This window comes from Lysobacter sp. KIS68-7, from assembly GCF_021284745.1.
Taxonomy (GTDB): domain Bacteria; phylum Pseudomonadota; class Gammaproteobacteria; order Xanthomonadales; family Xanthomonadaceae; genus Noviluteimonas.
Map to the genome: position 1 here is coordinate 113454 of NZ_CP089925.1, position 53824 is coordinate 167277.

A 53824-nucleotide genomic window follows, 5' to 3' on the forward strand; every position below is an offset into this window, starting at 1 on the left:
AGGAGCGCCGCGTCGTCGGTGCATTGAACATCCACGATCTGCTGCGCGCGCGGGTGGTCTGATGCCAGGCTCTCAAACAACGTATTCGCATTTGAACGACTTCCCCGCCGACATCCGCGAACGCGCCAAGCGCATCAGGCTCGCCTGCTTCGATGTCGACGGCACGCTCACCGACGGGCGCCTGCTCATCGACGGCGACGGCAACGAATCCAAGTCCTTCCACGTGCTCGACGGCCTGGGCCTGAAACTGCTCCAGCGCAAGGGCATCGCCGTGGCCTTCGTCACCGCGCGCGCGAGCGCCGCGGCGGAACGGCGCGCGGCCGAACTCGGCGTGGAATCGCACACCGGCGTGAGCGACAAGCTCGAATGCGTCGAAGGCATCGCAAGCCGCCTCGGCATCTCGCTCGACGAAGTGGCCTTCATGGGCGACGACCTCGCCGACCTGCGCGTGATGCTGCAGGTCGGGCTGTCGGTCGCGCCGTCGCAGGCGCACATGTGGACGCGCGAACGCGCGCACTGGCGCACGCAGGCGCGCGGCGGCGAAGGCGCGGCGCGCGAGCTGTGCGACCTGCTGCTCGCCGCGCAGGGCCACGCCGAAGACCTGCTCGCCGACATCTCGCACGTCACCGGCGTGCGCGTCGAAGGCAGCGCGTGAACGAGCGCAAGGCCATCACCCTGGTGTTGCTGGTCGCGGCCTTCGCGAGCGGCTGGGCCGTGTGGACGCATCGCCCGAAGGGCAACGCCGCGGCGAAATCGAACGCGCGCTCGGACTACGTGCTCACGAACTTCGAAGTCGTCGTGCTCGACAAGACCGGCCTGGAGGCCTTCACCGTCGCCGCGCCCAAGCTCGAACGCAATCCGGGCGACCGCACGATGACGATGGCCACACCCATCTTCTACATCCCCGTCTCCCCCGGCGAAGGCCTGCCCCCGACGCGCGAGGCCGGGTGGGAAGTGCGCTCGAAGACGGGGTGGGTCAGCGGCGATGGCGACGAGCTGCGCCTGACGGGCAACGTGACGGCGCAGACCGCGGGCCACCGCGAGCGGCCGGTCACGATGGCCACCGAGCAACTGAACGTCTTCCCCCATCGCAACCGCGCCACCTCACCGGTGCTGGTCACGGTCTCGCAGCCGGGTTCTATACTGCGCGGCCAGGGCATGGAGGCGCTGCTCGACAGCAAGCGCATCCGCTTCTCGTCGAACGTCAAGGTCCAATATGTCCCGCCGCCGCGCTGATCTCCGCATTCGCCTGTTGTTCGCCGCCTTCGCCGCGATGGCGTTCGCGACCTCCGCATGGGCACGCACCACCGATCGCAGCCAGCCGCTCAACGTCGAATCCGACAAGAGCGACTGCTCGGTGGCCGACGATGGCGCATGCACGCTCACCGGCGACGTCCGCCTCGTGCAGGGCACGATGAACGTGCGTGCCGGCCAGGCGGTGGTGCATCGCACCGGCGGCGACATCAAGCGCGTCGTCCTCACCGGCAGCCCGGTGCAGATGAGCCAGGAGCTCGACGACGGTTCGAAGATCAACGCCACCGCCGCCAACGTCGACTACGACATGTCCACCGATACCGTCGTCTTCACCGGCGATGCGCACATCGACCAGCCCGGCCGCGGCAACATCGCCGGTGGGCGCATTGCGTACAACATGAAGTCCGGCCAGGTGCAGGGCAGCGGCGACGGCAAGCAGCGGGTGAAGATGCAGTTCCAGCCGAAGAACGGCGCAGCGGGCTCGCGCTGATGCTGGTCGCGGAAGGGTTGCGCAAGTCCTACCGCTCGCGCGCGGTCGTCCGCGATTTCGGCCTCACGCTCGATGCCGGCGAAGTCGTCGGCCTGCTTGGCCCCAACGGCGCGGGCAAGACCACCTGTTTCTACATGATCGTCGGGCTGGTGCCCGCCGATGCGGGCAAGATCGTCCTGGATGGCCGCGACATCAGCGATGAGCCGATGTACACGCGTGCGCGCCTGGGCGTCGGTTACCTGCCGCAGGAACCGTCGGTGTTCCGCAAGCTCACCGTCGCCGACAACCTGCGCCTGGTACTCGAACTGCGCCCGGACCTCGAAGAGACCGCACGCGAGCGCGAACTCGAAAGCCTGCTCGACGAATTGCAGATCACGCATGTCTCTGGCCAGATCGGCGCCAGCCTGTCCGGCGGCGAGCGGCGGCGCGTGGAAATCGCCCGTGCGCTCGCGGCCAAACCCCGCCTGATGCTGCTCGACGAACCCTTCGCGGGCGTCGACCCCATCTCCGTCGGCGAGATCCAGCGCATCGTCCGCCACCTGAAATCGCGCGGGATCGGGGTGCTCATCACGGATCACAACGTGCGAGAGACCTTGGGCATCTGCGACCGGGCGTATATCCTCAACGAAGGCAGCGTGCTCGCGCAGGGGGCTCCGGACGCGCTGCTGGCGAACCCCGACGTCCGCCGCGTGTACCTGGGCGAAGCTTTCCGCCTCTAGGTCCCCGCGTTCCGGCCGTTGATCCCATCCGGCCGCGTTGAACTTAAAGAATGAAGCCCCGCCTCCAGACATCGCTGGGACAGCATCTGGTGATGACGCCGCAACTGCGGCAGGCCATCCGCCTGTTGCAGCTGTCGACTGCGGAACTCGAGGTGGAAATCGCCAGCGCGGTGGAGAGCAATCCGCTGCTGGATTGGGAAGAACCCGCGCCGATCGAAACCCACGTCGCCGATGGCAACAGCCGCTCCGATGGCGAAAGCGGCAGTGACGGCGATGGCGATCGCGCACCGGCCGATGCCTCCGCCTGGGACGGCGACGAAACCTGGTACGAACGCATCGGCCCCGCCGACAGCGACGACGAGCCGCTCGCCGAACAAGTCGCCGAAGCCGAGACGCTGCAGGACCACCTGCTGTGGCAGTTGCACCTGAGCCATCTGTCGCAACGCGATCGCAGCATCGGCGTGGCCATCATCGAAGCGATCGACGACGACGGTTACCTGCGCGAGACGCTCGAGGCCGTCGCCGAAAGCCTGCGCCCCGGCATGCACGCCGCGCAGGACGAGATCGTCACCGTGCTGCACCAGGTCCAGCGCTTCGATCCGCCCGGTGTCGGTGCGCGCACGATCAACGAATGCCTGCAGCTGCAATTGCAGTTGGTGCCGGAAGACACGCCGGGCCGCGCACTCGCGATCCGCATGACCGAAGGTCCGCTGGAACGCTTGCCGCGCATCGGCGTGGCGGGCCTTGCGAGCGAATTGCACGCGCCGCCGGAAGAGATCGAAGGCGCGGTGCACTTGTTGCGTTCGCTCGATCCGCGTCCCGGTGCGCAGATGGGTGGGCTGTCCGCGGATACCTACGTCACGCCCGATTGCGTCGTGTGGCGCCAGCAAGGCCAGTGGCGCGTCGCGCTTGCCGCAGGCGGGCGTCCGCGCATCTCCATCCATCGCGGCTACGAACGAATGATCCGTTCGGCGAACGAAAGCGACGCCATCTACCTGCGCGGCCGCCTGCAGGAAGCACGCTGGTTGCTCAAGAGCCTGGAAGCGCGTGGCGACACGCTGCTGAAGGTGATGCGCTGCCTGCTGCGCCAGCAATCGGCGTTCCTGGAATTCGGCGACCAGGCCCTGCGCCCGCTGACGCTGCGCGAGGTCGCCGCCGAGGTCAGCCTGCACGAGTCCACCATTTCCCGCGCGATCGCCCGCAAGTTCGTGCGGACCCCGCGTGGAACGATCCCGCTGCGCGCGTTCTTCGCCTCGGGCATCGATACCGGCGCCGGCGGCGAAGCCTCCAGCACGGCCATCCAGGCCATGATCCGCCGCCTCATCGACGGCGAAGATCCGCGCAAGCCGCTGTCGGACGCGCGCCTGGCCGAGTCCCTGAAGGCCTCGGGGGTGCCCGTCGCACGGCGTACGGTCGCCAAATATCGCGAGGCGATGAGCATCCCGTCGTCGCAGGACCGCCTGCGCATCGGCTGACCTTCGCCCCGGCCCCCTCCGGCCACTTCCCCTCACGGCCGCCGGGGGTATTCTGTCGGTCCGAACGTGAGGCAAAGGAAGGAGGTCTGCGATGCGCATCGAAACCTACGGCCAGCAACTGGAAGTCACGCCTGCCCTGCGCGACTACGTCGAATCCAAGCTCGCGCGGCTCGCGCGACATTTCGACCAGCCCTTCGATGTCCGCACGCAACTCAGCCTGGAGCGCACCGACCATTGCGCCGAGGCCAACGTCAACATTGCCGGCCGCGCGCTCCATGCCGACGCGAAGGCCGAGAACATGTACGCCGCGATCGACCTGCTCGCCGACAAGCTCGATCGCCTGCTGGTGAAGCACAAGGAAAAAGTGATCGACTCCCATCGCGGCGGGGAAGCCGCGCGCGGCGGCTGACCGCGCGCGATATGCCGTTCCAGTCGCTGCTCGCCGCCGACCGCATCGTCCTGCTCGTCGAGCCCGGGGACCGCGACGCCGTCCTCGACGCCGCGGCCCGCCTGCTGGCGGACTCGGCCCCGGCGAACACGCAGGCGATCGCCGAGGGCCTGCGCAAGCGCGAACGATTGGGCAGCACCGCGATCGGCCACGGCATCGCCATCCCGCACGGGCGCACGCCCGCCTTCGACACCGCGCGCGGTGCGTTCCTGCGCTTGCGCGAACCGGTCGATTTCGGCGCGAGCGACGGCGAGCCCGTCGACCTCGTCTTCGCCATGGCCGTGCCCGAACACTTCACCCAGCAGCACCTGCAACTGCTCGCCGAACTCGCCGAGCAGTTCGCAGACGCCGGGTTCCGCGATGCGCTGCGCGCCGCGCCCGACGTCGGTACGCTGCGCACCCTGCTCCTCGACACCGCCGTCGCACCATGACCCAGCGCATCACCGCACGCGAGCTGTTCGACCGGCAGCAGGAGCGCCTCGACCTGCGCTGGATGGCCGGCCTGTCCGGTGGCGAGCGCGTGCTCGAAGCGGTGGACACCGTCGCGCGGCGCCCGTCGCTCGCCGGCTACCTCAACATCATCTATCCGAACAAAGTGCAGATCCTCGGCACGGAGGAACTCACCTGGCTCGACAGCCTGGATCCGCGCGCGCGCGCGGACGTGATCCTGAAGATCATGGATGCGAGGCCGCTGGCCATCGCCGTCAGCAAGGCCCAACGCATCCCCGAGGACCTGCGCGGCGCCGCGGAGGAATCCGACACACCGCTGTGGTCCTCGCCGCGCCGCGGCCATGAACTGCTCAACCACCTGCAATACATGCTCGCGCGCGAACTCGCGCCGCGCGTGACCTTGCACGGCGTGTTCATGGAGATCTATTCGATCGGCGTGCTGATCACCGGCGAGTCGGGATCGGGTAAGAGCGAGCTCGCGCTGGAGCTCATCACGCGTGGCCACCGCCTCGTCGCCGACGACGCACCGGAGTTCACCCAGATCGCGCCCGACGTCCTCGACGGCACCTGCCCGGAATTGCTGCAGGACCTGCTCGAAGTGCGCGGCCTGGGCGTGCTGAACATCCGCCAGATGTTCGGCGACACTGCGGTGAAGAAGAACAAGTACCTGCGCCTGATCGTGCATCTCACCAAGCCGCACCTGGAACCGCAGCCCGGCGGGATGAGTGGCATGGAGCGCATCACCGGCGTTCTCAACGCGCGCCGCGTGCTCGACCTCGACGTTCCGCAGATCACGCTGCCCGTCATGCCCGGCCGCAACCTGGCGGTGCTCGCGGAGGCCGCCACGCGCGTGCACATCCTGCGCGCGAAAGGCGTCGATCCCGCCGCGGCCTTCATGGCGCGCCATTCCCATTTCCTCGAACGTTCCAGCTGACGCCGTGAACCAGCCGCCGCCACCCCCCGCTCCGCCTGCGCACCCCGTGCCCAGCCTGATGATCGTCAGCGGCATGTCCGGCTCGGGCAAGTCGGTGGCGCTCAACACGCTGGAAGACCTCGGCTTCTATTGCGTCGACAACCTGCCCGCGGACCTGCTGCCGGAATTCGTGAAGCGCGTGACGCGCGGCGAGGACCGTCCGGAAAAACTCGCCGTCGGCCTCGACGTGCGCAGCGGCGGCGACCTCGGCCTGATCCCCGACGTGCTGTCGGAAGTCGGTGCGCTCGGCCTGGATCCGAAACTCCTGTTCTTCGACGCGGAAGACGACGTGCTGCTGCGGCGTTATGCCGACACGCGCCGCCGCCATCCGCTCAGCCACCTCGGCCTCGCGCTTGCGGACGCGATCGCGCTCGAACGGCAGGCGCTCAAGCCGCTGCGGCAGATCGCCGACGTCGTGCTCGATACCAGCCACCTCAACGTGCACAAGCTGCGCCGCGTGGTGATCACCGAATTCGGCCTGGGCGAAGCGGGTTCGCTGTCCCTGCTGTTCGAATCCTTCGCCTACCGCCGCGGCGTGCCGCCGGACGCGGACTTCGTGTTCGATGCGCGCTGCCTGCCGAACCCGCACTGGGATGCGCGCCTGCGTCCGCTCTCCGGCCGGGACAAGGACGTGTGCGAGTACCTGGAAGCGCAGCCGGACGTCGCGCAGTACGCCGGCGAGATCGAAACCTTCCTCGATACCTGGCTGCCGCGCCTGCAGTCGGACACGCGCAGCTACGTCACCGTGGCCTTCGGCTGCACGGGCGGCCGCCATCGCTCGGTCTACCTGGCCGAACGGCTGGCCCGCCACTGCCGGGAACGCGGCTGGGCCGAGGTTGCGGTGCACCATCGCGAACTGGACTGACGGTCGCGGCGCGCTGTTCCGGGGAAGCGACGTCCGTCGCTTCCGGGAGATCGCCTCCCTCTGCTAAGTTGCCGGCATGTCCGTCGGCATCCTCCTGATCACGCACGAAGGGGTCGGCACCGCCTTGCTCGCGGTCGCCACGCGCCTGCTGCGCCAGTTGCCGCTGCGGACCGAAGCCTTCGAAGTCCCCTTCGACGCCGACCCCGACGAATTGCTGCCCGCCGCCAGCGCCGCGTTGCGCCGCGTCGACGGCGGCCAGGGCGTGCTGGTCCTCACCGACCTGTACGGCGCGACGCCCAGCAACCTCGCCGCCAAGCTCGCGCGCATCGGCACGCCCATGCGCCGCGTGTCCGCGCTGAGCCTGCCGATGTTGCTGCGGGTGATGAACTACGCCGAGATGGACCTCGAAGAACTCCCGAATGTCGCCGCCGCCGGAGCACGCAATGGCGTGATCCACGACGACGCGTAGCACGCACCAGGACATCCCCCACGTGATCGAACGCGAACTCCTCGTCGCCAACAAACTCGGCCTGCATGCGCGGGCGACGGCGAAACTCGTGCAACTGCTGTCGGGTTACCGCGCCGGCGCCACGCTCGCCGCCAAGGGCCGGGAAGTGAATGCCAAGAGCATCATGGGCGTGATGCTGCTCGCCGCCGGGCAAGGCACGCCCGTGGTGCTGCGCGTGGATGGCGAGGACGAAGCCGAAGCCGCGGCCGCGGTCTCCGACCTGTTCGAGCGCCTGTTCGACGAGGGCGGCTGATGCGGCAGGTCCTGCCCGGGCATGGGGCCTCGCGCGGCAGCGCGCTCGGCCGCGCCCGGGTCCGGCTGCCGCATGTGCTGGACGTCCGCGAGGAACGCATCCCCGCAGAGCAGGTCGAAACCGAACTCGAGCGCCTGCACGCCGCCATCGATGTCGTGCGCGAAGAAATGCGCGTGCTGCGCGTGCGCCTGCATGGCGCGTTGGCGCAGGAAGTCGGCGAGTTCCTCGACCTGCACGCGCTCCTGCTCGACGACCCCGAACTCCTGCACGGCCTGGATGACCTGATCCGCATGGGCCGCTACACCGCGGACTATGCCTTGCGCCTGCAGCGCGATCGCATCGCGAATGTCTTCACCGGCATGGACGATGCGTACCTGCGCAGCCGCATCGACGACATCGACCAGGTGATCGGCCGCATCCACGCTGCGTTGCATCGGCGTTCGGCGCCGGTCGAAGGCCTGGCGGGCGACATCCTCGTCACCGACAACATCGCACCGGCCGAACTCGCGCAGCTGCAGGCACAGGGCGTGATGGCCGTGGTGACCGCGGGCGGCAGCGCGCTGTCGCACAGCGCGATCCTCGCGCGCAGCCTGCACGTGCCGCTCGTCGTGGGTGCCGCGCAAGCCTTGCTGAAGGTCAACGACGGCGACGTGCTTGCAGTGGATGGCACCAGCGGGCTGGTGGTGCTGGAACCCAACGCCGACGACCTGCGCGGCCATCGTGCGCGCATGCGCGACCAGGTGCGCGAGCGCCGCCAGCTCAATCGCCTGCGCCGCGAACCCACGCGCACCACCGACGGCGTGGACATCAAACTGTGGGCGAACGCCGAATCGCGCGCCGACGTCGCCGAAGCGCACGCTTTGGGCGCGGCGGGCGTGGGCCTGTACCGCACCGAGTTCCTGTTCCTGCAGCGCAACGAACTGCCGGACGAAGAGGAACAGTTCCGCGCGTATCGCGATGTCGTGCTCGGCATGACCGGCCGCACCGTCACCATCCGCACGCTCGACCTGGGCGCAGACAAGGCCGACCGCAGCGGCCTGGTACTCGAAGACGAACCGAATCCCGCGCTCGGCCTGCGCGGCGTGCGCCTCTCGCTCGCGCGCGATGCGCTGTTCCGCACGCAGCTGCGCGCGATCGTGCGCGCCTCCGGCTATGGCCCGGTGCGCGTGCTGGTGCCGATGGTGAGTGCGCGCGAAGAAGTGCTCGCGGTGCGTCGCATGCTGAAGACCGTGCTCGCCGACGCGCGCCGCGACGGCCACGAAGTCGCCGACGTGATCCCGCTCGGCGCGATGATCGAAGTGCCGGCGGCGGCGATCGCCCTGCCCACCTTCGTCGGCGCGGTGGATTTCCTCTCGGTTGGCACCAACGACCTGGTCCAGTACCTGCTCGCCGCCGACCGCAACAACGAAGCGCTCGGCGAGGTCTATACGCCGCTGCACCCGGCCCTGGTCCGCCTGCTGCACAGCGTGATCCGCATCGCCCACAAGCGCGGCAAGCCCGTGGCGGTCTGCGGCGAAATGGCGGGCGATGCGCGTTATGCGCCGCTCCTGCTCGCACTCGGCCTGGGCGAGTTCAGCCTGCACCCCAACACGCTGCTCGAACTGCGCCGCGCGATCCGCAACTGCGACCTGTCCGCGTTGCGCGCCCGCGCCCCTGCCCTGCTGCGCGCGCGCACCCGCAAGGGCATCGAAGACTGGCTGCGCAACGGCCATGCGCATTGAGGGGTAGGCGCCCCACGCGCGGAAGTCCATAATCCGCCCTTATGAACGCCTGACCCTGTCGCGCCCTCGTGCGCGGCCCGCCACCGGAAGCCCCGCATGGCCGAAGCCATCCGCCACGAGAAGACCGCGCGCCAGCTGCGTCTGCTTTCAGACGCGCTCGACAGCGGCCGCCTCGGCCCCGTGCGTCGGCTGGTCAACACGCTCGCGCCCGCCGAGATCGGCAACCTCCTCGAATCGCTCCCGCCGGCCAAGCGCACCATCGTGTGGGGCCTGGTGGATGCCGAGGATGACGGTGAAGTGCTCGTCCACGTCGGCGACGACGTACGCGAGAGCCTGCTCGCGGAGATGGACCCGGACGAAATCGTCGCGGCCGTCGAGGACCTGGACATCGACGACCTCGCCGACCTCGTCGAGGACCTGCCCGATACCGTCATCGACGAGATCCTCAAGTCGATGGACCGCGAGAACCGCGAGCGCCTGGAGCAGGTGCTGTCCTACGACGAGGACACCGCGGGCCGCCTGATGAACCCCGACGTGGTGACGGTGCGCACCGACACCACCGTCGATGTCGTCCTGCGCTACCTGCGCCTGCGCGGCGAACTGCCCGACCACACCGACCACCTGTACGTCGTCAGCCGCCGCCACCAGTACCTGGGGCGCATCGCGCTGCAGTCGCTGCTCACGCACGAGGCGAACACGCCGATCAACCAGTTGATCGACGACCAGCAGCCCGCGATCGGCGTCGAGGAATCCTCGGACGAAGTCGCGCGCCAGTTCTCCGACCACGACTGGATCTCCGCGCCCGTCGTGGACGACAACAACATCCTGCTCGGCCGCATCACCATCGACGACGTCGTCGACATCATCCGCGAACAGGCCGAGCACCAGGCCCTCGGCGCGGCCGGCCTGGACGAGGATGAAGACCTCTTCTCGCCCGTGCCGCGTGCGTTCAAGCGCCGCCTGACGTGGCTGACGATCAACCTCGGCACCGCCTTCCTCGCCTCCAGCGTGGTCGGGCGCTTCGAAGTCACGATCGAAAAGATCGTCGCGCTTGCGGTGCTGATGCCGATCGTCGCGGGCATGGGCGGCAACGCGGGCACGCAGGTGCTGGCGCTGATGGTGCGCGGCCTCGCGCTCGGCCAGGTCGGTGCGTCGAACGTGCAGACGCTGCTGTGGAAGGAGTTGCGCGTCGCACTGATGAACGGCCTGAGCCTGGGCTTGCTGCTGGGCGTGATCGTGTTCGCCTGGTTCCGCGACCCGATGCTCTCGCTGGTGATCGGTGCGGCGCTGACGATCAACCTGCTCAGCGCCGCCGGCGCCGGCGTGATGATCCCGCTGCTGCTCAAGCGCATGGGCTTCGACCCCGCGCTCGCCGGCGGCGTGATCCTGACCACCGTCACCGACGTGATGGGCTTCCTCGCGTTCCTGGGGTTGGCGACGCTCATCCTGCTACGCTGAACGCAGCGAATCAGGCGCCCAGCAACACTTCCAGCACCGCCATGCGCGCAGCCACGCCGTTCGCCACCTGGCGCAGGATCAACGACTGCGGACCATCAGCGACGTCGTCATCGATTTCCACGCCGCGGTTCATCGGGCCCGGATGCAGCACGACCGCTTCCGGCGCGGCGCGCCTGAGGCGCTGCGCCGTCAAACCGTAAGCGCCGTGGTACTCGGCCAGCGAACCCACCAGGCCTTCTTCCATCCGTTCGCGCTGCAGGCGCAGCATCATCACGGCGTCCACGCCTTCCAGCGCGGCGTCGAAATCCTGCGTCACGCTGCAACCGGCGAGCGTCTCGTCGTTCGGCAGCAGCGACTTCGGCCCGCACACGCGGATCTCGCCCGCGCCGAGCGTGCGCAGCGCATGCAGGTCCGTGCGCGCGACGCGCGAATGCTTCACGTCGCCGATGATGGCGACCTTGAGCTGCGAGAAGTCGCTGCCCTTGGCCTGGCGCAACGTGAGCATGTCGAGCAGGCCCTGCGTGGGATGCGCGATGCGGCCGTCGCCGGCGTTCACCAGCGCGGTGCCTGGACGCGCATCGCCGGCGAGCGCAGCGACCGCCCCGTCTTCGCGATGGCGCACGACGAAGCCGTGCACGCCCATCGCTTCGAGGTTCTTCAGCGTGTCGCGCGCGGTCTCGCCCTTGCTCGTCGAGGACGTGCTGGCATCGAAGTTGAGCACGTCCGCGCCCAGGCGCTGCGCGGCGATCTGGAAGCTCGAACGCGTGCGCGTGGAGGGTTCGAAGAACAGCGTGCACACCGTCTTGCCGGCGAGCGCGCTGCGCAACGCGGGATCGCCGCGGCGATCGTCGAAGTTCTGTGCAAGGTCGAGCAGGCGCACGAGCACCGTGCGGGGCAGACCTTCGAGCGTGAGGAAATGGCGCAGGCGTCCCTGCGCGTCGACCTGGGCGACAGTCACTCGGCGGCTCCGTGGTTGGGCGGGGTCGGGGTGGGCGTGGGTGCATCGTCGATGCGGATCGCGTCCTGCGGCGCGGCGAGCCAGCGCTCGACGATGACGGCAGCGGCGACGGCATCGAGCGCGGCGGCGTCGCGGCGCTTCTTGCGGCCTTCGGCGCGATCGGACGCGAAACGTTGCGCGGCTTCGATGGAGCTCGCGCGTTCGTCGACGAGGACGACGGGCAAGCGATAGCGCCCGGACAGTTCGCGCGCGAAGGCATGCGCGCGACGACGGATCGGCTGGTCGCCGCCATCCATCGTCATCGGGTCGCCGACCACCAGGCCGTCGGGGCGCCATTCGTTGCGCAGGCGGTCGATGGCATTCCAATCGGGGCCGTGCGCATGCACGTCGATCACCGCGAGCGCGCGCGCCCCGTGGCCGAAGGCGCTGCCGACTGCAACTCCTATCCGGCGAGCGCCGACATCGAAGCCAAGCACCGTACCGTCGAGTTTCATGGGCGTGCCGGCCATGGCGCTGCCGTCCGTCACGCGTGCCCGCTGTAGTCGGCGACCTGCGTCAGGTCGATGCCGATGCTGCCCGCGGCCGCGCGCCAGCGCGCATCCAGCGGGATGTCGAACAACAGGCCCGCGTCCACCGGGACCATGAGCCAGCTGTCCTCGGTGAGTTCCTGTTCGAGTTGCCCCGCGCCCCAGCCGGCGCACCCGAGTGCGACCACGGCGTGCGTGGGACCGGCGCCGCCGGCCATGGCTTCCAGGATGTCGCGCGAGGTGGTCACGTACAGCCGGTCGCTGATGGCGAGCGTGGAATCCCAGGCATCGCCCCCGTCGTGCAGCACGAAGCCGCGCTCGGGATGCACGGGGCCGCCGGAGAGCACGATCTGCCCGCGCAGCGATTCGTCCTCGCTTTCGATGCCCATCTGCTGGAACACATCGCCCAGCGTGTACTCCGATGCGCGATTGACCACCACGCCCATCGCGCCTTCTTCGTCGTGCTGGCACACCAGCGTCACGCTGCGCGCGAATTGAGGGTCGGCGAGCGCCGGCAGCGCGATCAGCAAACGATTGGCGAGAGGCGTGGGTTGGGCCTGCATGGCCGGGATTCTAGCCCCGGCGCAGGCCCGATGCGCAAAAAAAGAAGGAGCGGTTGCCCGCTCCTTCGATTCGATGCCGCTCTCGATGGCGTTATCGGGCTTCGGCGACTTCCACGCCGTCGAGGCCCTGCGCCAGCGTCCGTGCGTCGCCGCCCTGCGCCAGCTTGATGCGCAGGCGCACTTCGTTCGCCGAGTCGGCGTAGCGCAGCGCGTCCTCGTAGGAGATCTCGCCGGCCTGGTACAGCTCGAACAGGCTCTGGTCGAAGGTCTTCATGCCGAGGTTGGTGGATTCCTTCATCACTTCCTTCAGCTTGTGGATCTCGCCGTCGCGGATGTAGTCCTGCACGAGCGGCGTGCCCAGCAGGATTTCCATCGACACGCGGCGCGCCTTGCCGTCGGGCGTCGGGATCAGCTGCTGCGCCACCACGCCCTTGAGGTTGAGCGAGAGGTCCATCAGCAACTGGCCGCGGCGGTCTTCCGGGAAGAAGTTGATGATGCGGTCCATCGCCTGGTTGGCGTTGTTGGCGTGCAGCGTGCACAGCACCAGGTGGCCGGTTTCGGCGAAGGCGATCGCGTGGTCCATGCCCTCGCGGGTACGCACCTCGCCGATCATGATCACGTCCGGCGCCTGGCGCAGCGTGTTCTTCAGGGCCGCGTCCCAGCTGTCGGTGTCGATGCCGACTTCGCGCTGGGTGATGATGCAGCCTTCGTGCTTGTGCACGAATTCGATCGGGTCCTCGATGGTGATGATGTGGCCCGTCGAGTTCTGGTTGCGGTAGCCGATCATCGCCGCGAGCGAGGTCGACTTACCGGTACCGGTGGCGCCCACGAAGATGATGATGCCGCGCTTGGTCATCGCCAGCGTCTTGATGATCGGCGGCAGGTTCAGCTCTTCCACGCTCGGGATCTTGGTCTCGATGCGGCGCAGGACCATGCCGACCTGGTTGCGCTGGTAGAAGCACGACACGCGGAAGCGACCCACGCCGGCCACGCCGATCGCGAAGTTGCACTCGTGCGTCTTTTCGAACTCCTCGCGCTGCTGCGGGTTCATCACGTTGAGAACCAGGTCGCGGCTCTGCTGCGGCGTGAGCGGGTTCTGCGTGATCGGCGAAATCTTGCCGTGGACCTTCATCGAGGGCGGCATGCCGGCCGTGATGAACAGGTCCGACGCCTTCTGGTGCGCCATCAGCTTGAGGAACGAGGTGAAATCGATGCTGCTCATGTTTGTGCTCCCCGACCGTTACTCGAACAGCCGCTTGTCCTTGGCGTATTCCTTCGCGTGCTGGCGCGTGACCATGCTGCGCTTCACGAGATCCTGCAGGTGCTGGTCGAGCGTCATCATCCCGTACGACTGGCCGGTCTGGATGGCCGAATACATCTGCGCCACCTTGTCCTCGCGGATGAGGTTACGGATGGCCGGGATGCCGACCATGATTTCCCACGCCGCGGTACGACCGCCGCCGACTTTCTTCAGCAGCGCCTGCGAGATCACCGCGCGCAGCGATTCCGACAGCATCGAGCGCACCATCGGCTTTTCGCCGGCGGGGAACACGTCGATGATGCGGTCGATGGTCTTGGCGGCCGACGAGGTGTGCAGCGTGGCGAACACCAGGTGGCCCGTTTCCGCGGCGGTCAGCGCCAGGCGGATGGTTTCGATGTCGCGCATTTCGCCGACCAGGATGTAGTCCGGGTCTTCGCGGAGCGCGGAGCGCAAGGCTTCGTTGAAGCCGTGCGTGTCGCGGTGCACTTCGCGCTGGTTGATCAGGCACTTCTGCGAGGTGTGCACGAATTCGATCGGATCCTCGACGGAGAGGATGTGCGCGTATTCGTTCTTGTTGACGTGGTCGAGCATCGCCGCCAGCGTGGTCGACTTGCCCGAACCGGTCGGGCCGGTCACGAGGATCAGGCCCTGGGGCTGCTCGATCAGTTCCTTGAAGATCCGCGGGCATCCGAGGTCTTCCAGGGTCAGCACCTCGGAGGGAACGGTACGGAACACCGCACCGGCGCCGCGGTTCTGGTTGAAGGCGTTGACGCGGAAGCGCGCCAGACCCGGGATCTCGAACGAGAAGTCGACTTCGAGGAATTCCTCGTAATCGCGGCGCTGCTTGTCCGACATGATGTCGTAGACAAGCGCATGCACCTGCTTGTGGTCGAGGGCCGGGATGTTGATGCGGCGGACGTCGCCGTCCACGCGGATCATGGGCGGCAGGCCGGCGGACAGGTGGAGGTCCGAGGCCTTGTTCTTGACCGAGAACGCCAGGAGTTCGGCGATATCCATGTTACGTGCTCCCCCGCACGGCAGTTTTCTTTCGACGATTTACGAACGACTGGTGCCGGGCACCCCCCGGCGGGCAGTATGGGCGCCGCCCCTCCCGGGGTGTCAACCGCGATTCCCGCGTCGAACACGAGGTTGCGACGAGGTGCTCACCCACGCCCTGCATGCGGTCGTTCAACGACTTGATAACGCGGCCCGGCAAGCCGGTCGGCCACGACCTCGGCTATTGGCCGTCAGCAAGCTGCAGCCTGCCGAAGCAGTCGCCGGGCTCGCCGCGCAGGGCCAGCGCGCCTTCGGCGAGAACTACGTGCAGGAAGCGCAGGCCAAGCAGGCGACGCTGGCCGGCGACCCCCGCGCGTCCGGCATCGAGTGGCACCTGATCGGCCACCTGCAATCCAACAAGGCCGCGGTCGCCGCGTCGATCTTCGACTGGGTGCAGACCGTCGATCGCCTGAAGCTGGTGCCCTTGCTCGCGGCAGCGCGGACGGGTGGGCCGCCGCTGAACGTCCTGATCCAGGTGAACATCGACGACGAGGCCAGCAAGCACGGCTGCGCGCCCGGGGAAGCGGCCGGCCTGGCCGATGCCATCGCCGCGCACCCGCGCCTGGCGCTGCGCGGCCTGATGGCGATCCCGGCGCCGTTGCCGGACCTGCAACGCCGCCGCGCCGCATTCCACCGCATGAAAGTCCTCTACGACATCCTGGCCACCCGCCACCCATCGATGGACACGCTGTCGATGGGCATGAGCGAAGACTTCGAACTCGCCATCGCCGAAGGCGCAACACTCGTCCGGGTGGGCACGGCCCTGTTCGGCGCGCGGCAGTAAACTGCGCGACATGAATACGACCCTCCACACCGTCGCCTTCATCGGCGGCGGCAACATGGCGCGCAGCCTCATCGGCGGCCTCGTGGCGCGCGGCATGGCACCGCGTGCGATCCGCGTGTCCGAACCCGTCGATGCCCTGCGCGAGGCGCTCGCGAAGGATTTCGGCGTGACGGTGTTCGCCGACAACGCGCACGCCATCGAAGGCGCCGACACCTGGATCTTCGGGGTGAAGCCGCAGGTGATGCGCGAGGTGTGCGAGGCGCTCGCGCCGGCTGCGCAATCGGCGAAGCCTTTGATGGTCTCAATCGCCGCGGGCATCACCACTACGCAACTCGAACGTTGGCTCGGCGGTGCGTTGCCCGTCGTGCGCACGATGCCGAATACGCCTGCGTTGCTCGGGGCGGGCGTGACCGGTTTGTTCGCGAATGCGCGCGTGGATGCGGCCGGGCGTGCGCGCACGCAGGCCTTGCTCGAAGCGACGGGCCGTTGCGTCTGGATCGACGAGGAAGCACGGATGGACGCAGTGACCGCGGTGTCCGGCAGCGGCCCCGCCTACGTGTTCCTGCTCGCCGAAGCGCTGCAGGCCGCGGGCGAAGCCGAAGGCCTGTCGCACGAGGCCGCGCGCGTGCTCGCGCTGCAGACCATCCTCGGCGCGGGCCGCATGCTCGTGGAAAGCGATGTCGAACCCGCCGAACTCCGCCGCCGCGTGACCTCGCCCAACGGCACCACGCATGCGGCCATCACGACCTTCCAGGCCGGCGGCTTCGAGGCGCTCGTCGCACGCGCCGTGCACGCGGCCGCCGCGCGCGGCAAGGAACTCTCCGATGCGAACGATTGATCGCCTGCACGCACCGTTGTTCGCCGCGTGCCTCGCGCTCGCGGCCTGCGGCGGCGGATCCGCGCCCACGCCTGCGCAACCCGCGCCGCCACCCGCGGAACTGCAGACCGGCGACGTGCACGTGCTCGCCTCCGCCGTCGACACGATGGCACTGCCCGAACGCGTGACGCGGCAATACGGCATCCCGCGCGGTGAGCAGGTGTGGATGCTGCTGGTCACCGTGCGGCGCGGCGAGACCTCGGCCACGGCGAAGGTCGAAGCGCGCGCGCAGACGCTGGAAGGCAACAACATCGCGATCAAGATGAAGGCGACGCCCACGGCGACGAACTACATCGATTACATCGGGACGTTCTCGATCGCGGGGCCCGATACGCTGCGCTTCACCGTGGATGTCGCACCCGAAGGTGCGCCTTCGGCGCAACTGACGTTCTCGCGCGAAATCCCGCGCTGACGACTCAGCGCTTCGCGGCCCACGCCTGCACGATGCGGGCGATCTCGGTCACGCCATCGGTCAGCGCTGCCGGCCCCGGCTGCAGGATGATCGGCGACTTGATCTCGTGCAGTTCGTTGTCGCGTACCGCAGGCACGTTCTCCCAACCGACGCGCGCGGCGACGCGTTCGGGACGGAAGCGCTTGCCGCACCAGGAGCCGAGCACGATGTCGGGCGCGCGGCGGATCGTTTCTTCGTCGTCGGCGAGGATGCGGTGTTTGGCCAGCGATTCACGCGCGCGCTCGGGGAAGATGTCGTCGCCACCGGCGATGCGCACGAGTTCGGCGACCCACTGGATGCCGCTGATGCGCGGCTCGTCCCATTCTTCGAAGTAGACGCGCGGGCGTTGCGGCAGGCGCGCGGCGTCGGCGGCGATGACATCGAGGCCGCGCTGCAGCGAATCCGCATACGCATTCGCGCGATCGTCCGCCCCCACCAGGGCACCGAGGCGACGGATGTAATCGAGGATGCCTTCGACACTGCGATGGTTGGAGATCCACACCTCCACGCCGCGTCGCACCAACTCGGCCGCGATATCGGCCTGGATGTCGGAGAAGCCGATGGCGAAGTCCGGATTCAGCGCGAGGATCGCCTCGATCTTCGCGCTGGTGAACGCACTGACCTTGGGCTTGTCGCGCCGTGCGGCCGTGGGGCGCACCGTGAAACCGCTGATGCCCACGATGCGGTCCTGCTCGCCGAGCGCGTAGAGCGTTTCGGTCGGTTCCTCGGTGAGGCAGACGATGCGACGCGGACCCATCGATCAGGGCTGCAGCATGCGAACGGACCACGTGCCGTCGCCGCTGCATTCGTGCAGGTAGCGCTCGTGCAGGCGATACGCACCGCCGTACCAGAACTCCACCGTGCGCGGCACGATGCGGAAGCCGCTCCAGCGCGGGGGACGCGGCACGTCGCGATCGTCGAAGCGCGCAGCGACTTCGGCCAGGCGCGCTTCGAAGGCTTCCGGCGATTCCAGCGTCTCCGATTGCACCGACGCCCAAGCGCCCAGCTGGCTGCCGCGCGGCCGCGAAGCGAAGTACGCATCCGCCTCGGCGTCGTCGACGATCTCGACCGCGCCCTCCATCCGCACCTGCACGCCCTGCCGCACGCGCGGCCAGTGGAACAGCAACGCGGCGCGCGGATTGGCCTGCAGCTCGCGGCCCTTGCGCCCGTCCAGGTGGGTGTAGAAGACGAACCCGCGCTCGTCGTGCGCCTTGAGCAGCACGGTGCGGGCGGACGGCGCGCCCGTGGCATCGGCGCTGGCGACGGTCATCGCGGTGGGATCGGGTTCGCCCGCCGCGAGGGCTTCGTCGAACAGGCGGTCGAAGGTCGTCAGGACGTCGGCGGGCAGCGGGGGGCGCATGCGGCCATTGTCGCGCATTAAGATCGCCGGCATGAATCCCGCCCCCCACCTCGTCCTGGTCGGCCCCATGGGCGCCGGCAAGTCCACGATCGGCCGCCGCCTGGCCCAGCGCCTGGGCCTGCCGTTCGACGACATGGACGCGGCGATCGAATCCCATGCGGGGGCGAGCGTGTCGACCATCTTCGAACGTGAAGGCGAAGCGGGCTTCCGCGTGCGTGAGCGCGCAATGCTGAACGCGTTGCTGCAATCGCCGAGCCGCGTGATCGCCGCCGGGGGTGGCGTGGTGTTGTCGGAAGAGAATCGGCAGGCCCTGCAGGCGCGCGCGTTCGTCGTGTTGCTCGAGTTGTCGGTCGAAGGCCAGATGGAACGCCTCGCGCGCGATCGCACGCGGCCGCTGCTGCAACGCGAGGATCGCGAAGCGGTGTTGCACGCACTCGCCGAAGAACGCGCCGGCTTGTACTCGGATGTGGCCGACCTCCGTTTCCGCACCGATGGCCTTGCCGTCAACGACGCGGTGGTAACGCTCGGACGATTGATCGACGCGCAATGGCGACGCGAGGTGGCGGCATGAAGCATGTGGACGTCGGCGGCGCAGCGCCCTACCGCATCGCCATCGGCGAAGGCCTGCTGCGCGACGGCGCCGCACTCGCCAAGCACGTGCGCGGCCGCCATGTCATGATCGTGAGCGACGCACAGGTCGCGCCCTTGTATGCGCGCGATCTCGCGGACGCCCTGCAGGCGCACCTGCCCGATGCGCGCGTCATCGTCTCCTGCATTCCCGCAGGCGAAGCATCGAAAACCCTCGACCGCTTCGCCGAACTGATGCGCGAACTCGCCGACTTCGGCGCGACGCGCGATGCCTGCATCGTCGCGCTCGGCGGTGGCGTCGTGGGCGATCTCGCGGGCTTCGCCGCCGCCTGCTGGATGCGCGGCATCGACTGCGTGCAGGTGCCGACGACGCTGCTGGCAATGGTCGACTCCTCCGTCGGCGGCAAGACCGCCGTCGATCTTCCGCAAGGAAAGAATCTCGTCGGCGCCTTCCATCCGCCGCGCGCCGTGTTCGCCGACACCGCCACGCTGCGCACCCTGCCCGACCGCGAATTGCGCGCGGGCCTGGCCGAAGTCGTGAAGTACGGCGCCATCCGCGACATCGCCTTCCTCGACTGGCTGCAGGCCCACGCCGACGCCCTGCTCGCCCGCGACCCCGCCGCGCTCGTCGAAGCCATCGCCCGCAGTTGCGCGCACAAGGCCGACATCGTCGAACGCGATCCGCGCGAACGCGGCGAACGCGCGCTGCTCAACTTCGGCCACACCTTCGCGCACGCCATCGAGACCGAACAGGGCTATGGCGGCCTCAACCATGGCGAAGCCGTGTCCGTGGGCATGGTGTGCGCCGCGCACCTCTCGTCGCGGCTCGGCATGGCCCCCGAATCCGACGCCACGCGCCTGGCCGCGCTCCTCACCCGCTTCGGCCTCCCGGTCGCGATCCCGGCGGGCCTGGACCTCGCCGCGCTGGTCGACCGCATGCGCCTGGACAAGAAAGCGACGGCCGGATCCCTGCGTTTCGTGCTCTGGCGCGGGGCCGGCAAGGCCGAAATCACGCCCGGGGTGAAGGACGCGGACGTCCTTGCGGCCATGCGGCCGTTACAATCTGCACCCCCTTAAACGTTGCGTCCCTGATGCGCCTGCTGCTCCAGGAACGGCCCAACGGTCGCGAAGCCCCGCGCTTCGTCCAGCTGCAACTCGAAGCCGACCTGCTCGGCGGCTGGACGCTCGTGCGCGAAACCGGCCAGATGGGCGGCCGCAGCACGCTGCGCCGCGAGCAGTTCCTCGACCAGGACAGCGCATTGGCCGCGTTCGAGCATGCGCGCGACCTGCAACTGAAGAAGGGATTCCAGCTGATGTTCGTGCAGGGCGCCGAAGCCCCGCGCCCCTGACTGAAGGATTCTGCGTGACCGCTCCCCTGAAGAACGACCGCTTCCTGCGCGCACTGCGCCGCGAACCCGTGGACGCCACCCCCGTCTGGTTGATGCGCCAGGCCGGCCGCTATCTGCCGGAGTACCGCGCCACGCGCGCGAAGGCCGGCAGCTTCCTGGCGATGGCGAAGAACCCCGACATCGCCTGCGAAGTCACGCTGCAACCGCTCGCGCGCTTCGACCTCGACGCCGCGATCCTGTTCTCCGACATCCTCACCGTGCCGGATGCGATGGGCCTGGGCCTGTATTTCGTCGAAGGCGAAGGCCCGAAGTTCGAACGCCCGGTGCGCAGCGCCGCGGACGTCGCGAAGCTCGCGGTTCCCGACATGGGCAGCGAGCTGCGCTACGTGATGGACGCCGTGCGCGTGATCCGTCGCGAACTCGATGGCCGCGTGCCGCTGATCGGTTTCTCGGGCAGCCCGTGGACGCTCGCCTGCTACATGGTGGAAGGCGGCGGCAGCGACAACTATTCGAAGGTGAAGGCGCTCGCGCTGGACGATCCGAAGACGATGCATGCGCTGTTGTCGGTGAACACCGATGCGGTGATCGCTTACCTGCGCGCGCAGCGCGAAGCGGGTGCGCAGGCGTTGCAGGTGTTCGATACGTGGGGTGGGGTGTTGTCGCCGGCGATGTATCGCGAGTTCTCGTTGCCCTACCTGACGCGCATTGCGAAGGAACTGGATCGCGGCGATGCGCCGTTGATTTTGTTCGGCAAGGGCAATGCGCCGTATCTCGAAGAGTTGGCAGCCAGTGGTGCGGAAGGTGTCGGCGTCGATTGGCTGGTCGAGTTGTCGGAGGCGGCGCGTCGTACGCAGGGCAAGGTGGCGTTGCAGGGCAACCTGGATCCGGCGATGTTGTACGGTTCGCCCGACAGTGTGCGCATGCGTGTGCGCGAGGCGCTCGACAGTTATGCGGCCGGTAATGGCGGTTCGCGAGAGGGCCACGTGTTCAACCTGGGGCATGGGCTTTCGCCGGACATGAAGCCGGAGCATGTCGCTGCGCTCGTCGACGAAGTGCACGCACACAGCAAGCGCTGAGAAGCTGCGACGACACCAGACGGGCGTTCCGCCATGAGCCGTCGTGTGCTCCTCGCCGCTCACATACCGCAGCTCCCGTCGAGGAGCACACGACGTCTCACGTCGGACCGCTTCGCGACTCGATGCCCTCGCGGAGCGTCTGGGGTTGTGGGCGCGTCGCGATCGGATCGCGTGCGCCAACACCGTAGCTTCGGATCGTCGGCCCGTCGCCCACCTCGGCGCTGCGCCGTCGCGTGCGTCACCTTCGGCAGGCAACGTGCCTAGCGAGATTTGTGGGCACGCGCCCCTTCGGACCGAAGGGGCGTCCTCTGAATTGATATCTAGGCACCTTGCCTCCGAAGCGGGACGCACATGCCGATGCAGCGAGCGAGGGGGCAAAGTGCCGACCGTCCGGAGCCGGAAGTTGGCGCACGCGTTCGCATTGCGGCGACACGCAACTCCCAGACGCTCCGCGCAACGATCAAATAGCGAGCGGGCCGACGTGAGATGCCGTGTGCTCCTCGACGGGAGCTGCGGTATGTGAGCGGCGAGGAGCACACGGCAGCTCGCGGCGGAACGCCCATCTAGTGTTTGACCAGGTCACCGCTGTCCACCGGCCCGGTGTAAGGCGCACTCCAGCCCGCCCCCGTCTGCACCTGCACGTCGTGGAAATACGCAGGCAGGCCTTCTTGGAATCCCGCACCCGATTGCAGCTGGTAATGCAGGTGCACGAGGAACGCATCGCCGGACATTCCCATCTGGCCGATCACCTCGCCCGCGCGCACCCGCTGCCCGGGCTTCACCCGCACGCTGCCCTGCTTCATGTGCGCGAACAGACTGTATTCGCCGTTGCCATGATCGATCACCACATGGTTGCCGAGGAACAACCGCAGGTTCTTCATGATCTCGTCCTGCGTGAACGGCGGCGGGCCGCCCTTGCGGTTGTCGCGCATGCCGTCGTGCATCTCCATCACGACACCATCGCCCGTCGCATGGATGGGCGTGCCATAGCCGTACCAGTCTTCCGGCGTCGCGCCATCGGTGCGGAACAGCTTGCCCTGCGCATCGGCGATGGTGAAGTCGTGCGCGTAACGCATGAAGTTGGAGGTGATGTTGAAGTGCGTCGTCATCCCGCCGGTGATATCCAGGCGGCGATGGTGGGCGAGGAAATCGTGGCCGTCGTGGACGAAGACGTCGCCGTCGAGCGGGAAACGCAACGCGGTGTGCGGCACGAACGCGCGCGGGGCGACGCGGATCTCCACGCGCTGCTCGTCGGCCTTCTCATCGCCCGCGGGGCGGAACGTTGCGACGTAGCGCAGGTCGCCGAGCCACGTTGCCTTCTCGAACTCCGGGAAGGGATTGAAGACCACCAGCCGCCCCTTCGCGGGCAACGTGCGGTTGGGCAGCGTGGCCAGGCTCATCGTGGTGCTGTCGCCGTTCTGGTCCAGGCGACGCTGCGAGAAGAAGCGGCCTTCGCGATCGAACAGCGTGGCTTCGATGCCGGTGAGTTCCAGCGCGCGGTCGCTGTCGTTGGAAAAGACGAGGTCGAAGTTCAGGTGCTGGCCATCGCGGCCGGTTTCGATCAGGGGCTCTACTGGGAGCGTGGCGACCGTGGGGACGGCGGCATGCAGGGCCGGGGCGATGCACAGCAGGCAGGCGAGGAGCAGGCGCATGGGGTCGGGTCCGCGGGTCGGTTCCGGCAAGGGATACGCCTTGTGACCCGGCGGTTGCGCGCAACACAGCGTCCGAAGGCAGCGTTCACACAACCGGCCTAAGATGGCGCCTTCGAACCTTTGGCCCGGCGCCGGACATTCAACTCCATGGCCACCTGGTACTCGAAACCCATGAACCTGAAAGCCGTGCCCCTCCTGTTCGCGTTGCTGCTTGCGACCAGCGCGCATGCCGAACAAGCCACGTATGCGCTCGATCCCGTGCACACGCGCGTGATGTTTTCGGTGAGCCACGCAGGCTTCTCCAATCCGATGGCCACCATCTCCGGCACGACCGGCACGCTGGTGTTCGACCCCGACGATTGGTCGAAGGCGCACGTGGAAGCGCACATTCCGCTGAAGCGCCTCGAACTCGGCGATCCGAAATGGAACGCGGCGGTGCTCGCGCCCAAGTTCCTCGATGCGGACAAACATCCCGAAGCGGTCTTCGTCTCGACGCGCGTCGAGCCGATCGATGCGATGCATGCCACGGTGATCGGCAACCTGACGATCCGCGGCGTCACGCGCGAAGTGAAGTTGAATGTCACGCTGAACCAGGTCAAGCGCCACCCGCTGCCGCCGTTCCACCGCACCGCGGGCTTCTCCGCGACGACGCACGTGAGCCGCAAGGATTTCGCGATGACGGCGTGGCAGAGCGTCGTCGGCGATGCGGTCGAGATCCGACTGGAAGTGGAAGGCGCGCGCACGCGCGGCGGCAAGATCGAAGAGGAAGGGCCTGCCGGCGCGAGCTCGGTTGCGGCGCCCGGCTCGGTCGAACCCGCGCCCGCGACGACCGTCCCCTCGCCCGCCGATGCGGAACCCGCGCCGGCTTCGACGGTCGCACCACCGCCCGCATCCGCACCGACCAACCCGCCATAACTCTCCGACTTCCACCCACCTTCCATGATCGAACCGATGCCCGCCGCGATTTCCCGCCCGTTCCGCAACATCGACCGCTGGGGTGCCGTCAGCCAACTGCTGCACTGGACCGTCGTCATCCTCATCGTCGTGATGGCCTACGTGGGCCTGACGATGGTGGACCTGCCGAACGGGCCGCCGAAGATCCGCATGTACAACCTGCACAAGTCGATCGGCCTGACGATCCTGGCGATCGTGGTGCTGCGCGTGCTGTGGCGCGCGTGGGCCGGCGCCCCGAAGCCCATCCCGACGATCCCGCATTGGCAGCGGCGCATCGCCGACCTCACGCACATCGGCATCTACGTATTGCTGTTCGCGATCCCGATCACCGGTTGGATCATGAATTCCTACGCCGGCTTCCCGCTGCGCTGGTTCGGGCTGTTCCATGTGCCCGCGCTGACCGCGCGCGACCGCGACATGCACGAGATCTACGAAACCGTGCACGAGGTGTTGTTCTGGTGCCTGGTCGTCGTTGCGAGCGGGCATGCCTTTGCCGCGATCTACCACCATCTGTTCCAACACGACGCGACGCTCGCGCGCATGCTGCCCAAGGGTTGGCTGCGCGCGCCCACCCCACCGCAGGAGTCCCGCAATGTCTGACCTTCCCCGGAGCAATGCGGCGCTGGTCGCCATGGTCGCGGCGATGTTCGCTTCGCCCGCGTTCGCCGCGGACTACGCGCAGGCGCCGGGTTCGAGCCTGAAATTCTCCGGCAGCTACCAGGAAGAGGCGTTCACGGGTCGGTTCCCGGGCTTCTCCACGTCGCTGCGTTTCGATCCGGCGCAACTGGCGGGCTCGCGGCTGGACGTCACGATTCCGATCGCGAGCGCGACGACGGACAACCAGGATTACGACGATGAGATGCGCGGCAACGCGTTCTTCGATTCGAAGAAGTTCCCGCAGGCGCGTTACACGGCGACGACGTTCCGCGCGCTCGGGGGCAATCGCTTTGCGGCGGATGGCACGCTGAGCCTGCACGGGGTGAGCAAGCCGGTCACGCTCACGTTCACGTGGACGCCGGGGGCGAAGCCGGTGCTCGATGGCAAGGCGACGGTGAAGCGTTTGGACTTCGGGATCGGCGGCGGCGAGTGGAACGACACGTCGTTGATCGCGAACGATGTGGTGGTGACGACGAAGGTGGTGTTTGCGCCGAAGGTGGCGGCTGCGGCGGCTGCTCCTGCGGCTAAGCCTGCTGCGAAGGCGAAGTAGATCATCGGCTTCGGATGGGCGGCCCGTCCTGCGAGGGCTTATGTCCTCGGCCGGTGCGCTGTAGCTGCATCCCTGCGGACAGAGCACCGTGCGCAAGGCCATCCATGGCCTTGCTCCGAGGACATAAGCCCTCGCATGCCGGTCCTCGTCATGAGATTGATTGACACCGCTTCGGGCGGTCGGTGACACACTGCGGCATGCGCAGGCGCCCTCCCAGCATCGATGGACTCGCTCCGAGCACGCTGCAGTTGCCACCGGGCGCGTGGTCGACGGTGCTGGATTGCTTGTGTGAGCGGTTCCCTTCGGTGACGCGCGCGACGTGGTTGGAGCGCATGGCGCGCGGGCGGGTCGTGGATGGCGCCGGGTGTTCGGTGACGCCGGCAACGCCGTATCGCGTCGGGCTCGAAGTGCATTACTACCGCGAAGTTGTGGACGAGGCGCCGATCCCGTTCGAGGAAGTAGTGCTGCATGCCGACGCCGACTTGCTGGTCGCCGACAAGCCGCATTTCCTGCCGGTCACGCCCAGCGGCGGACATGTGCATGAAACCCTGCTGGGGCGTCTGATCCGCCGAACTGGCAACGCAGCGTTGGCGCCGCTGCACCGAATCGATCGCGAGACCGCAGGCTTGGTGTTGTTCTCGACCAATCCGGAAAGCCGCGCGCGTTACCAGGCGCTGTTTCGCGAGCGACGGATCGAAAAGCACTACGAAGCGATTGCGCCAGCATTGCCGCGCGTCGAGTTTCCCTGCACTCGCACCAGTCGGATCGTTTCCGGCGAGCCGTTCTTTCGCATGCAGGAGATCGAAGGGCCGGCGAACAGCGAAACCCGGATCGAGGTGATCGCGCGTGGCGATGCGTTTTGGCGATATGCGCTGACGCCGGTCACAGGGCGCAAGCACCAGCTGCGTGTGCACATGGCCGCGCTGGGCGCGCCGATTGCCAACGACGGGGTCTATCCGTCGGTGCGCCATCGCGAGAAAGGCGATTACTCGGCGCCGCTGCAACTGCTGGCCAAACGGCTTTCGTTCGTCGATCCGCTCAGTGGGGTAGCGCGCAGCTTCTCGAGCCACTTCGTACTCCAACCCCATGTCGATTTCGGGCCCCGTCGTTCGTCGTCATGGTGAAAAGGGCAACCGCAACATCCATCAGGAGCGCAGCACGATGACCATCACCATCACCGCCTTTGAACGTTCCCCCGATGGTGGCAAGGGGCTTGCGCGCGATACGCGCGTTCGCTGGGCGCTGGAGGAAGTCGGGCAACCCTACGAGGTCCGACTCGTGTCGTTCGCTGCGATGAAGGCACCCGCGCACCTGCGCCTGCATCCTTTCGGCAAGATTCCCACCTACGAGGAAGGCGATCTCGTCCTGTTCGAATCGGGCGCGATCGTCTTCCACCTCGCCCAACGCCACGCCGGCCTGTTGCCGGACGACGCCAACGCGCGGGCGCGTGCGATCACGTGGATGTTCGCCGCGCTCAACACCGTGGAGCCGCCGATCCTCGACCTCTCCATCGCGAAGTTCCAGGAAGGCGACAAGCCGTGGGCCAAGGAACGCATGCCCCTGGTGCAAGAGCGCATTCGCGATCGCATGGTCCCGCTGTCCAACCGCCTGGGCGATGCCGAGTGGCTCGACGGGGCGTTCAGCGCGGGCGACCTGATGATGGTGTCGGTGCTGCTCAGGCTGCGGCCGTCCGGGATCCTGGACGAGTTTCCAAACCTGGCCGCGTACGTCGCGCGTGGTGAGGCGCGGCCTGCGTACCAGCGTGCGTTCGCTGCGCAGTTGGCGATCAACGCCCCCTGATCAAGAGCCGGCAACCGGCTGAGCTTGCATCGCACCGAGAATGGGCCTCAGGGTAGCGCTGCATGTCCACGACGATCTCGGTGCTCGGTGGCGTCGGCCTGTTCCTGCTGGGCATGAGCGTCATGACCGGCGGGCTCAAGTCCCTGGCCGGGTCGAAGCTGCGCGAAACATTGCAGAAGATGGCGGCGACGCCGTTGTCGGGCGCCTTCTGGGGCGCATTCGTCACGCTGATCGTGCAGTCGTCGAGTGCCACGACGATGACGACCATCGGACTGGTGAGCGCGGGGTTGCTCACCTTCGCCCAGGGTCTCGGACTGGTGTTCGGTGCGAACGTCGGCACGACCGGGACAGGTTGGCTCATCGCACTCATCGGTGTGCGCGTTTCGCTCACGAGTGCCGCGCTGCCCCTGATCTTCGTCGGCGCATTGCTCAAGTTGTTGGGCCGAGGTCGACTGTCCGCCGCGGGCGCGGCGCTAGCCGGGTTTGCGCTCGTGCTGTTCGGGCTGACGACGCTGCAGCAGGGCATGGGCGGACTCGCCGAGCAACTGCATCCGGCCGACCTCCCCGCGGTGTCCGGCGTCGGCGCGTGGTCGGGCTTGTGGGGCGTGCTCGCCCTGGTCGGGCTCGGCTTGGCGATGACGGCGGTGATGCAATCGTCCACCGCCGCCATTGCCGTCACCTTGTCTGCGCACTTCGCGGGCGCCGTCGGATTGGACCAGGCGTGCGCGCTCATCATCGGGCAGAACATCGGCACCGCGACGAGTTCCGCGTTGGCGGCGATCGGCGCCAGCGCCACGGCGAAGCGATTGGCCTTGGCCTACGTGCTGTTCAAGCTTGTGGCCGCCGCAATCGCGCTGGCGCTCTTTCCCGTGACCACGCCCCTGCTCGTCCGCGCCTCCGGATCAATCGACGGCGTCACCCTGCTCGCGGCGTATCACACCGCTTACAACGTCGTCGGCGTTGCGGTCCTGCTGCCGCTGATCGACAGGTTCACGCGATTCGTCGAACGCCTCCTGCCGGAACGTCGGTCGCCGCTGACGCGCTGCCTCGACCCCGCCGCGCTGACGACCTCGTTCGCGGCCGAAGAAGCGGTTCGGCGCACGGTGGCACGCGCGCTCGCAGCCATCTGCGGATCGCTCGGCAAGGATGCTGTGCTGGCGGCGCAGGCGGGCGACGCGTTGCGCCAGGCGTGGCGGTTCATGTCGGAAGCCAGCGGCCCGCCGGAGTCCGAAGCGGAGCAGGCGCAACTCACGCGTACGCTGCATGCGTTGGATGAGGCGACGCGTCTGGTCGAGGTCGCGGGCGAGCAAGGCGAATTCCGGGCGGCGTCCAGTGAACCCGACGACGTGCGCGCGGCGGAGTTGTGCGCGGAGGCGATGCGAAACGCGGTCCTGATTGCCGATGACGTGGTCGCGCTTCCAGGTGCGGGCCATCGCGGCGCGACGGAGTCCGCGCTCGCCGATCTCGAGCGTTGCGCCACGTTGCTACGCGACCATCAGCAGGCCCACCGCGGGGCCATCCTCGCTTCGGTCGCGCGTGGCGCGGTGGGTGCAGACGAGGCGGCGGCGCGGGTCGAAACCGCACGACGCCTTTCGGACATCACGCGACACGCGTGGCTTTGTGCGGCCAATCTCGTCGAGATCAGGACTTCTCGGTCAGACCCCGAAAGCCGTAGCCGACGCTCATAAGACGACCGATCAGGCGGACGAACTTTGCATCTCCGCTTTTGCCATCCGCAGCACAACGACGCATGCCAGGAAGATCAGGCAGAGCGCAATCAGCGCGGTGTACGGAGAGATCGTGGTGTACGCGGGCCAAGGATTCGGTCCATCCAGCCCCTCCGGGTCTCCGATGACGTGGACCACACCTATGAGGAGCAGCAGGAACAAGCCGATCTGCGCGAACGAAAAACCGATAGGTTTCCCGGCAATTACGAGCGCTGTGGAGACTCCAGTGATTGCGACCAGAACGGCAGGAACTTGCCAGTGCGGTACCGCGTCAACCAAGAGCCAGACGGAGCAGATCGTTGCTGCAACGAGAATGCCGAACGATGCTCGCAATGTAGTCGTCATGCTGCGATCCGGTGTAGAGGAACTCACCCGACTATATCCGGACGGCCATCAACCCAGCACGCCGCATGAGTGTCCGCTTTCGGCCAAAAGCGGACACTGACTCAACTGGCCTTGGCAACGCGTCGTCGTGAAGCCCAAAACCAAATGGTCAAGCTCGCGGCATAAAAAACAAAGCTGACCACCCAAATGAAACTGGGCAGTTCGCCCCCCGAAAAGCTCCACGCAAGTCGGAAGTAGCTCACCAGGTATTCAAGCGACAGACCGTCGCCGCGCAACAACATCACCGCGCAATGCGCCGCGATCCAGCAGGCGACGTATGCGGCAGCGGCGAAAGCAATCCGTTTGAGCATTACGAAGGTGTCCTGTATCTGCCAATGGCCAAGAGCTGACATCGGTGGCGCCGACGGCAGGGGTCGAACCTGCACCCAGCCGGGAAAGCCCGTTGGGACTACTGAGGTAGTACGTCTACCGTTCCGTCACGTCGGCGTGGAATCGAAGAGTAATGGTGTCAAAGGTCATTCGGGTCTCCAGTGCATCAACGCCTCATGCTGGCGCTCGTACGCCTCCGCCAGGCACGCCTCGATCGTCGTCGATCGCTCGCAGGATGCATTCCGCCCGCGTAGCCACGATTGCTGAAATTTTTGGAGCTGCACCCTGTCCCCGACGGTGTCGTGTCCGTGGCGAATCTCAACGTAGAGCTCGGAGAGCGCCAGGTCCCGGCTGGAGAGCGCCGCGCTCGAACAGATCGCTTTTTTCCACCTTCGTGCCTGCCAGTGTGCAATCGAAGCTCGGCCCGCTTGCGGACGGTTCGAAGCGTGTAGGGTCTTGGAACATCGACACGTCAAGCGAGTTCGACCTTCCGCGCGCATCGACGAAGACCACTGATCGCGGGCTGAAGTCGTTCTCCACCATCCACGCCTTCAGCGCGGACATGGCAGGGGCCGGAATGTGCTCCCTTTGGATACCGCGCGACATGAGCGTCAACTTGGCATCGCCCCAATCCTCGAGGATGGCACCCAACGCATCACCGGTCCTGGTGTCGTACCAGAAGAACGACTTTGTCGGGCATGCGTGTAACACACAGGCAGAGGCGGAGAAGTAGCGGGCATCGCGGATCATCACCGGATCCGGCGGGCCACCCATGCCATCGAGCAGATCATCCGCTCTCGCCCGCGGCACGGTCGACCTGATCAAAGTTTCCGCCCGCTTGTCCCAGATGAAGGCGTTCGTCGATTGGCCCTGGTATTCGAGCGGCCACCGCTCCGAAGCCGACGCGCAGGTTGCGAACGCCAAGGCGCACGCGAGCAGGTATCTGGTCACCGCGGGGTTCCGTTTGATGGCTAGGACCCATTAGACGACAGTCCGCAAAGGGTCGGAAGCGGTCGCTCAAGGGCGTGCAATCCGCCGAAGGGACCCAGTGTCCGCTTTCGGCCAGGAGCGGACATTCGCTACAGCCGAAGCAGATCTTCCTTGATTCGGGTTGCGCGAGCCACGGTCAGCGCCCCGTTGATCTCCGGTGACGTCAGGTCGAACACAACGCCCGTGAGCGCCTCCACCTCGAACTCAATGTCTTCGTTGACGTCGTAGCCTTCCGCCCACTCGTGCACCTCCGCGGCCGACACGTTGCCGTCCAGATACTCGTCGAGGCTTCGGATCACGTCAGCAATCGACAGCACGACGCCGCTCGCTGCTGGTCTAAGGGGAACCCCGTCGTGCATTTCCGTTCTCCATGCGGGCGCGCTCGGCCCGAAGCGACACTCGCCCCTACTTTCCGCACCTCGGAAGGGCGCCTCGAGTCGAAGGCACTTCGTAAACCGTCCACTTGGCACTCAAACGCCGGATCACGTCTTCGGCGAAGGCATGTGCGGCGACGGGGTTCGTTCCTTCGGAGAAGCCGACGGTCATGTCGTATGCGGACAGCCTGAGGTTGCCGGCGCCCCAACCTACGCCTGCTTCGTCATGCGCGCTGATGTTGAGCACCGGATAGCCCGGGGCTTGTTTCAGCGTCACCAGTTGCTTCTGCGAAGTGGTGCTTACGTCGTGGTACTCCATGTGATGGGACTCGGAAACCGATTGCATCACTTCGATGAAGCGCGCCGTGTCCGCCGCATCCGCGAGGCAGAGTTGCACCTGGCGAAACGGCTTCTGCCCGCCTGCGCAGCCGGTCAGCAATCCAGCGAGCAAAAGCAACGTGAGCGCCTTCATGTACCGATTCGCGGAAGTGCCCAGAATTCGAGCGCACGCTCCGCATCCCCGCTTGTGAACTCTTCCGCGTGTATGGCCATATACCTGAGAAATGCGGCAACTGCCTCGCGTTGGGGCGCATCGAGGAGGCTGTACTGGCTGGCCGAGTACGCCGGGTAATCCCGGCTTGGCCTCAGTGCAAAGACCACGCAACCGGGAACCGCCGTTTCCAGGATCGAGGCTTGCGCGTGCTCCAACGCGTAGAGCATGTAGGCCGGGAGGTAGTACCGGTACTCCTCGGCCTGCATGTGCGCCAGCAGGCACCCGAAGTGCTCGACCTCCAGCCCGGCGAGGTCCTGCCATTTCGCATCCGTCCGGGTGATGCCGGCGATACGCCATTCCTCGTCCGTGATGGTGCCGGACATTCCCTTTTCATCCGTGAGCAGGAACTGCCGAAGTGACGTGCTCGCCCGGGGCACGCCGTCGAATGCGGACTCGATGATCCTGCGGGTTGCCCGCTTGGCGGCATCTTCCATGACACTCCCCTCCAATCAGATCTCGCGATGCGTGACCTGCGCCCTGATTACTTCGAACGTGCCCAAACGAATGCCACGATGGCGGCGCCAAGACACACGCCCGTGCCGATGAGATGCACGAAATCCACCGCTCGAATGTTGGCAAGGCTCGGGCGGCCGAGCATGCTGCAAAGGCTCAGGAGACCAAAGGTGGCGAGAACGAAGGCGACTCGGAGATCGCGACGTGAGCTCATCGATTTTCACCTCTCAAGCGTTGTGGACGAGGAGTCGGAACACGGACCCACGGGTCTGGTGATACGCCCCGAATGGGATGCAACCCGCTGACTCGCCATGAGCTTATGGAAGCCGGGTCCGGCTAACAAGCAGACACGGACTCACCCTGCGGCGCGCACAAGGCGAGCACGCTAGGGCGAATGACTGCTTTGAGTAGAAAGCGGTCACTCAGGGTCGCGGAGGCCACCGATGGATCGAGTGTCCGCTTTCGGCCAGAAGCGGACACTCGCGAGCACCAGCAGCCGACGCGCGAAACGGGGTCGGCTGGAATGCGTTGTCAGGCGCCAACTGGAGACGCGTTATCCCAAGGACTCCACGTATTGGAAAGCAAGTAGATGCCGATCAGGGTTCCAACCGGGAAGCCGAACAGCAAGAGCACGGAAATGACGATGGAGCTGGTGCGGGCCCAGGGCTTGGATTGCTTAGCGCCCTTGGCGGTGAGGTGGTGCGCCAAGAACACAACCGAGAACAGAATCAATGGGAACGCAAGAGAGACAAGAGAGACCTTTGGACTCATTGCTGCCATAAGTGCGAAGAGCGAAAGGCACAGCAGATACAGCCACGAAAGTGCTCGATGAGCCCGATAAACCTTGATGTTTCTTTCCACAAAATTCCCCTGATAACCAGTTTGGATAATCACAGCAGTTGCGCCCTGACCGTTATCCGCTTTCGGCCTCTCTCTGCTTTTCCTCGTCCATGACGTAGTAAGCGAGAAGGACGGAGACAGCGGCTATGAGCAGCGTGAGCAGAAACAAGCCGCTCGTGAGCCCCGCATCCTCATATGAAATCTTCCTCGCCGCAAAGCCGCATGCGAGCGAGAACATGACGCAAATCGTGAGCGCCTTCCTGCTGGAAGGTCGTTTCAAGACGGCAACAACGATCGCTCCGAAAACAACGGCAGCGAGGAGAAATTCCCCGAACCCCGGGACCACCGAAAGGCCGAACACAGAGAACACTGCATGCACGCATAGCCAGCCCTTGGCAGATCGAGTGATCACCTCACGCTGTTTTTCCGTGTTTGTTGCCATTCCTGGAACGCCCCCTAAGAACGTCACCGCGGCGAGAACTCGCCGCCAAGGCTAAACCATCGAAAGCGGTCACTAGGCGCCTTTACCAATACGTTGCTCCCGCTGCCAGTCAGCATAGAGACCCGGATCGGCCTGGGCTGCGGCGGCGTCATGTCGGATCGTCATCGCCTGCTCGGCGAACGGCTTCGCAAGATCGGCATAGAGCGCCGCGGTCGACAAACCATAAGGCGCGCCATCTTCGTTGGTGTAGGCGTAGGCGACCTCCGTGATGCCGGCCAGCCGCATGGCCGCCAGGCACATCGGGCACGGGTGGCCGCTGGCAAAGACGACGCATCCGCGCAGATTCGGTGAACCGAGCGCGCGGGCCGTGGCACGCAGGGCGTTCAATTCGGCATGCGCGGTCGGGTCGCCAGTTGCCAATATCTCGTTGACGCCGGTCGCGACAATCCTGCCGTCCTTCACCACCACTGCGCCAAACGGGCGCCCGCCTTGCATGCTGTTGGCCCGTGCGAGGCGGATCGCTTCGCGCAGGAAGCTTTGGGATGCATCGGTCATGGCGGTCTCTTCCATCGTGTCGGGGTACGCGCACCATCCGCCGCCGTTGGCACCAACTCGTAGCCGTCCCCCCTTCCACTCAACCAACGCAGACGTACTTTGCCAATCGCCTGAGGGAAGCCGAACTGACAGCTCGCGCCAAGTGTCCGCTATCGGCCAGAAGCGGACACCCAGCCTATTCGACGCAAGTTAGCGTTTGCGGTTCTGCCACCAGATCCCCGGCTGTGACAACAGCATGATTCCCACGCCGAAAAGAATCCCCTTCACGAAGCCGTAGCCCCACCAGAAGATGAGTGCGGCGGCTACAGCAATGAACGCCGCAGCGTATTGATCTCGCCAGAACTGCTGACTCATGCCGCCCTCGGTGCGCATCCAAATGCCAGCTTAGATCATGTCCGCTTTGGGTCGGAAGCGGTCACTCAGGGCATGGACCCCGCGACGGGGTCCAGTGTCCGCTTTCGGCCAGGAGCGGACATTCGCGACGCCCGAAATAAGCCTAGCGCCAGACCGAGCCATCTACCCAAACGGCCTGACCCGGATGATGCTGCCGAATTGTGTCGACGGCCTCCGCAAGTGCCACCAAGTCTCCTGGATTAACGGACGTAGTGAAGTTAGTGACCACTATTCCACTTGCGCGCAACTCCGCCAGGCTAGATGGCTCTAGCACACCAGGCGCAACCCACAAGGCTGAGGGAGGCCACGCAGATGACCCTGCGAGCTGCTCGTAGCTTTGCCGTGAGCACACGAAATAGATCATCTGCACCTAACGCCTGAGTTATGCGGAGCCGCGAACGAGTGCCGGCGAGTGGTGTCCGCTTTCGGCCAGAAGCGGACACTCACCCGGTCAGCTTGAGTGGTTTGTATCGCTATCTCGCGCCATTCGAGCGCGGTTAGACCGCGCGAGGATCAAACCGCCAATGAGCATGAGTACGCCAGGCGCGATGACGGGTGGATAGATTTCATACGTCGCTCGCACGCCATCAAGGATGTGTTTCTGTACGTCATCTCGGGTGTAGGTTTTTGCGGGGTCCGGCGAGAGTTTCGCGTACTCCGCGAGCACAACCGGTCGAATCCCCGCCCGCAGGATGCCCTCCAGTTGCTGGAGGGAAATCCAAGCGAATCCGACGAACAAGAGCGCGTAGCCGAGTTTCCGCATTGATGTTTCCGATGGCTGGATATCGCGCCCTGAGCTTGAAAGCCGGGTTTCGCAAAGGCAAGTCGGTTGCGGCTGGAATGTCCGCTTTGGGTCGAAAGCGGTCACTCACGGACGTGGACCGGCCGAAGGGAGCGGAGTGTCCGTTTTCGACCAAAAGCGGACATACGGGCCTCAGTCATCCATAGGGAAGAAGGTAAACCCCTTATTGGGCCTTCGCTCTGCCTCGGCTGACACCTCCTCGATCTTCTCGAAGTACACCTTGGCGTCGTGAGTGCGGTGCTCGAGCGGAACCTCAAGACCCTCGTCATTTCGCAGAAGGTCAACTGCAAGCATCCCTGCCTGCTCGGGGGTTGGAGCATCAACGAAACGGGTGGTGTAGAAGCCGATCGGCTTTCGCTCACCAACAAGCTCGCCAGGGAAGTTCTCCCCGCGGATGAAGCATCGAAAGAGTGGCATGGTGAATTGCGTCCAAAGAGATCAAAGAAACAGCGTCTGCTTTCGGCCAGGAGCGGACAACTCGCGACATGAGTGCACTCATGCCCCTAAGACCATTGCGGCTGAGAATGCGGCAAGTGCAAGGAAGCTCAATAGAGACACGGAGCGCAGACCGTTCACGAACTGCGGCTGCGCACCATTCGCGCGTAGCCAGCGATGTTGCACGAAGCCCAGCACGAGACCAGACGCCAAGAACGCCACTGCTGCAAAGATTCTGTATTGAGGCGGGCCAAACACAAGCGCAATCGCGGGCAATGCAGTCAGCAAGTTAACTACCTTGCCGGGCTTGGATTTCTTCAGCAGCAGTCGCTGATCAGCGTGACTCCTGGTGATGAACCTAAAAAAGCAGAAGAAGAACGTGACCCCAAGGACTCCGGCGGCGGTGAGCAGCGCGTTTGCAAAGGACATGCTGAATCGTTGAAAAAAAGGATGGACCTGCGCAAGGTACCAAGTCCAAGTGCTTCGGCGCGAGCAGGCGGACCGGATGTCGGCTTCGGGTCGAAAGCGGCCACCCACATCTGGTCCTCACTCCAGCGCCCGAGTGCCTCCGGCATTCAACCGAACGCTTCTCCAACGCGCTCGAGTGCTTCCGGAACCCAATCGAACGCGTCGCCAACGCACTCGAGTGCTTCCGGAACCCAATCGAACGCGTCGCCAACCCACTCGAGTGCTTCCGGAACCCAATCGAACGCGTCGCCAACCCACTCGAGTGCTTCCGGAACCCAATCGAACGCTTCGCCAACCCACTCGAGTGCTTCCGGAACCCAATCGAACGCTTTGCCGACGCACTCGAGTGCTTCCGGAACCCAATTGAACGCGTTGGCGACGTCTCCGAGTGCGTCCGGAACGCACTCGAACGCACTCGCGACCCGTTTTGGCGCCCTCGCCCGGGCTGCGGACATTGCCAGTTCGCTTAGGGACGCATCCGGCTGACGTTGCGCTTCCGTCCAATAGGCGTGCACGCAAGTGCAATTCACGATGGGCCACGGAGCCTGAAAACTCCATGCGACGAAAGCCCGACAGATCCCATGTCGGGAGGGCGACGAATACAACACCTCTCCGAGGGAATAGGTCGCGCCGTGTTCGCATGACGGTTTTCAGCCTCCCGACACCTTGCGCTGCCCTGCACCGCAAGCCCCAGCCCAGGATCAACCGGAGGTTCACATGCAACGCGCCCCCACCGTCTTTTGCATCCCCGAAGAAGCCCACATCGAGCTGATCAAACTGCGCGAGTTCCTGCGCGTGATGTCGCGTCTTGTCGAACCCGGCACCACCGCCAGCGAGCACGACTTCATCCTCCGCCCGCACGCGCTGTCTTGGCTGATCACCCAACTCTGGACCGAACTCGGCAAGATCGTACAAACCACCTACTGGTCCGAAGACCACACCGAAGACCTCGAAGAAGCCCACCGCCGCATCGCCGAAATGCGCGAACGCAACGCCGAACTTCGCGGCCACATCGAGTAGCCCGCCCTGCCCTTCCCACCGAAGGGGCGTCCCCCAATCCCATGTCTAGGAACGCTGCCTGCCGAAGGTGACGCACGCGACGGCGCAGCGCCGAGGTGGGCAGCGTTCCGTCCGTCCGGAGCTACGGTGCAGGCGCGCAGCCTCCTGATGGCGACGGCCCGCAGACCCCAGACGCTCCGCGAGGCCATCCAATCGCGAAGCGGGCCGGCGCGAGACGTCGTGTCCTTCATGGACGGGAGTGCGTCATCGAGCGGCCATGAAGGACACGACGGCTCGTGACGGACCGCCCGTCTCGTGGGGGGCGCGCGCTCACAACTGGAGGAACGCCACCACCCGAGCCGCATCGAACGGCCAATCCAACTCCAGGTCCCGCGCCTCGTCCCGCAGCACCGGCACCCGCGCCCCATACCGCTCTTCCAGCGCAAAGTCGTCATCGATCCACACCGACTCGAAGTCCGGCACCCGCGCCGCGGCCAACACCGCCAGCGCCTGATCACACAAAGGACAGATGTCACGCTGGAACAAACGCAGGCGCATGGTCGAGCCTTCAGGGGCAACGGTCGCAAGAGGCATAGAATAGGCCTCCTCCCCGCAGTACCCGTGCAGCCCCCATGGCCGTCAGCACCTTCGACCTCTTCAAGATCGGCGTAGGCCCGAGCTCCTCCCACACCGTGGGCCCGATGCGCGCCGCATGCCGCTTCGCCCAGAAGTGGCTGGACGAAGGCGACCGCCTGACCCAGGTCGCCCGCGTCCGCGCCGAAGTGTTCGGCTCCCTGGCCCTCACCGGCCGCGGCCACGGCACCGACAAGGCCGTCCTGATGGGCCTGGAAGGCCACATGCCGAACCTGATCGACCCCGACGTGATCCCCGCATCGCTCGAGCGCATCCGCAGCACCAAGTCGATCAACGTCCTCGGCAAGCACCAGATCCCCTTCGACGAGAAGCAGGATCTGATCATGAACAAGCGCCAGAAGCTCCCGTTCCACACCAACGGCATGCGCTTCACCGCCTTCGATGCGAACGGCGAAGTGCTCGCCACGCGCGACTACTACTCGGTCGGCGGCGGCTTCGTGGTCAACCAGGACGAGGCGGCGGAAGACCGCATCGTCGCGGACACCACCGAACTCGCGCATCCCTTCCACAGCGGCGCCGAACTGCTCGCGCAGTGCGAGTCCACCGGCCTGACGATCGCGCAGCTGATGTTCGACAACGAACACGCCTGGCGCACCGACGCGCAGATCCACGACGGCCTGCGCGAGATCTGGCTCGCGATGCAGAACTGCATGCAGCGCGGCATCCGCGAGAGCGGCACGCTGCCCGGCGGCCTGCATGTCGCGCGCCGCGCGCCCTCGCTGTACGCCGACCTCTCCTCGCGCCCCGAAGCCGCCATGCGCGATCCGCTCACCGTGCTCGATTGGGTCAACCTCTACGCGCTCGCGGTGAACGAAGAGAACGCGGCCGGTGGTCGCGTCGTCACCGCGCCCACCAACGGCGCGGCCGGCATCATTCCGTCGGTGCTGCATTACTACGATCGCTTCTGCCCCGGCGCGAACGAGAAGGGCGTATTCGATTTCCTGCTCACCGCGGCCGCGGTCGGCATCCTCTACAAGGAAAACGCGTCGATCAGCGGCGCGGAAGTCGGCTGCCAGGGCGAGGTGGGCGTGGCCTGCTCGATGGCGGCGGCAGGCCTGACCGCCGCACTCGGCGGCACGCCGGGCCAGATCGAGAACGCGGCCGAGATCGGCATGGAGCACAACCTGGGCCTGACCTGCGATCCGATCGGCGGCCTGGTGCAGATTCCCTGCATCGAACGCAACGCGATGGGCGCGGTGAAGGCGATCAACGCCTCGCGCATGGCGCTGCGCGGCGACGGCAAGCACAAGGTGTCGCTGGACAAGGTCATCAAGACCATGCGCGACACGGGCCGCGACATGCAGGACAAGTACAAGGAAACCTCGCGCGGGGGCCTGGCGGTCAACGTCATCGAGTGCTGATCCGGGCGCCGCTTGTTGCGGCGCTTTTTGGGCATACACTCGACCCATGGCCGACGCCTTGGGGACGCTGCGCCGCTTCCTGCTGCTGACCGGGCTGTACTACGCCGGGGCGGTCCTCGCGTCCCTTTACCTGCGCACCCCCGACGACATCACGCTGTTCTGGCCGAGCGCCGGCATCGGCTACGCGGTGGTCGTGGCCTGGGGCAAGCGATGGGCCGTGATCGTGCCCTTCGCGATGATCCTGCTGCACCTGACGGTGGTGCCGGTCTCCGCGGCCTTCCTCCCCTATTCCATCCTGAGCAACACCCTCGCCACGCTCGTGGCAGGCTGGTACGCCGATCGGGGGCGACGACCCGACGGCATGCACCTGCGCACCGCCGACGGCCTGATGTTGCTGCGCGGCGGCGTGTTGCTGGCGCTGACGGATGCGGTGATGGGCACGCTCGGCCTGGTGCACGCGGGGATGGTGCAGCCGTTCGAAGCGCCGCGTGCCTACCTGTTGTGGGCGCTCGGCGATCTGCTGGGCATCACCACCTTCGCCCCGGCGCTGACCTTGCTGTTCGCACCGACAGGGCGCCGCGAATCGCTGTGGCGCGAGACCGCCGACCGCCGCGAACAAACGGTGTGGGCCATCGGGCTGTTGCTCTCCTTCATCGGCATCGTGAGCGCGGGGCAAAGCGGCAACCTGTACGCCCTCGGCCTGGTCAGCCTGCCGCTCGCGCTGTTGCTGTGGGCCGCGGTGCGCTTCTCGCCCCTGACAACGATGGTCGCCACGATACTGGTGGTCACCTTCCTCAGCCTGCTCACCGGACTCGGGCTCGGCGGGTTCACGCGACCGCTCACGCTGCTCGATGCGTCGGTGCTGATGCTGTTGCTGATCCTGATCTCGGTGATCCCGGTGATGCTCGCGGTGGCCACGTACGAGCAGCGCCACACGGCCGCGGCCTTGTTCCAACGCGCCACGCGCGACCCGCTCACCGGGCTGCTCAACCGCAGCACGTTCGAGGAGCAGGCACGCGAGCGCTTGGGCGGCGCGGCAGCCGACCTGAGCCTGCTCTACATCGACCTCGACCACTTCAAGCTGGTGAACGATTCGGCGAGCCACGTGGCCGGCGACGACATGATCCGCACGGTCGGCGACCTGATTTCAGCGGAGTTCGGCGACGACGCGCTGGTGGCACGCACGGGTGGCGACGAATTCGCGGTGCTCGTGCCGGTCAGCGAGTCGATGGCGATCGCGTTCGGGCGACGCGTGCTGGCCTCCATCGACGGCCTGCGCCTGCAATGGCAGGACCAGATGCTCACGGCGGCGGCGAGCATCGGCATTGCGCACAGCTGCACGCCGCACGTCGATTTCGATCACCTGTTGTCCAATGCGGACGCGGCGTGCTTCGCGGCGAAGGAATACGGCGGCAATCGTTTGATCGCGGCCTCGCGCGAGGGCGATGAGCTCAAGTTGCGCACGGCGTCGATGCGCTCGGCGCTGCAGGTGCGCGAGGCGTTGGACCAGCGTCGCTTCACCTTGTTCTGCCAGCCGATCGTGCCGCTGGATCGCGCCGAATCGCAGAAGCGCAACTTCGAAGTCCTGTTGCGCTGGACCGACGCCAGCGGTGCGCCACGCGCGCCGGCGGACCTGATCGCCGCCGCCGAACGCTATCGCTTGGGGCCGCGGCTGGACCGCTACGTGGTCGACGCCGTGCTGCAGTGGTTCGAAGCGCACCCGGAGCACCTGCAGGAGATCCACCACTGCGGCATCAACCTGGGCGGCGGCACGCTGGTGGACGAGGAGTTCAGCGATTACTTCGCGGCGCGCCTGCGCCGCAGCAGCGTGCCGGCCGAACGCCTGTGCCTGGAGATCACCGAAACCAGCGTCGTGCGCGACCGCACGCGGGCGCAGCGCTTCATCGCCCGCATGCGCGACCTCGGGTGCCGGTTCGCGCTGGACGACTTCGGCACGGGGTTCTGCTCCTTCGGTTACCTGCAGCACCTCGACGTGGATTACCTGAAGATCGATGGCAGCTTCGTGCGCGATCTCGGCAAGTCCGAACTGGCCGACGCGGTCGTGCGCTCCATCACCGAGATCGCCCACGTGCTCGACAAGCGCACCGTCGCCGAGCAGGCGGAAACGCAGGCGCAACTGGATCGCCTGCGCATGATGGGCGTGGATTACGCGCAGGGTTATGCGATCAGCCGTCCACAGTCGATCGAGACGTTCTTCGCCCAGGCGCCTGCGGTTCTCGTGGACGCGCCGACGAGCTGAGCGCCGCGCAGGGCGTCGCGGATCGCATACACATCGTCGAGCATGGCGGCCGCGGTGATGTCCGCGCCGGCGCCGGGGCCCTGGATCACCAACGGTTGTGTCGCATAGCGCGCTGAATGGATGGCGATGCGGTTGTCGGTGCCGTGGCCGGCGGAGAGCGGGTCGGTGTGGGCGAGCGCTTCGATGGCGACGCTCGCGCCCGCGCCTTCCGACCAACGGGCGACGAGATGCAGGCGAGCGTTGTCCTCGCGGGCGCGGAGCAGGCGGGCGTGCAGCGGTGCGTCGAGCGTGGCGAGGGCGTCGTCGTTTGCGGAAGGCGCCGAGGCGAGCGCGGGCGTCGAGAGGGCATCCACGCGCACTTCGCCCGCGGCCAGCGCGACACCCGCGGCGCGCGCGAGGATCAATAACTTGCGGCGCACGTCTTCGCCGGACAGGTCGATGCGCGGGTCGGGCTCGGTGTAGCCGGCGTCGCGCGCTTCGCGCACGAGTTGCGAGAAAGGCTGCGTGCCGTCGTGGCGCGACAACAGCCAGGCGACCGAGCCGGACAACACGCCCGCGAAGGAATGGATCGCATCGCCGCCGCGTTGCAGCGCGCGCAGGGTGCGCAGCACGGGCAGGCCGGCGCCCACGGTCGCGCTGTCGCCGTAGTGTGCGCCGCTGTCTTCGCGCGCGGCTTCGATGGCCCGCCAGCGTGCGAGATCGGTGCCCTGCCCCAGCTTGTTCGCGGTGACGACGTGGACACCGCGCGCGAGCCAGGTGGCGTGGCGCGCGGCGATGGTGTCGCTGGCGGTGGCATCGAGCACGACGTGCGGTGCGCCGGCGTCCGCGTCGCTCCAATCGTGGCGGGAGTTTTCGATGTGGACCAGGGCGATCGAACCGTCGCGACATCGCGCGATGCGTTCGATCACCGCACGACCCACATTGCCGGTGCCGTACAGCGCCAGTCGCAGCGGTGCGCTCACGTCGCCACCTCGCGGCGTGCTTCGCGCACGACCGCATGCGCGCGTTCGAGTGCATCGCTGAGATCGGCCAGCAGGTCTTCCGCATGTTCGATGCCGATCGACAGGCGCAGCAGGCCGTCACCGATGCCCGCCGCGGCGCGCGCTTCGGGCGACATCGCCGCGTGCGTCATCGTGGCCGGATGCGCGACGAGGCTTTCCACGCCGCCCAGGGATTCGGCGAGCGTGAAGCAGCGCAGGCCATCGAGGAAGGCGCGCACCGCAGGCACGCCGCCTTCGAGTTCCAGCGAAAGCATCGCGCCGAAGCCCTTCTGCTGGCGGCGTGCGAGCGCATGGCCCGGATGGTGCGGCAGGCCGGGGTAGTGCACCGCGCGCACAGCGGGATGTTCGTCGAGCACGGTGGCGATGACGGACGCGTTCTCTTCATGCACGCGGATGCGTGCATCGAGCGTGCGCAGGCCGCGCAGGGTGAGGAAGCTGTCGAAGGGCGCGCCGGTGATGCCCAATGCGTTCGCCCACCAGGTCAGTTGCGCGTGGTCTTCCTGCGAACGCGCGATCACCGCGCCCCCGACGACGTCGCTGTGGCCGTTGATGTACTTCGTCGTCGAGTGCACGACGAAATCCGCGCCGAAGTCGATCGGCTTCTGCAGCGCGGGCGAGAGGAAGGTGTTGTCCACCACGGCGCGTGCGCCGATGTTGTGCGCCGCTTCGATCGCGAAACGCAGGTCGGTGATGCGCAGCAGCGGGTTGGACGGGGTTTCGATCCAGACCAGCGTGGGATTGCGGTCGAGGGCTGCGGTGAGCGAACGCGGATCCGAGAGATCGGCGAGCACGAGCTCGAAGTGACCCTTCTTCGCCAGCGCATCGAACAGGCGCCAACTGCCGCCGTACGCATCGTGCGCGGCGACCAGCACCTGGCCGGGCGAGAGGCAGGCATGCAGCACGAGCGCGATGGCCGACATGCCGGTCGACGTGATCACGCCGCCCGCACCGCCTTCGAGCGCCGCGAGCGCATCGGCCAGCAGGTCGCGCGTGGGATTGCCGCTGCGCGTGTAGTCGTAGCGACGCTTTTCGTCGAAGCCGGCGAAGCTGAAGTTGGAGGACAGCACGAGCGGCGGCGTGACCGCGCCGAAGGCGTCGTCATGGTCGATGCCGGCGCGCACCGCGGCGGTGGTCGGGTGCCATGCACTCATGCGCAATCCTCCGCACAGGCTTCGAACGCATCGCGCAGGCATGCAGCGATGGCGACCGGTTCTTTCAGGAAGGCGTCGTGGCCGTAAGTGGAATGCAGGACGCGCAAACGCACGGCGGCGTCGATGCCGGCGGCGAGCGCGCGCACGTCGTCGACGGGGACGAGGCGGTCTTCGGCGAAGGCGATCAGCGTGGTCGGCACGCGCACCTGGCGGGGATCCACGCGGTGCAGGTCGATGGATTCGGACAGGCGCAGGAAAGCCGTGGCCGGCGTGCGCTGCGCATAGGACGCGCCGTGGTCGGCGAGCCATTGTTCGGCGGCGCAGTGCGCGGTGCCGCCGGCGAGCGTGGCGTCGGCGTCGAAGCGCGCGCCGAATTCCTCCGGCGTGCGATAGCTCAGGAGCGCGAGTTGCCGCGCGAGCGACAGGCCCTGCGTTTCGGCGCACTGCAGCTGCCCGAGCTGGACGATCTGCCGCTGCAGCGCACGCCACGCACTCGCGAAGGGATGCGGGCGATGCGCCCCGGCAATGGCGACCAGGTGCCCGACGCGCTGCGGATAAGCTGCCGCGAACGCGAGCCCGACCATCGCACCATAGGAGCTGCCGACGATCGCCGAGAGGCGTTCGATGTTCAGATGATCGAGCACCGCCGCGAGCGCCGCCGCCTGGTCGAACGAATCAATCGGCGCATCCAGTGTGCCGTCCGCGCCGAGCCAGTCGATCGACACGACGCATTGCGTGTCGAGCACCGCGCGCTGGCGTTCCCACCACCCCGGTTCGCCAAAGGTCGAACCCGACGCGACATGGCGGCCCGCCGAGATGCCGCCGAGCACGGCGACGATGGGCAGCGTGGTGTCGCCGCGGAGTTCGTAGCGCAGCACGACATCGCGCACGCCGGCATGGCGCAGCGACAGCGAGCAGGGGAATTCGCCGCGGCGCGCATCGGCGACCGGGGTGGCGAGGACTTGCGGGTTCAAAGCGAGTGCGGCGGACATCGGACGCTCCTTGGACGGTGGGCCGCCATCGAGGTCCGCGGGTGCCTATGCGATCGAACCGCGCCAGGGGCGCGACGTCGATCCATCTGCCGGCAGGCCCAGGGGCCCCCGCAGGATTTGGCACCAATGCATCGCTTGCGCGATCCACGGTTGCCCCGGCGTCTTCGGGCCTGTCCCTCAGCCGGTCTCGATGGATGGCGCACAGGATGCACGCGGGTTTCGGGAGTTGTCAATCGCTTTATCGCAATGAAGCGATGGATGGTCGATCGTGTCTGCGCAAGGTGAACACGAGGCCTTCACGCTCACGCATACTTCGCCCATATGCGCCTCAGCCTTTTTCTCCCCATCGCCCTCCTCGCCGCCTGCAGCACCGCGCCGAGCCCCAAACCCCAGCCGCCCGCCCCTGCCGCCACCGTTGCGGCGCCGGAAGCGGTGACCGTGCCCGAGCGTTACGTCTCGGCGGAAACGCCCGAGGAAGAGCTCGATTCGGTCGCCACCTGGCAGTCCGACGAAGGCCTGGTCTGGCTCATCGCCACCGGCAAGTCCTCGCACCGGCTGGTGATCTACGACGCAGAAGACGGCACGCGCCTGCGCGACTACGGCAAGGAAGGCTCGGCGCTGGGCGAGTTCAACAGGCCCAACGGCATCGCGGTGTACGCCGACTACATGTTCGTGGTCGAGCGCGACAACCATCGCGTGCAGGTCATCCATTTGCCCGACCTTGAACCGATCGGCAGCTTCGGGGAGAAGGAACTTCGGAGCCCGTACGGCCTCTGGTTGAACGAGACCGAGCCGGGTGAGCTCGAGGTCTATGTCACCGACAGTTTCATGTACGGCAAGAAGTACGACGTGGTCCCGCCCTTCGAAGAACTGAACCAGCGCGTGCGCCGCTATCGCGTGCAATTCGACCAGGCCGCCCGCCTGCGCGCCAACTACGGCGGCGCGTTCGGCGACACGCGTCCGGATTACGCGCTGCGCATGGTGGAGTCGATCGCCGGCGACCGCGCGAACGACCGCATGCTCATCGCCGACGAAGACCGCCGCCATCTTTCGACGCTGCGCGAGTACACCTTCTCCGGCAAGTTCACCGGCCGCAGCCTGCCGCAGGACAGCTTCGGCGCGGAAGCCGAAGGCGTTGCGCTGTGGACCTGCCCCGACGGCGGCGGTTACTGGATCGCGGTGGACCAGCTCGCGCCGCTCACGCTGTTCCACCTGTTCGATCGCGTGACGCTCGCGCCGGTCGGCACCTTCCACGGCAACACGACGGCGCACACCGACGGCGTGGCGCTGCATGCGGCCGCAACCCCGACATTCCCGGGTGGCGCGCTGTTCGCCGTGCACGACGACAAGGCCGTGACCGCCTTCGATCTGCGCGATGTCGCGCAGGCGATGCACCTGGCGCAGGACTGCGTCGACTGACGATGCGCATTGCACGGCCCATGCTGGCGGCGTTGTTCGCGTTGTTGGCGACGCTTCCGTTCGCGCACGCGGGCAGCAAGGTGTACCGCTGGGTCGACAAGAACGGCATCGTGCATTACGGCGACCACGCGCCGACGGATGAGCAGACCAAGGGCAACAAGGTCCGCGTGATCCCCGTGCGCGCTGAACCCGGGGCGATGGCGCGCCTGCGATTGGAACGCGACGAAGGCGGTTCCCTCGCCTTCGCCGACAATGCGATCGGCGGGCCCGTCGAAGTGATGCTGAAGTTCACCAAGGTGGTGAACACGCGCGGCGAGCCCGACCTGCCGGCGCGCGCCATCGTGCCCGCCAACGGCAGCGTGCTGGTCGCGCGGCTGATGCCGGCGACGCCCGGCGCAGGCGAATTCGCACTGACCATGGAGGCGGTGCCCGGCGATCCGCGCGCCCATCCGCAGGACGTCGACTACGGCCTGCCGCTGCCGCGCAGCAGCATCCGCGTCCACCAGGGTTTCGGTGGCTCCTTCAGCCATACCGATGCGCAGAACCGCTATGCGATCGACTTCGGCGCCGACCAGGGCACGCCGGTGTTCGCCGCGCGCGGCGGCGTGGTGATGCAGGTCGAGTCGGATTTCGACAAGGCGGGCCTGGACCTGGAGAAATACGGCGGCCGTGCGAACTACGTGCGCATCCTCCACGACGACGGGACGATGGGCCTGTACGCGCACCTGCGCCCGGAAGGCGTGGTCGTCCGCGTGGGCCAGCGCGTGCGGCAGGGGCAGCAGATCGGGCTGTCGGGCAACACCGGCTTCACCAGCGGGCCGCACCTGCACTTCGCGGTGCAGGTGAACCGCGGCATGAACCTGGTCGCCATCCCCTTCCGCATGCCCGGCGTGACCGACGGGCGCTGACCGCCCCCTTATAATCGCGGCCTGTCCCGCCTCCCCCCGTGCGCGCCCGCGCACCGTCCCCATGTCCGATGTCTCCCTCGAAGCCGCGCGCCGGCGCACCTTCGCGATCGTTTCGCACCCCGACGCCGGCAAGACCACGCTGACCGAAAAGCTGCTGCTGTTCGGGGGCGCGATCCAGATGGCCGGTTCGGTGAAGGGCCGCAAGGCCGCGCGCCATGCGACCTCCGACTGGATGGCGCTGGAAAAGGAACGCGGCATCTCCGTGACCTCCTCGGTGATGCAGTTCCCGTACGAAGGCCGCGTCGTCAACCTGCTCGACACGCCGGGCCACGCCGACTTCGGCGAGGACACCTATCGCGTGCTCACCGCGGTGGACTCGGCGCTGATGGTCATCGACGTGGCCAAGGGCGTGGAAGAACGCACGATCAAGCTGATGGAGGTGTGCCGCCTGCGCGACACGCCGATCATGAGCTTCATCAACAAGCTCGACCGCGAAGGCAAGCCGCCGATCGACCTGCTCGACGAGGTCGAATCCGTGCTCGGCATCCAGTGCGCGCCGGTGACCTGGCCGATCGGCATGGGCCAGCGTCTGAAGGGCGTCGTGCACCTGGTCACGGGCGAGGTGCATCTCTACGAACCGGGCCGCAACTTCACGCGCCAGGATTCGACGATCTTCGCTTCGCTCGAGGATCCGGAACTCGAAAAGCGCATCGGTGCGCCGATGCTCGCGGAGCTGCGCGACGAACTCGAACTCGTGCAGGGCGCGTCGCATCCCTTCGATCCGGCCGCGTACCTCGCGGGCAAGCAGACGCCGGTGTTCTTCGGTTCTGCAGTCAACAATTTCGGCGTGCAGCTGCTGCTCGACTTCTTCGTCGAACACGCCCCGCCGCCGAAGCCGCGTGCGACCACCACGCGCGAAGTCGGCCCCTACGAGCCGCACCTGTCGGGCTTCGTGTTCAAGATCCAGGCGAACATGGATCCGCAGCACCGCGACCGCGTGGCGTTCATGCGCATCTGCTCGGGCAAGTTCACCGCGGGCATGAAGGCGATGCAGAACCGCACCGGCAAGGAAGTGAAGCTCGCCAACGCGCTGACCTTCATGGCGAGCGACCGCGAGATCGTCGAGACCGCCTACCCCGGCGACGTCATCGGCATCCACAACCACGGCACGATCTCCATCGGCGACAGCTTCAGCGAAGGCGAGACGCTGTCGTTCACGGGCATTCCGAACTTCGCGCCGGAGCTGTTCCGCCGCGCGCGCCTGCGCGATCCGCTCAAGCTCAAGCAGCTGCAGAAGGGCCTGGCGCAGTTGTCGGAGGAAGGCGCCACGCAGTTCTTCCGCCCGCTGATGTCCAACGACCTGATCCTCGGCGCCGTGGGCACGCTGCAGTTCGACGTGGTCGCCTATCGCCTCAAGGACGAGTACGGCGTGGATGCGAGCTTCGAGCAGGTCCAGGTCGCCACCGCCCGCTGGATCCGCTGCAACGATGCGAAGAAGCTCGAGGAATTCCGCGAGAAGAACGCCATGAACCTGTCGCTCGATGCGGCCGGGCAGCTGGTCTACCTCGCGCCGACCCGCGTGAACCTGCAGCTGGCGCAGGAGCGGGCACCGGCCGTGGAGTTCATGGCCACGCGCGAGCACGCCCACGCCGTCGCCATCGATTGATGGCCGTCTAGGGCAAAAACTCCATGGTCGTGGGAGGATGCTCGCGACCATGGACCCCGTCGAACCCGGTTTCGCCTCCGTCCCCCAGCCGCGCAAGGCCTGGCCGCAGGCGCTGCGCGAGGATGTCGCGAGCGCGTTGACCCACGGCTTCGGCGCGGTGGCGGCGCTCGCCGCCGGCGTGGTGATGATCACGCTCACCGCCCTGCATGGCGACGGCTGGCAGCTCGCCGCGTCGATCGTGTTCGCCGCGTCGATGTTCCTGCTCTATGTCGCCTCCACGCTGTACCACGCGATCCAGGTCCCGCGCGCCAAGTCCGCGCTCAAGGTGTTCGACCACTGCGCGATCTACCTGCTGATCGCGGGCACGTACACGCCCTTCACGTTGATCGGCCTGCGCGGCGACGTGGGGCGCAACCTGTTCGTCGCGATCTGGTCGCTGGCCGCGCTGGGCATCGTGTTCAAGTTGTTCTTCACGGGGCGGTTCAAGCTCGCCTCCACGCTGGTGTACATCGCGATGGGGTGGCTCATCCTGGTGGCGATCAAACCGGTGTGGGCGGCGCTGGATGGGTGGACGCTCGGTTGGCTGCTCGCCGGCGGCATCGCTTACACGCTGGGCACGGTGTTCTACCACCGGCCTTCGATGCGCTGGTCGCACGCGGTCTGGCATTTGTTCGTCGTCGCCGGCACGGTATGCCATTACATCGCCGTGATGTCGCAGGTGTTGCCGCACTGATCTTCACGCAGCGTTCGCTGTGTTGAATCGCGCACAACTGCATTCACCGTGCATCGACCCTCGCGCCGCAATGGTGCGGGTTCCATGGCTGATTCCCTTTCCAACGCGCGTGCCGTGTTCGCCAAACATCCCTGGTGGACGGCATTCGGCATCGTCGCGCTCGCCATCGCATTGCTGATCGCGTTCTGGGACTGGAACTGGTTCAAGCCGCTGGTCGAACGCCAGGTGGAAGCGCGCACGGGGCGCAAGTTCGAGATCACCGGAAACCTGGATGTCGATCGCTTCGGCTGGACGCCGCTCGTGAAGATCCAGGGCTTCCGGTTCGGCAATGCCGCGTGGTCGAAGGAGCCGACAATGGCCTCCGCCGATGACCTGCAGCTCGCGATCGCGCTGAAGCCGTTGCTGTTCCATGGGCAGGTGCAGGTGCCGGAGATCCGGTTGCGCAAGCCGCGTTTGCGGTTGGAATACGGGCCGGGTCGCGAAGGCAATTGGGTATTCGGCGCACCTTCGACGAGCACGACGCAATACGGTGCGCTGTGGATCAACGACGGCTGCGTGCGTTTCATCGATGCGGGCAAGGACACCGACATCGATGTCGCCGTACGCAGCGACCTGCATGACCCGTCGTCGAAGGCGCCGCCCGTGCTGGCGGAAGGCGGCGGGCGCTGGGAAGGCCGCAGGTTCACGTTGCATGGGCGCGCGGAGTCGCCGATCGCGCTGTCCGACAGCACGCGCCCCTATCGCATCGATGTGCATGCGATGGCCGGCAATACGAAGGGGCATGTGCGCGGGACCTTGCTCGATCCGTTCCGTCTGCGAGGTTTCGATCTCATGCTCGCGTTGTCTGGGCGCAATCTCGCAGAGCTTTATCCGCTGCTCGGCATCGCCGCGCCGGAGTCGCCGCCGTATGCGTTCGACGGGCGCTTCACGCGCGAGGTCACGCCCGCAAGCCGCACCGGCACGAAGGACACGGGCAACGTCTGGCATTACGACTACTTCACCGGACGCCTGGGCGATAGCGACCTCGGCGGCAGCGCGAGTTTCGAAACAGGTCGCGCGCGTCCGATCCTCAAGGCGAACCTCGTGTCGAAGCGGCTCGACTTCGACGACCTGGCGGGCTTCGTCGGCAAGCCGCCATCGGCGGGTGCGGGCGAGACCGCGACCCCCGAACAACGCGCCGCCGCCGCGCAGGAACAAGCGCGTCCACGCATCCTGCCCGACCATCCCTACGAACTCGACAAACTGCGCTCGATGGATGCCGACGTGCGTTGGAAAGCCCAGCGCATCAACGCACCGAAGCTGCCGCTCGACGACATGGACGCGCACCTGTTGCTCGATGCGGGCGTGCTGCGCCTGGATCCGCTGAACTTCGGCGTCGCCGGCGGCGACATTCGTTCGACGATCCACATGGATGCACGCGAATCCCCCATCCGCACGCGCGCCGACATCCTGGCGCGCGACCTTGACCTGTCGAAGCTGATCGTCGAGCCGGCGGTGATGAAGGACGCGATCGGCCGCGTCGGCGGCGACGTGAAGCTGACCGGCGCGGGCAATTCGATCGCGCGCATGCTGGGCACCGCGAACGGCGATGCCACGCTGGGCATGGGCAAGGGACAGGTGAGCAACCTGCTGATGGAGTACGCAGGCCTCGATATCGCCGAGTCGCTGAAGTTCCTGGTGGAAGGCGACAAGCGCATTCCTATCCGCTGCGCGTTCGGCGACTTCTCGGTGAAGGACGGCGTGATGACGTCGCGCTCGCTCGCCTTCGACACCACCGACACGCTGATCGTCGGCGACGGCAGCATCAGCCTGCGCGACGAAACCTACGACCTGCGCCTGCGTCCGCGCCCGAAGGACCGCAGCCTGTTTTCGTTCCGCTCGCCACTGCTCGTGCGCGGCACGTTCAAGGACCCGACGTTCCATCCGGACATGGGCCGGGTGGGCCTGCGCGCCGCGCTCGCGGTGTCGCTCGGGACGATCGCACCGCCGGCGGCGCTGTTGGCGACGCTGGAACTCGGCCCCGGCAAGGATGTGCCGTGCGGCGGGCAGTACGCGAAGTGATCAGCTCGCGATGTAACGCTGCAGCTGGTCGATCTCCACTTGCTGGTCTTCGATGACGGCCTTGACCAGGTCGCCGATCGAGACGACGCCCAGCACCGCATCGCCGTCGACCACCGGCAGGTGGCGGATGCGCTTGTCGGTGACCAGTTCCATGCAGTGCTGGGCGGTATCGGCGAGGCTCACGCGCACGACATCGCGGCTCATGATGTCGGCGACGGGCGTGGTCGCGGACGAGCGCCCCTGCAGCACGACCTTCCGCGCGTAATCGCGCTCGGACACGATGCCGACCAGGCGGCCGCCCTGCATCACCAGCAGTGCGCCGATGCGTTTTTCCGCCATCAGCTTGATCGCATCGAGCACCGGTTGGTCGGGCCCGATCGCGAAGACTTCAGGCGCTTTCGATTCGAGCAGGTGGCGTACCGTGCGCATCTTCGTGTCCCTCCGTCGCTGCCTGCGCCGAGGATACTCCCGTCGCCGGCCGCCAGGCGTCGACGAGGTAGAGGGGGCGCTGCTTGGCCTCCTCGTACAGGCGGCCGAGGTATTCGCCGATGGTGCCCAGGGCGATGAGCTGCACGCCGCCCAGGAACAGGATCACGGCCATCATGGTCGGCCAGCCCGCCACCGGGTCTCCCCACACCATCGCCTTCACGATGATCCAGAGGCCGTAGCCGAAGGCGAGCAGCGCGGTGGCCACGCCGATGTAGGTGGCCACCCGCAGCGGCGCGGTGGAGAAGCTGGTGATGCCTTCGATCGCGAAGTTCCACAGCTTCCAGAAGTTGAACTTGCTCGCGCCCGCCGCGCGCGGCTGGCGGCGGTAGGGAATGGCGACCTGGCGGAAGCCGACCCAACCGAACAGGCCCTTCATGAAACGGTTGCGCTCGCGCAGTTGCTTCAGCGCATCGAGCGCGCGCGGCGACAGCAGGCGGAAGTCGCCGGTGTCGGCGGGAATCGGCGTGCGCGAGAGGCGGCCGATGAGGCGGTAGAACCCGGCCGCCGTGGAGCGCTTCAGCCAGCCCTCGCCTTCGCGCGCCAGGCGCGTGCCGTGGACGTCGTCGTAACCTTCGCGCCACTTCGCCACGAATTCTGGAATCAGCTCCGGCGGATCCTGGCCATCGGCATCGAGGATCAGGACCGCGCCGGCGTCGACGTGGTCGAGGCCCGCGGTGAGCGCTGCTTCCTTGCCGAAGTTGCGCGACAGGCGCAGGACGCCGACACGCGCGTCGTTCGCGGCGAAGGATTGCAGCACGGCCCACGTCGCATCGCGACTGCCGTCGTCGACGTACAGCACGCGGCCGACGAGCCCGTCGCGCGCGAGTCCGTCGAGCACGCCCGCGATGCGCGGATGCAGCAAGGGCAGCGCGTCGGCTTCGTTGTAGGCGGCGACCAGCACCGTGAGGCGATGCTCCGGGTGGCGGGTGCTGCCGTGGTGGTGCGCTTCCATGGCGCGATGGTAGTCCAAGCGGCGCGCCGCGCTCAGTCCAGGCTGTGCAGCCACGCAGCGCCGCCGATCTGGCGGGCCTGGCGCTGGATGGCGTTGCTGCGGCGCTGCACGTAGGGGCCCGGGTGGCCGGCGTCGTAGCGGCGTGGGGCGGGCAGCACGGCCGCGAGGCGCGCGGCTTCCTCGGGCCCCAGGCGGCTCGCGTCCTTGCCGAAGAAGTGGCGTGCCGCGGCCTGCGCGCCATAGGTGCCGTCGCCGAATTCGACGATGTTGGCGTACACCTCGAGGATGCGTCGCTTCGGCCAGAAGGTTTCGATCAGCACGGTGTACCAGGCTTCCAGTCCCTTGCGCACCCAGCTGCGGCCCTGCCACAGGAACAGGTTCTTCGCCGTCTGCTGCGAGATGGTGCTGGCGCCGCGCAGGCGCTTGACGGGCGTGCCGCGCTTCTCGGCGCGTTCGACCATGCGTTGGTTGTGCTCGCGCGCTTTCTCGATCGCATCGAAGTCGAAGCCGTGGTGCCCGGCGAAGTTCTGGTCTTCCGCCGCAACGAGCGAGACCGGCAGCGCGGGCGCGATCTGGTCCAGGTCGCGCCAGGCGTAGGCCGAGCGATAACCGAAGTCGCCGTCGCCGATCGCTTCGAACTGGCGCGCGACCATGAACGCACTGAACGGTGGATCGACGAAACGCAGCACGATCACCTGCAAGGTCGTGACGACGAGGAATGCGAGCGGCAGCCCGACCAGCCAGCGCAGCAGTCGCTTGCGGCGGGGGCGCGCTTGCGTCCGCCGGTTCTTGTCCCCATCTGCCACTTCAACCCCTTCCTGCACCGCGAATGCGGCGCGCGTTGCGCGTGATCCCAAGGCGCGCATTATTCCAAGAACGGGATGCGGCGCGCACTGCAATGCGCGCCTCACGAAAGCCTGACGAACCCCCCATGAAGATCGACGCCATGCCCGATACCCACGACCACGACCACGCCGCCCTCCACCACGAGGACCGCCTGACGCGGTTCCTGCTGCCCGAAGCCGGCGTGCGCGGGGTGCGCGTGCACCTGACCGACACGTGGGGGCAGATCCGCTCCCGCGCGGAATATCCGGATGGCATCGCGCGCCTGCTCGGCGAGGCGACCGCGGCGGCGGCGCTGTTCACCGGCCATGCGAAGGTGGACGGACGCCTGTCGGTGCAGCTGCGCGGAAAGGGCGCGTTGCGGACCTTGTTCGCCGAATGCACGGCGGCCGGCACGTTGCGCGGCATCGCGCAGTTCGAAGAGGACGCCGCGGCGCCGCAGGGCCTGGCCGACCTGGGCCCGAACCCGATCCTCGCCATCACGATCGAAAACCCCTCCCCCCACGGGCGCG

General features: G+C 66.9%; 63 protein-coding genes, 1 tRNA gene, 1 pseudogene and 1 riboswitch (2 of these 66 only partly in view). Of the genes and pseudogenes, 37 read left to right on the forward strand and 28 right to left on the reverse strand.

From position 1 onward, the window contains the following. From LVB87_RS00530 to mgtE, 14 genes are all read left to right on the forward strand, one after another. Positions 1–62, forward strand: the final stretch of a protein-coding gene (locus LVB87_RS00530) for a KpsF/GutQ family sugar-phosphate isomerase (protein WP_232898977.1). The gene continues 934 nt to the left of window position 1, outside the view; the window shows 62 of its 996 coding nt (coding positions 935–996); its start codon lies beyond the left edge, outside the window; it ends in the stop codon at positions 60–62. Beyond that, a complete protein-coding gene (locus LVB87_RS00535) occupies positions 62–655 on the forward strand; it encodes an HAD hydrolase family protein (RefSeq protein ID WP_232898978.1) in 594 nt (197 codons plus the stop codon). The genes LVB87_RS00530 and LVB87_RS00535 overlap by 1 nt, the downstream gene beginning before the upstream one ends. Continuing rightward, positions 652–1236 carry an LPS export ABC transporter periplasmic protein LptC gene (gene lptC, locus LVB87_RS00540; protein ID WP_232898979.1) on the forward strand — a complete coding sequence of 195 codons (585 nt, stop codon included), beginning with the start codon at positions 652–654 and terminating at the stop codon, positions 1234–1236. Before LVB87_RS00535 ends, lptC begins: the two co-directional genes overlap by 4 nt. Beyond that, a complete protein-coding gene (lptA, locus tag LVB87_RS00545; RefSeq protein ID WP_232898980.1) occupies positions 1217–1744 on the forward strand; it encodes a lipopolysaccharide transport periplasmic protein LptA in 528 nt (175 codons plus the stop codon). Before lptC ends, lptA begins: the two co-directional genes overlap by 20 nt. Next, positions 1744–2463 carry an LPS export ABC transporter ATP-binding protein gene (gene lptB / locus LVB87_RS00550; RefSeq protein ID WP_232898981.1) on the forward strand — a complete coding sequence of 240 codons (720 nt, stop codon included), beginning with the start codon at positions 1744–1746 and terminating at the stop codon, positions 2461–2463. Before lptA ends, lptB begins: the two co-directional genes overlap by 1 nt. A gap of 50 nt (positions 2464–2513) precedes the next feature. Beyond that, positions 2514–3938, forward strand: coding sequence for an RNA polymerase factor sigma-54 (locus LVB87_RS00555; protein ID WP_232898982.1), 1425 nt, complete (start codon positions 2514–2516; stop codon positions 3936–3938). Positions 3939–4029: 91 nt separating this feature from the next. Beyond that, positions 4030–4347: a ribosome-associated translation inhibitor RaiA gene (gene raiA / locus LVB87_RS00560; protein WP_232898983.1), complete on the forward strand. Its 318-nt coding sequence runs from the start codon at positions 4030–4032 to the stop codon at positions 4345–4347. A gap of 11 nt (positions 4348–4358) precedes the next feature. Next, positions 4359–4817 (forward strand): PTS sugar transporter subunit IIA, encoded by a 459-nt coding sequence (locus LVB87_RS00565; protein ID WP_232898984.1) that lies wholly within the window; start codon positions 4359–4361, stop codon positions 4815–4817. Next, positions 4814–5770, forward strand: coding sequence for an HPr(Ser) kinase/phosphatase (gene hprK / locus LVB87_RS00570; protein ID WP_232898985.1), 957 nt, complete (start codon positions 4814–4816; stop codon positions 5768–5770). Before LVB87_RS00565 ends, hprK begins: the two co-directional genes overlap by 4 nt. Before the next feature lie 58 nt (positions 5771–5828). Continuing rightward, positions 5829–6674 carry an RNase adapter RapZ gene (gene rapZ, locus LVB87_RS00575; RefSeq protein WP_232900580.1) on the forward strand — a complete coding sequence of 282 codons (846 nt, stop codon included), beginning with the start codon at positions 5829–5831 and terminating at the stop codon, positions 6672–6674. A 76-nt stretch (positions 6675–6750) separates the two neighbouring features. Then, positions 6751–7143: a PTS sugar transporter subunit IIA gene (locus tag LVB87_RS00580; protein WP_232898986.1), complete on the forward strand. Its 393-nt coding sequence runs from the start codon at positions 6751–6753 to the stop codon at positions 7141–7143. A 22-nt stretch (positions 7144–7165) separates the two neighbouring features. After that, complete coding sequence (locus tag LVB87_RS00585) at positions 7166–7435, forward strand: HPr family phosphocarrier protein (RefSeq protein WP_232898987.1); 270 nt, start codon at positions 7166–7168, stop codon at positions 7433–7435. Then, positions 7435–9156, forward strand: coding sequence for a phosphoenolpyruvate--protein phosphotransferase (gene ptsP, locus LVB87_RS00590; protein ID WP_232898988.1), 1722 nt, complete (start codon positions 7435–7437; stop codon positions 9154–9156). The genes LVB87_RS00585 and ptsP overlap by 1 nt, the downstream gene beginning before the upstream one ends. 96 nt (positions 9157–9252) lie before the next feature. Beyond that, entirely contained in the window at positions 9253–10614 is a 1362-nt protein-coding gene (gene mgtE / locus LVB87_RS00595; protein ID WP_232898989.1) for a magnesium transporter, read from the forward strand. 10 nt (positions 10615–10624) lie between these two features. Here the strand turns inward: mgtE and LVB87_RS00600 are convergent, their stop codons facing one another. From LVB87_RS00600 to LVB87_RS00620, 5 genes are all read right to left on the reverse strand, one after another. Continuing rightward, the gene (locus LVB87_RS00600) at positions 10625–11572 is read right to left on the reverse strand and encodes an aspartate carbamoyltransferase catalytic subunit (protein WP_232898990.1); all 948 of its coding nucleotides are present in this window, start codon (positions 11570–11572) and stop codon (positions 10625–10627) included. Further along, positions 11569–12081 carry a Holliday junction resolvase RuvX gene (ruvX, locus tag LVB87_RS00605; protein WP_232898991.1) on the reverse strand — a complete coding sequence of 171 codons (513 nt, stop codon included), beginning with the start codon at positions 12079–12081 and terminating at the stop codon, positions 11569–11571. The genes LVB87_RS00600 and ruvX overlap by 4 nt, the downstream gene beginning before the upstream one ends. Positions 12082–12095: 14 nt before the next feature. Next, on the reverse strand, positions 12096–12662 hold the full coding sequence (locus tag LVB87_RS00610) for a YqgE/AlgH family protein (RefSeq protein WP_232898992.1): 567 nt from the start codon (positions 12660–12662) through the stop codon (positions 12096–12098). Between the two features lie 91 nt (positions 12663–12753). After that, positions 12754–13884 (reverse strand): PilT/PilU family type 4a pilus ATPase, encoded by a 1131-nt coding sequence (locus LVB87_RS00615; RefSeq protein WP_232898993.1) that lies wholly within the window; start codon positions 13882–13884, stop codon positions 12754–12756. 18 nt (positions 13885–13902) lie between these two features. After that, positions 13903–14940, reverse strand: a complete 1038-nt coding sequence (locus LVB87_RS00620; RefSeq protein WP_232898994.1) for a type IV pilus twitching motility protein PilT — start codon at positions 14938–14940, stop codon at positions 13903–13905. A 157-nt stretch (positions 14941–15097) separates the two neighbouring features. Between LVB87_RS00620 and LVB87_RS00625 the strand changes: the two genes are divergently transcribed. From LVB87_RS00625 to LVB87_RS00635, 3 genes are read left to right on the forward strand one after another with little or no spacing between them, the layout of a single operon-like run. Beyond that, positions 15098–15763, forward strand: coding sequence for a YggS family pyridoxal phosphate-dependent enzyme (locus tag LVB87_RS00625; protein ID WP_232900581.1), 666 nt, complete (start codon positions 15098–15100; stop codon positions 15761–15763). A gap of 10 nt (positions 15764–15773) precedes the next feature. Next, complete coding sequence (gene proC, locus LVB87_RS00630) at positions 15774–16601, forward strand: pyrroline-5-carboxylate reductase (RefSeq protein WP_232898995.1); 828 nt, start codon at positions 15774–15776, stop codon at positions 16599–16601. Continuing rightward, a complete protein-coding gene (locus tag LVB87_RS00635) occupies positions 16588–17052 on the forward strand; it encodes a DUF4426 domain-containing protein (protein WP_232898996.1) in 465 nt (154 codons plus the stop codon). The genes proC and LVB87_RS00635 overlap by 14 nt, the downstream gene beginning before the upstream one ends. Before the next feature lie 4 nt (positions 17053–17056). On the opposite strand, the gene LVB87_RS00640 is transcribed toward LVB87_RS00635, so the two are convergent. Then, positions 17057–17848 (reverse strand): ABC transporter substrate-binding protein, encoded by a 792-nt coding sequence (locus tag LVB87_RS00640; RefSeq protein WP_232898997.1) that lies wholly within the window; start codon positions 17846–17848, stop codon positions 17057–17059. Positions 17849–17851: 3 nt separating this feature from the next. Then, positions 17852–18451, reverse strand: a complete 600-nt coding sequence (gene pdxH, locus LVB87_RS00645) for a pyridoxamine 5'-phosphate oxidase (protein WP_232898998.1) — start codon at positions 18449–18451, stop codon at positions 17852–17854. 31 nt (positions 18452–18482) lie between these two features. Between pdxH and LVB87_RS00650 the strand changes: the two genes are divergently transcribed. The 4 genes from LVB87_RS00650 to hemE are packed head-to-tail and all read left to right on the forward strand — an operon-like array spanning position 18483 to position 21464. Beyond that, positions 18483–19022, forward strand: a complete 540-nt coding sequence (locus tag LVB87_RS00650) for a shikimate kinase (RefSeq protein WP_232898999.1) — start codon at positions 18483–18485, stop codon at positions 19020–19022. Beyond that, complete coding sequence (gene aroB / locus LVB87_RS00655) at positions 19019–20116, forward strand: 3-dehydroquinate synthase (protein WP_232899000.1); 1098 nt, start codon at positions 19019–19021, stop codon at positions 20114–20116. The genes LVB87_RS00650 and aroB overlap by 4 nt, the downstream gene beginning before the upstream one ends. A gap of 14 nt (positions 20117–20130) precedes the next feature. After that, on the forward strand, positions 20131–20388 hold the full coding sequence (locus LVB87_RS00660) for a WGR domain-containing protein (protein ID WP_232899001.1): 258 nt from the start codon (positions 20131–20133) through the stop codon (positions 20386–20388). 14 nt (positions 20389–20402) lie between these two features. Next, the gene (gene hemE / locus LVB87_RS00665; RefSeq protein ID WP_232899002.1) at positions 20403–21464 is read left to right on the forward strand and encodes a uroporphyrinogen decarboxylase; all 1062 of its coding nucleotides are present in this window, start codon (positions 20403–20405) and stop codon (positions 21462–21464) included. A gap of 563 nt (positions 21465–22027) precedes the next feature. Here the strand turns inward: hemE and LVB87_RS00670 are convergent. Next, complete coding sequence (locus LVB87_RS00670) at positions 22028–23116, reverse strand: M23 family metallopeptidase (RefSeq protein WP_232899003.1); 1089 nt, start codon at positions 23114–23116, stop codon at positions 22028–22030. A 171-nt stretch (positions 23117–23287) separates the two neighbouring features. On the opposite strand from LVB87_RS00670, the gene LVB87_RS00675 reads away from it, so the two are divergent. The 6 genes from LVB87_RS00675 (at position 23288) to LVB87_RS00700 (ending at position 28765) form a co-directional block, all read left to right on the forward strand. Next, positions 23288–24031 carry a YceI family protein gene (locus LVB87_RS00675; protein ID WP_232900582.1) on the forward strand — a complete coding sequence of 248 codons (744 nt, stop codon included), beginning with the start codon at positions 23288–23290 and terminating at the stop codon, positions 24029–24031. 24 nt (positions 24032–24055) lie between these two features. Further along, positions 24056–24670, forward strand: coding sequence for a cytochrome b (locus LVB87_RS00680; RefSeq protein ID WP_232899004.1), 615 nt, complete (start codon positions 24056–24058; stop codon positions 24668–24670). Then, positions 24663–25277, forward strand: coding sequence for a YceI family protein (locus LVB87_RS00685; protein WP_232899005.1), 615 nt, complete (start codon positions 24663–24665; stop codon positions 25275–25277). Before LVB87_RS00680 ends, LVB87_RS00685 begins: the two co-directional genes overlap by 8 nt. A 197-nt stretch (positions 25278–25474) precedes the next feature. Then, a complete protein-coding gene (locus LVB87_RS00690) occupies positions 25475–26401 on the forward strand; it encodes a pseudouridine synthase (RefSeq protein ID WP_232900583.1) in 927 nt (308 codons plus the stop codon). A 37-nt stretch (positions 26402–26438) separates the two neighbouring features. After that, a complete protein-coding gene (locus LVB87_RS00695; RefSeq protein ID WP_232899006.1) occupies positions 26439–27077 on the forward strand; it encodes a glutathione S-transferase family protein in 639 nt (212 codons plus the stop codon). Positions 27078–27157: 80 nt separating this feature from the next. Then, entirely contained in the window at positions 27158–28765 is a 1608-nt protein-coding gene (locus tag LVB87_RS00700) for a Na/Pi symporter (RefSeq protein ID WP_232899007.1), read from the forward strand. Positions 28766–28774: 9 nt separating this feature from the next. Here the strand turns inward: LVB87_RS00700 and LVB87_RS00705 are convergent, their stop codons facing one another. From LVB87_RS00705 to LVB87_RS00755, 11 genes are all read right to left on the reverse strand, one after another. Beyond that, a complete protein-coding gene (locus LVB87_RS00705; RefSeq protein WP_232899008.1) occupies positions 28775–29149 on the reverse strand; it encodes a hypothetical protein in 375 nt (124 codons plus the stop codon). Between the two features lie 101 nt (positions 29150–29250). Beyond that, positions 29251–29499 (reverse strand): hypothetical protein, encoded by a 249-nt coding sequence (locus tag LVB87_RS00710; RefSeq protein WP_232899009.1) that lies wholly within the window; start codon positions 29497–29499, stop codon positions 29251–29253. A gap of 45 nt (positions 29500–29544) precedes the next feature. After that, positions 29545–29635 (reverse strand) — tRNA-OTHER (locus LVB87_RS00715). Positions 29636–29836: 201 nt separating this feature from the next. After that, positions 29837–30469 carry a hypothetical protein gene (locus LVB87_RS00720; protein WP_232899010.1) on the reverse strand — a complete coding sequence of 211 codons (633 nt, stop codon included), beginning with the start codon at positions 30467–30469 and terminating at the stop codon, positions 29837–29839. Positions 30470–30597: 128 nt separating this feature from the next. Further along, positions 30598–30867 carry a hypothetical protein gene (locus tag LVB87_RS00725; RefSeq protein WP_232899011.1) on the reverse strand — a complete coding sequence of 90 codons (270 nt, stop codon included), beginning with the start codon at positions 30865–30867 and terminating at the stop codon, positions 30598–30600. A 46-nt stretch (positions 30868–30913) separates the two neighbouring features. Beyond that, positions 30914–31354, reverse strand: coding sequence for a hypothetical protein (locus tag LVB87_RS00730; protein WP_232899012.1), 441 nt, complete (start codon positions 31352–31354; stop codon positions 30914–30916). Then, positions 31351–31869, reverse strand: coding sequence for a DUF6714 family protein (locus LVB87_RS00735; RefSeq protein ID WP_232899013.1), 519 nt, complete (start codon positions 31867–31869; stop codon positions 31351–31353). Before LVB87_RS00735 ends, LVB87_RS00730 begins: the two co-directional genes overlap by 4 nt. 550 nt (positions 31870–32419) lie before the next feature. Next, positions 32420–32782 (reverse strand): hypothetical protein, encoded by a 363-nt coding sequence (locus tag LVB87_RS00740; RefSeq protein WP_232899014.1) that lies wholly within the window; start codon positions 32780–32782, stop codon positions 32420–32422. 19 nt (positions 32783–32801) lie between these two features. After that, positions 32802–33170, reverse strand: a complete 369-nt coding sequence (locus LVB87_RS00745; protein ID WP_232899015.1) for a hypothetical protein — start codon at positions 33168–33170, stop codon at positions 32802–32804. A gap of 72 nt (positions 33171–33242) precedes the next feature. Then, positions 33243–33740: a nucleoside deaminase gene (locus LVB87_RS00750; protein ID WP_232899016.1), complete on the reverse strand. Its 498-nt coding sequence runs from the start codon at positions 33738–33740 to the stop codon at positions 33243–33245. Between the two features lie 174 nt (positions 33741–33914). Beyond that, entirely contained in the window at positions 33915–34079 is a 165-nt protein-coding gene (locus tag LVB87_RS00755; protein WP_232899017.1) for a hypothetical protein, read from the reverse strand. A gap of 1069 nt (positions 34080–35148) precedes the next feature. Here LVB87_RS00755 and LVB87_RS00760 point away from each other — a divergent pair. Next, positions 35149–35409: a hypothetical protein gene (locus LVB87_RS00760; protein WP_232899018.1), complete on the forward strand. Its 261-nt coding sequence runs from the start codon at positions 35149–35151 to the stop codon at positions 35407–35409. A 6-nt stretch (positions 35410–35415) separates the two neighbouring features. Here the strand turns inward: LVB87_RS00760 and LVB87_RS00765 are convergent, their stop codons facing one another. Continuing rightward, a complete protein-coding gene (locus tag LVB87_RS00765) occupies positions 35416–35784 on the reverse strand; it encodes a hypothetical protein (RefSeq protein WP_232899019.1) in 369 nt (122 codons plus the stop codon). Between the two features lie 146 nt (positions 35785–35930). After that, entirely contained in the window at positions 35931–36338 is a 408-nt protein-coding gene (locus LVB87_RS00770; RefSeq protein WP_232899020.1) for a hypothetical protein, read from the reverse strand. Between the two features lie 202 nt (positions 36339–36540). On the opposite strand from LVB87_RS00770, the gene LVB87_RS00775 reads away from it, so the two are divergent. Next, positions 36541–36843, forward strand: coding sequence for a hypothetical protein (locus LVB87_RS00775; RefSeq protein WP_232899021.1), 303 nt, complete (start codon positions 36541–36543; stop codon positions 36841–36843). A 309-nt stretch (positions 36844–37152) separates the two neighbouring features. Here the strand turns inward: LVB87_RS00775 and LVB87_RS00780 are convergent, their stop codons facing one another. Next, the gene (locus LVB87_RS00780) at positions 37153–37380 is read right to left on the reverse strand and encodes a glutaredoxin family protein (protein WP_232899022.1); all 228 of its coding nucleotides are present in this window, start codon (positions 37378–37380) and stop codon (positions 37153–37155) included. Positions 37381–37454: 74 nt separating this feature from the next. Here LVB87_RS00780 and LVB87_RS00785 point away from each other — a divergent pair, with 74 nt between their 5' ends. Next, positions 37455–38837 (forward strand): L-serine ammonia-lyase, encoded by a 1383-nt coding sequence (locus LVB87_RS00785; protein WP_232899023.1) that lies wholly within the window; start codon positions 37455–37457, stop codon positions 38835–38837. A gap of 46 nt (positions 38838–38883) precedes the next feature. After that, positions 38884–41097: an EAL domain-containing protein gene (locus tag LVB87_RS00790; RefSeq protein WP_232899024.1), complete on the forward strand. Its 2214-nt coding sequence runs from the start codon at positions 38884–38886 to the stop codon at positions 41095–41097. Positions 41098–41126: 29 nt separating this feature from the next. On the opposite strand, the pseudogene LVB87_RS00795 reads toward LVB87_RS00790, so the two are convergent. The 3 genes and pseudogenes from LVB87_RS00795 to LVB87_RS00805 all read right to left on the reverse strand — a co-directional run. Then, positions 41127–42059: pseudogene (locus LVB87_RS00795) on the reverse strand (homoserine dehydrogenase); the annotation flags it as partial. Further along, positions 42056–43249, reverse strand: coding sequence for a cystathionine gamma-synthase (metB, locus tag LVB87_RS00800; RefSeq protein ID WP_232899025.1), 1194 nt, complete (start codon positions 43247–43249; stop codon positions 42056–42058). The pseudogene LVB87_RS00795 and the gene metB, both read right to left, overlap by 4 nt. Continuing rightward, positions 43246–44241, reverse strand: a complete 996-nt coding sequence (locus LVB87_RS00805; RefSeq protein WP_232899026.1) for a homoserine O-succinyltransferase — start codon at positions 44239–44241, stop codon at positions 43246–43248. The genes metB and LVB87_RS00805 overlap by 4 nt, the downstream gene beginning before the upstream one ends. 79 nt (positions 44242–44320) lie before the next feature. Continuing rightward, positions 44321–44438, reverse strand: a riboswitch (SAM riboswitch). A 124-nt stretch (positions 44439–44562) separates the two neighbouring features. Between LVB87_RS00805 and LVB87_RS00810 the strand changes: the two genes are divergently transcribed. The 5 genes from LVB87_RS00810 (at position 44563) to LVB87_RS00830 (ending at position 51028) form a co-directional block, all read left to right on the forward strand. Beyond that, positions 44563–45660 (forward strand): phytase, encoded by a 1098-nt coding sequence (locus LVB87_RS00810; protein WP_232899027.1) that lies wholly within the window; start codon positions 44563–44565, stop codon positions 45658–45660. Between the two features lie 2 nt (positions 45661–45662). After that, positions 45663–46568: a peptidoglycan DD-metalloendopeptidase family protein gene (locus LVB87_RS00815; protein WP_232899028.1), complete on the forward strand. Its 906-nt coding sequence runs from the start codon at positions 45663–45665 to the stop codon at positions 46566–46568. 61 nt (positions 46569–46629) lie between these two features. Further along, positions 46630–48234 carry a peptide chain release factor 3 gene (locus LVB87_RS00820; protein WP_232899029.1) on the forward strand — a complete coding sequence of 535 codons (1605 nt, stop codon included), beginning with the start codon at positions 46630–46632 and terminating at the stop codon, positions 48232–48234. A 49-nt stretch (positions 48235–48283) separates the two neighbouring features. Next, the gene (locus LVB87_RS00825) at positions 48284–48967 is read left to right on the forward strand and encodes a hemolysin III family protein (RefSeq protein ID WP_232899030.1); all 684 of its coding nucleotides are present in this window, start codon (positions 48284–48286) and stop codon (positions 48965–48967) included. 84 nt (positions 48968–49051) lie between these two features. Beyond that, the gene (locus LVB87_RS00830) at positions 49052–51028 is read left to right on the forward strand and encodes an AsmA family protein (RefSeq protein ID WP_232899031.1); all 1977 of its coding nucleotides are present in this window, start codon (positions 49052–49054) and stop codon (positions 51026–51028) included. Here LVB87_RS00830 and LVB87_RS00835 read toward each other — a convergent pair whose 3' ends face one another. From LVB87_RS00835 to mtgA, 3 genes are read right to left on the reverse strand one after another with little or no spacing between them, the layout of a single operon-like run. After that, positions 51029–51457 carry a CBS domain-containing protein gene (locus LVB87_RS00835; RefSeq protein WP_232899032.1) on the reverse strand — a complete coding sequence of 143 codons (429 nt, stop codon included), beginning with the start codon at positions 51455–51457 and terminating at the stop codon, positions 51029–51031. Further along, positions 51417–52469, reverse strand: a complete 1053-nt coding sequence (locus LVB87_RS00840) for a glycosyltransferase family 2 protein (protein WP_232899033.1) — start codon at positions 52467–52469, stop codon at positions 51417–51419. The genes LVB87_RS00835 and LVB87_RS00840 overlap by 41 nt, the downstream gene beginning before the upstream one ends. A gap of 32 nt (positions 52470–52501) precedes the next feature. Next, on the reverse strand, positions 52502–53275 hold the full coding sequence (gene mtgA, locus LVB87_RS00845; protein WP_232899034.1) for a monofunctional biosynthetic peptidoglycan transglycosylase: 774 nt from the start codon (positions 53273–53275) through the stop codon (positions 52502–52504). A gap of 125 nt (positions 53276–53400) precedes the next feature. Between mtgA and LVB87_RS00850 the strand changes: the two genes are divergently transcribed. Beyond that, on the forward strand, positions 53401–53824 hold the beginning of the coding sequence (locus tag LVB87_RS00850; protein WP_232899035.1) for an Hsp33 family molecular chaperone HslO. It continues 515 nt past the right edge of the window; the window shows 424 of its 939 coding nt (coding positions 1–424); the start codon lies at positions 53401–53403; the stop codon falls past the right edge of the window.

Bases quoted from the DNA above. Each gene is read 5' to 3' on its own strand.
- LVB87_RS00535 (WP_232898978.1), top strand. From the start codon at position 62: ATGCCAGGCTCTCAAACAACGTATTCGCATTTGAACGACTTCCCCGCC.
- lptA (WP_232898980.1), top strand. From the start codon at position 1,217: ATGTCCCGCCGCCGCGCTGATCTCCGCATTCGCCTGTTGTTCGCCGCC.
- lptB (WP_232898981.1), top strand. From the start codon at position 1,744: ATGCTGGTCGCGGAAGGGTTGCGCAAGTCCTACCGCTCGCGCGCGGTC.
- LVB87_RS00555 (WP_232898982.1), top strand. From the start codon at position 2,514: ATGAAGCCCCGCCTCCAGACATCGCTGGGACAGCATCTGGTGATGACG.
- raiA (WP_232898983.1), top strand. From the start codon at position 4,030: ATGCGCATCGAAACCTACGGCCAGCAACTGGAAGTCACGCCTGCCCTG.
- LVB87_RS00565 (WP_232898984.1), top strand. From the start codon at position 4,359: ATGCCGTTCCAGTCGCTGCTCGCCGCCGACCGCATCGTCCTGCTCGTC.
- hprK (WP_232898985.1), top strand. From the start codon at position 4,814: ATGACCCAGCGCATCACCGCACGCGAGCTGTTCGACCGGCAGCAGGAG.
- rapZ (WP_232900580.1), top strand. From the start codon at position 5,829: ATGATCGTCAGCGGCATGTCCGGCTCGGGCAAGTCGGTGGCGCTCAAC.
- LVB87_RS00580 (WP_232898986.1), top strand. From the start codon at position 6,751: ATGTCCGTCGGCATCCTCCTGATCACGCACGAAGGGGTCGGCACCGCC.
- ptsP (WP_232898988.1), top strand. From the start codon at position 7,435: ATGCGGCAGGTCCTGCCCGGGCATGGGGCCTCGCGCGGCAGCGCGCTC.
- mgtE (WP_232898989.1), top strand. From the start codon at position 9,253: ATGGCCGAAGCCATCCGCCACGAGAAGACCGCGCGCCAGCTGCGTCTG.
- ruvX (WP_232898991.1), bottom strand. From the start codon at position 12,081: ATGGCCGGCACGCCCATGAAACTCGACGGTACGGTGCTTGGCTTCGAT.
- LVB87_RS00610 (WP_232898992.1), bottom strand. From the start codon at position 12,662: ATGCAGGCCCAACCCACGCCTCTCGCCAATCGTTTGCTGATCGCGCTG.
- LVB87_RS00615 (WP_232898993.1), bottom strand. From the start codon at position 13,884: ATGAGCAGCATCGATTTCACCTCGTTCCTCAAGCTGATGGCGCACCAG.
- LVB87_RS00620 (WP_232898994.1), bottom strand. From the start codon at position 14,940: ATGGATATCGCCGAACTCCTGGCGTTCTCGGTCAAGAACAAGGCCTCG.
- proC (WP_232898995.1), top strand. From the start codon at position 15,774: ATGAATACGACCCTCCACACCGTCGCCTTCATCGGCGGCGGCAACATG.
- LVB87_RS00635 (WP_232898996.1), top strand. From the start codon at position 16,588: ATGCGAACGATTGATCGCCTGCACGCACCGTTGTTCGCCGCGTGCCTC.
- LVB87_RS00640 (WP_232898997.1), bottom strand. From the start codon at position 17,848: ATGGGTCCGCGTCGCATCGTCTGCCTCACCGAGGAACCGACCGAAACG.
- pdxH (WP_232898998.1), bottom strand. From the start codon at position 18,451: ATGCGCCCCCCGCTGCCCGCCGACGTCCTGACGACCTTCGACCGCCTG.
- LVB87_RS00650 (WP_232898999.1), top strand. From the start codon at position 18,483: ATGAATCCCGCCCCCCACCTCGTCCTGGTCGGCCCCATGGGCGCCGGC.
- aroB (WP_232899000.1), top strand. From the start codon at position 19,019: ATGAAGCATGTGGACGTCGGCGGCGCAGCGCCCTACCGCATCGCCATC.
- LVB87_RS00660 (WP_232899001.1), top strand. From the start codon at position 20,131: ATGCGCCTGCTGCTCCAGGAACGGCCCAACGGTCGCGAAGCCCCGCGC.
- LVB87_RS00670 (WP_232899003.1), bottom strand. From the start codon at position 23,116: ATGCGCCTGCTCCTCGCCTGCCTGCTGTGCATCGCCCCGGCCCTGCAT.
- LVB87_RS00675 (WP_232900582.1), top strand. From the start codon at position 23,288: ATGAACCTGAAAGCCGTGCCCCTCCTGTTCGCGTTGCTGCTTGCGACC.
- LVB87_RS00680 (WP_232899004.1), top strand. From the start codon at position 24,056: ATGATCGAACCGATGCCCGCCGCGATTTCCCGCCCGTTCCGCAACATC.
- LVB87_RS00685 (WP_232899005.1), top strand. From the start codon at position 24,663: ATGTCTGACCTTCCCCGGAGCAATGCGGCGCTGGTCGCCATGGTCGCG.
- LVB87_RS00690 (WP_232900583.1), top strand. From the start codon at position 25,475: ATGCGCAGGCGCCCTCCCAGCATCGATGGACTCGCTCCGAGCACGCTG.
- LVB87_RS00695 (WP_232899006.1), top strand. From the start codon at position 26,439: ATGACCATCACCATCACCGCCTTTGAACGTTCCCCCGATGGTGGCAAG.
- LVB87_RS00705 (WP_232899008.1), bottom strand. From the start codon at position 29,149: ATGACGACTACATTGCGAGCATCGTTCGGCATTCTCGTTGCAGCAACG.
- LVB87_RS00710 (WP_232899009.1), bottom strand. From the start codon at position 29,499: ATGCTCAAACGGATTGCTTTCGCCGCTGCCGCATACGTCGCCTGCTGG.
- LVB87_RS00725 (WP_232899011.1), bottom strand. From the start codon at position 30,867: ATGCACGACGGGGTTCCCCTTAGACCAGCAGCGAGCGGCGTCGTGCTG.
- LVB87_RS00730 (WP_232899012.1), bottom strand. From the start codon at position 31,354: ATGAAGGCGCTCACGTTGCTTTTGCTCGCTGGATTGCTGACCGGCTGC.
- LVB87_RS00735 (WP_232899013.1), bottom strand. From the start codon at position 31,869: ATGGAAGATGCCGCCAAGCGGGCAACCCGCAGGATCATCGAGTCCGCA.
- LVB87_RS00745 (WP_232899015.1), bottom strand. From the start codon at position 33,170: ATGGCAACAAACACGGAAAAACAGCGTGAGGTGATCACTCGATCTGCC.
- LVB87_RS00750 (WP_232899016.1), bottom strand. From the start codon at position 33,740: ATGGAAGAGACCGCCATGACCGATGCATCCCAAAGCTTCCTGCGCGAA.
- LVB87_RS00755 (WP_232899017.1), bottom strand. From the start codon at position 34,079: ATGAGTCAGCAGTTCTGGCGAGATCAATACGCTGCGGCGTTCATTGCT.
- LVB87_RS00765 (WP_232899019.1), bottom strand. From the start codon at position 35,784: ATGTCCTTTGCAAACGCGCTGCTCACCGCCGCCGGAGTCCTTGGGGTC.
- LVB87_RS00775 (WP_232899021.1), top strand. From the start codon at position 36,541: ATGCAACGCGCCCCCACCGTCTTTTGCATCCCCGAAGAAGCCCACATC.
- LVB87_RS00780 (WP_232899022.1), bottom strand. From the start codon at position 37,380: ATGCGCCTGCGTTTGTTCCAGCGTGACATCTGTCCTTTGTGTGATCAG.
- LVB87_RS00785 (WP_232899023.1), top strand. From the start codon at position 37,455: ATGGCCGTCAGCACCTTCGACCTCTTCAAGATCGGCGTAGGCCCGAGC.
- LVB87_RS00790 (WP_232899024.1), top strand. From the start codon at position 38,884: ATGGCCGACGCCTTGGGGACGCTGCGCCGCTTCCTGCTGCTGACCGGG.
- metB (WP_232899025.1), bottom strand. From the start codon at position 43,249: ATGAGTGCATGGCACCCGACCACCGCCGCGGTGCGCGCCGGCATCGAC.
- LVB87_RS00805 (WP_232899026.1), bottom strand. From the start codon at position 44,241: ATGTCCGCCGCACTCGCTTTGAACCCGCAAGTCCTCGCCACCCCGGTC.
- LVB87_RS00810 (WP_232899027.1), top strand. From the start codon at position 44,563: ATGCGCCTCAGCCTTTTTCTCCCCATCGCCCTCCTCGCCGCCTGCAGC.
- LVB87_RS00815 (WP_232899028.1), top strand. From the start codon at position 45,663: ATGCGCATTGCACGGCCCATGCTGGCGGCGTTGTTCGCGTTGTTGGCG.
- LVB87_RS00820 (WP_232899029.1), top strand. From the start codon at position 46,630: ATGTCCGATGTCTCCCTCGAAGCCGCGCGCCGGCGCACCTTCGCGATC.
- LVB87_RS00825 (WP_232899030.1), top strand. From the start codon at position 48,284: ATGGACCCCGTCGAACCCGGTTTCGCCTCCGTCCCCCAGCCGCGCAAG.
- LVB87_RS00830 (WP_232899031.1), top strand. From the start codon at position 49,052: ATGGCTGATTCCCTTTCCAACGCGCGTGCCGTGTTCGCCAAACATCCC.
- LVB87_RS00835 (WP_232899032.1), bottom strand. From the start codon at position 51,457: ATGCGCACGGTACGCCACCTGCTCGAATCGAAAGCGCCTGAAGTCTTC.
- LVB87_RS00840 (WP_232899033.1), bottom strand. From the start codon at position 52,469: ATGGAAGCGCACCACCACGGCAGCACCCGCCACCCGGAGCATCGCCTC.